Consider the following 57,671-nt stretch of genomic DNA (forward strand, 5'->3'; position numbering starts at 1 on the left):
CGGCGCTTGGTGCTGCAAGTCGAAGTGTCTGACGCGTCCGAGCAGCTTCTGTGGTCGTCATTCGCGATCAACGAGGTATCCCTGGAGAAGCTGATGCGAGAGAAGATGCTCAACGTTCTCGTGCATGTTGACGCCCATCCTCTTTCCCGCTGGGGGTGCGACGGGGTACTGGTGGCCACCCCGACCGGTTCCACAGCCTATGCGTTTTCAGGCGGCGGGCCCGTCGTCTGGCCCGAGGTGCAGGCGATGCTTATAGTGCCGCTGTCAGCGCATGCCCTGTTCAACCGGCCGATGGTCCTTGCCCCCACATCCCATGTGTCCCTGGAGCTGGGGGGACCTGTCCCACAGGGCATCATCTGGTGCGACGGGCGGCGTAGCGTCGATGTGGGCCCGGGGATGCGCATTGCGGTGAGAGCAAGCGAACACCCGATGCTTCTGGCGCGACTGTCCGAGCAGCCCTTCACCACGCGGCTGGTGCGCAAATTCGAGCTGCCGGTTGACGGCTGGCGGCGTTCCCCCCGGGGTGAGGCATGCTGACAGAGCTTCGCCTGAAATCGCTCGGAGTGGTGGAGGACGCCACCCTCCCGCTGGGTCCCGGCCTCACCGCTCTCACAGGTGAGACGGGTGCGGGCAAGACGATGATCGTCGCCGGGCTTGGCCTGTTGCTGGGTGCCCGGGCTGATGCCTCCCTGGTGAGGAAGGGCCAGGACAAGGCAGTCGTGCAGGGGCGCTGGGAAGTCGATGATGCCATCGCTGAAGCGGTCGAGGATCTCGGCGGCGATCTCGATGACGGGGTGGAGCTCGTCACTCTTCGCCAGATCTCTGCCCAGGGGCGTTCCCGCGCGCTGGTGGGCGGCGCGCAGGTCCCGGTCTCTGCCGTGGCCAGTCTGCTGGATGAGATCGCGACAATCCACGGTCAGTCTGAGCAGACACGGCTTTCCACACCGGAGCGGCAACGAGAGCTGCTGGACACCTTCGCGGCCCCGGCTGCGCTGAACGACTACCGCCGGGATTTCGCAGAACATCGTCACATCACCGAGGAACTCGCCAGACTTGAGACAGAGGCGTTGAGCCGCACCCGGGAGGCCGAGGTCCTCCGGTTTGGCCTGGACGAGATCGCCGCCGTGAATCCTCAGAAGGGGGAAGACGAGGCTCTGGCGGCAGAAGCGGTGCGCTTGGCTGATGCTGATGACCTGAAAGCCTTGGCTGTCAGCGCCCAAGTGGCGCTGAGCGGCGCAGAGGAAGACCTGGATGCCCCCAGCGTCCTGGGACTGGCCGGCTCCACCCGCAAGGCCCTCGACTCTCTCGCAGAACGGGATCCGAGCGCCTCCGAGCTGGCGCGGCGCCTCACAGAGGTCAACTATCTGCTGGTAGATCTCGCTCAGGATGTCGCCAGTCACGCCGCAGATCTTGTCGCTGATCCCCTGCGCCTGGCAACTGTGGCAGACCGGCGTGGTGAACTGGCAACGCTGACCCGCAAGTACGGCAACAATGTCGCTGAGGTGCTCGAGTGGGCGAGACAGGCCACCGAGAGGCTGGCTGAGCTTGAGGGGGCGGATGAGCGGATCGAAGAATTACGGGAGCGCGCGGCGATCCTGGAAGAGGCACTTGAGACTGCCGCGTCTGCGATCACCCGGGATCGCAGGGAAGCCGCGGGCAGGCTGGCAGAGCTCGCAGCTACCGAGCTGAAGGCTTTGGCCATGCCGCATGCCCGGCTCGAGTTCGCGGTGACGCAGGCCTCGCCCGGTCCTCACGGCGCCGACCGGATCGAGCTGGTGTTCGCCGCCAATCCAGGGTCAGCTCCAGGCCCCCTCGGGAGAGTCGCCTCTGGTGGTGAGCTGTCCCGGGTCCGGCTGGCCTTGGAGGTGGTCCTTGCGGGTAAATCAGCCGGGCGCACTTTTGTCTTTGACGAGGTGGATGCCGGTGTCGGTGGTGCCGTCGGCCTGGAAATCGGGCGCAGACTCAAACGGCTCGCCGCAGGAGGCCAGGTGATCGTGGTCACGCATCTTGCGCAGGTGGCGGCTTTCGCCGACCAGCATTTCGTGATCGCGAAATCCAGCGATGGGCAAGTCACCACGTCCGATGTCACGCTCCTTGATGAGCAGGAACGCGCTGCGGAACTGGCGCGCATGATGAGTGGCAGTGGAGAATCGGACGCGGGTTTGAGACATGCGGAGGAGCTGCTCAAGAGCGCACAGAACGGCTAGGCTCTCCCGGTATGAGCCGTGCATTGATCGTCGTAGACGTGCAACGTGACTTCTGCGAAGGCGGGTCCCTCGCAGTGCTGGGAGGAGCGGCAGTGGCCGCGGCGGTGAACCGTGTCCTCGCGGGGAACCATGGTTACGACCTGGTGGTAGCGACTCGTGACCATCACGTTGATCCGGGGTCTCACTTCAGCGATGAACCCGACTTCCAAGATTCCTGGCCACCGCACTGCATCGCAGGCACGGCGGGGGCGGGTCAGCACCCCGGGCTGCATTTCACCGGATGGGACGGCCTCTTCCTGAAGGGGCAGCACAAGGCCGCCTACTCCGGTTTTGAGGGGACCGATGAGGCCACAGGCGAGCTCCTGGCTGAGTTTCTCCACAATCGCGGCGTCACTGAGGTTGATGTCTGTGGCATAGCCGCCGACTACTGCGTTGACGCGACGGCTCGCGATGCCGCTTCCGCGGGTTTCGCGACCACGGTGCTGACTGATCTGACCGCTGCGGTGCATCCCGAATCCATGCTCCGGTTGAGACGGCAATGGGCTGATGCGGGGTTGCAGACACGTGACACCGGCGGAGCCTAACTTTCCTCCAGCTGATTTGTCGCGCATGCCGACTTTCGGCTAGTGTCCGCCCTCGTAGGGCGCCATGGTGAGCGCACCTGGGAGAGGAACAGACATGAGGAAGCATGCCCTGACGGGTGTTGCTGCCCTGGCCATCGGCTTGGGTTTTTTCACAGCTCCTGCGGCGCAGGCCGACGGCTCCGCCAGCCTTGAGGTTTACGCCGTCGGCACTGCTCAGAACGGGGCGGCTCCGGTGTGGCTGGGAGGGCAGTGCAGCTCTGGTGCTTCCCGGGCGACGCTGCATTTCCTCGCTGGGGAATTTCCCGGGCTGGAGTTTGCGCATCCGGTTGAAGTCGCGAGCCCCTCGCCGGGGACACAATCGCCTGAGGTCCCCAGCGAAGCCGGGAATGACGATCCCGACAACAAGGTGGACGTTACGCTGAATAGCGATGGCAGCTTTGAATACATCTATGACACATCCGGTGTGCAGCAGGTGATCGCCAATTGCATCTACCCAGATGGAAACGTGGCAAGCACCTCCACCGAGGTCAATGCGGACCTGCCCACTAAGCCGGCCCTGTCGGCGTCGAGCAATGAGCAGCAGGAGTTCTACCCTGGCGGGACCATTGAGCTTTCGCTCAGGGGATTTGCGGCTGGTCAGAGTGCTGAGGCATATATGCACTCCAAGCCAATGTTTTTCTGGGATGGCAATACAGGTTCGGGGAATATCGACGTCCGGACAAAAATCCCCGAGAACGCCACACCTGGGAAACACCATCTCACGATCCGGGCACGGAACGGGCAGCGGGCCATTTTCGCCTTCCTGCTGAGGAACAAGCCCGCAGGTGATAGCGGAGGCTCCACTGCCGGGCCAGTCCAGCCCCGTGGTGATAAGCCCGCGCAGCAGCGGGAGGGACGGGAGAAGACAGTGGCCCACAAGCAGCAGGGGAAACAACAGAGCACGGGAGGACGCCAGGTGTCACAAAGGCTTCCAGCGGTGATGCCGAAGTTGCCCAAGACAGGGTTCTGACGGACATGTGGCAGGGTCTCTACCTATCTTTGTGAACTGTCAGTGGTATAGCCTAACCCTTGGTGCGTGGCATTGGGCTACGCAGAACAGAGGGGAAGTATATGAAGACTCGTGTCCTTGCCGGGGCTGCAGCTGTAGCACTGGCCCTTGCGGGTTATACCGGGGCCGCACCGGCCTCCGCCGACGACGCCGTGCCCTCGTTGACGGTCCGGGCCGTCAATACCGCCCAGGGTGACTCCTCGGCCTATCTGGATGCCAAGTGTCCTGAGAACACCGCCAAGGCCGTCATCAAGGTTGGTACCTGGAAGACTGAAACAATCAACCTGAAGAATCAGCAGGACGAGTTTGGCTACATGGTCAACGGCCAGGGACAGGTTCCCACTACGCTCACCTGCTTCGATTACCAGGACAAGTCCACCAACACCACCGTGGAAGTTGACGTGACCAAGCCCATCGGCCCGCAGGTCACTGTCAGTGGTGATGGTGTGGCCAGGAAGGCCGCCCCGGGTGGAAACATCACCGTCAGTGCCACTGGTTTCACTGCCAGCAAGGAAGTCGATTTCACCCTGTATTCCAAGCCCTACGCGCTCGGCAAGGCCACATCCTCCGAGAGCGGCTCCGTGCAATTGAGTGCCGTCGTGGACAAGGACGTTACACCTGGCAGCAACCACTTCGTGGTCCTCAAGGCCGACGGTGAGGTTGGCTTGGCCAACGTTACCGTCGTCAGCAAGGAAGACCTCGGCAAGAGCCAGCCCAAGCAGGATGGCTCGAAGTCCGGTAAGCCCGGTATGCCACGCACCGGTGCCCCAGCCTGATCCAGCAACCAACCGCCCCGGGCCTGGAGGCCCGGGGCGGTTTGCCATTCCCAGGTGGATCTGGATTCCCGGGATGCTGATCCTGGCTCTCGTGGTCGGCCTGGCCGCCGCAGGCAGCCTGCTTGCCTCACGCGCCACCAGGCTGGAGGTAGCGCTTCACACCTCACGCGATGACGGGCGCACTCTCGTCATCGTCGGGATCGATGACCGCTCCCTTGCGCCCGAAGGAACCACCGACTTCGGTGACCTCAGCGATGAGCATGGTGCCCGGGCCGATCTGATCCTGGCGTTGCGCCAGCAGGGTGGGCAGATCCGTGCCGCAAGCATTCCCCGGGACCTCCTCGTCGAGGTCGCACCCAGCGAATACGACCGGTTGGCAACCAGCTGGCTGCGGGGCCCGCAGGCTTTCGTCGATGGTCTTTGTCGTAGTCTAGCGATGCCGGTGGACCATCTTGCCGTGATGAACCTGCGGGGATTCGTCACCCTGGTCGACGCTGTCGGCGGAGTGGAGGTCACGCTGGAGCATCCGCTACGTGATGAGCACGCGCACATCGATCTGCCTGCGGGAACACAAAGGCTTGACGGGCGTACCGCCCTTGGTTTCGTGCGTAGCCGCCAGGGAGAGATCCTGGCCGGTGGAACCTGGACTCCCGATCCTGAGGGGGCGGCCGGGAGGCAGCGCCGCGGTGGTGAGGTGTTCCGCTCCCTACTCAGGCAGCTGCCCCGCAACCCTGTGCATCTCTACTCACTGGCCTGGCAGACACTGCCGGAGACCTCGCTGAGCGAGGGGACGTCCCTGCTCGACCTGGCGAGTTTTCACGACCTCAGTGGTGGATTCACAGGTGTCCCCGTTGAAGGTGGCCAGGACGCCGAGGACTGGGTGGCTTTGGCCAACGATGAGACCCGGGCTGCTCTCTCGCAGGCCGGCCTGGCGGGTGGCTGCGGTGTGTGAGCGCTCTGTGGCAGGGTGTTGTTAGATCAATGAAACTGCCCGCGGGCGGTAGCGAGGAGAAGGTGAATGAGCTGGGACCGACCTGTTGCCTGGGAAGTCCAGGAACGCGCGGAGCTGGGGGCTGGGCGGGTCTCCACTTTCGTGGACGAGACCGTGGTGACCCCATCCGGCGAGATCATCACACGCCAGTATCTGACGCATCCCGGCGCGGTGGCGGTTGTCTGCTGGGACGAGGAACGCGACGTCATAGCAGCAGTGCGCCAGTACCGGCATCCCGTGCGTCAGGAGATGGTCGAGATCCCGGCCGGCCTGTTGGACCTGGAGGGCGAGGACTACGTGGCCGCGGCGAAACGGGAACTCGCCGAGGAAGCGGAGCTGGCTGCCTCCCGCTGGGATGTGCTGATCGACATCGTCACCACGCCAGGCGCCTGTGAGGAGTCCCTGCGGATCTATCTGGCACGTGACCCGCACCCTGCCTCTAGGCCGGAGGGCTTCGTCTTGGAGGGGGAGGAGGCCCACATGAGATTCGAATGGATTTTCCGCCCTGCGCTCGTTGCTGCTGTGTTCGCTGGGGAATGCCAGTCACCGAGCCTGGTCTCAGGGGTGCTGGCTCTGGAGACAGCCCGGCTCTCCGGGCGGCTTGACCAGCTGAGGCCTGCAGATGCTCCTTGGCCGGTCAGGGCCGGTCGCTGAGTGACCGCGGCTGAGGACATCTTGGAGCAGTACCTGGCTCACGTCCGGGTGGAGCGGGGACTGCGGGCCAACACCGTCGCTGCTTACCGCCGTGACCTGGAGCGGTATCTTGCGTTTCTCTCGGAACGCGGTGTGACCGATCTTGCGGCGGTCACACCGGTGGAGATCAGTGAGCACGTGCGTGACCTGGCAGGCGAACTCAAGGGAACGTCGGTGGCGCGGGCGTTGGTCAGCGTGCGCAACCTGCATGCCTTCGCGCACGAGGAGGGGGTGACAGCTGGCAATCCAGCTGCCGAGACCCAGGTGCCTAAGCTGGGCAAGCGTCTCCCCAAGGCGCTCAGCGTCGCTGAGATTGATGCCCTGCTGGCGTCACCGGACCGGGATGACCCCATAGGAATGCGAGATGCCGTCTTGCTGGAGATGCTCTACGGGACAGGCGCCCGTGTCTCCGAGATCACCGATCTCGATGTCGACGACGTCACCACGGTCGTGGACGACGAGACCACGGGGCTGAGGCTCCGGGGCAAGGGCGGCAAGGAACGGGTGGTGCCGTTGGGCAGCTTCGCCCGGGAGGCCCTCGGCGCTTATCTGGTGAGAGGCCGCCCCATCCTCGCCGCCAAGGGCGACGGGGGCGGTGCACTGCTGTTGAACACCCGTGGCAGGCGTCTGACACGCAACTCGGCGTTCACCGTCGTCGTACGCCATGCCGAGCAGGCCGGTATCGAGGCGGATGTCTCACCTCACTCGCTACGGCACAGCTATGCCACCCATCTGTTGGAGGGCGGCGCCGACGTGAGGGTAGTCCAGGAGCTGCTCGGGCATGCCTCGGTGGCGACCACACAGATCTACACCCTCGTGACGGTGGATCGCCTGCGTGAGGTCTACCTCGAATCGCATCCGCGGGCAAGGTGACAATCTTTGCCCCGGGAAGAACAGTCGATTCCCGGGGGCCTGTGGTTTATGCACACATGGCACTGTCATCCTGGCTAGGATGGACTTGTCGACATTTTTAGGAGGCGAAGTGGCCGACGAACTGTTCAAAGTTCCAGATGCGCCCGCAGAATCCACACTTCCGGAGGAAATCGGACCCACAGGGCGGCCCATGCCAGATCTGCCTGTCCCCGCACCCCCGGCTCCCGGGCGGGAAATGAGTGCCGTGATCATCTCGATGTGCAATCAGAAGGGCGGGGTGGGCAAGACCACGACAACCATCAATCTGGGTGCAGCCCTGGTTGAGCTTGGCCACAAGGTGCTGCTGGTGGACTTCGACCCGCAGGGTTCACTTTCCGTTGGCCTCGGTGTGAATCCTCACACCCTGGAGCGCAGCGTCTACAACCTCCTGCTCTCCCGTGACTACACGGCGGGTGAGGTGATCCAGCCGACCTCGGTGGAGGGCATGGACATCCTGCCCAGCAACATCGACCTGTCGGCCGCAGAGGTGCAGCTCGTCAGTGAGGTGGCCCGGGAACAGACCCTGACGCGCCTGCTGGAGCCGCTGCGCAGTGACTACGACTTCATTCTCGTCGATTGTGCCCCTAGCCTTGGGCTGCTCACCATCAACGCCCTCACCGCAAGTGACTACGTCATCATGCCGCTGGAATGCGAGTTCTTCGCGCTGCGCGGTATCGCCCTGCTCACAGACACCATCTCCAAAGTTGCCGACCGGCTGAACCCTGATCTGAAGATTCTCGGGATCCTCGGCACCATGTACGACGGACGTACCCTGCACTCCCGCGAGGTGCTGGAGCGTGTTGTCCAGGCATTCGGCGACGACGTCTTCCACACCGTCATCCGGCGCACCGTGAAGTTCCCCGAGACCACCGTCGCGGGTGAGCCCATCACCACCTACGCGTCGGCCTCGAAGGGAGCCGATGCCTACCGGATGCTGGCGCGAGAGGTGCTGCGGAAGTGCCAGTGAACAAGAGGGCCAGCCTGCCCGGCGCGAGCGAGTTGTTCCGGCCCACTAAGGCCCCGGAGCCCGTCACCCCAGCAGCTCCTGCCGACCCTGAGAAGGCCAAGCCGCAGAAATCGGAGCCACAGGGGAAAGAGAAGGCATCCCGCCCGGTGGCGTCAGGCCGCATCAGGCATGACCAGAAGATCACCGTCTATTTCTCCTCCGAGGAGTTGTTCGCGCTGGAGGATGCCACCCTTGAGCTGAAGCGCCGTCACGGCATTAACCTGGACCGGGGGCGCTTGGTGCGCACCGCCGTTGCCTTGGCCCTGCTCGACCTGGCTGAGAACGGCGCCGACTCGGCTGTGGTGGCGGAACTGAATCAGAAGTGAGCAGGCGGGCCCGCAACCGGACCGCGGAGACACCTGAGACCACTCCCGGTTTCGATGTGCACCTGGCGAACTTCGAGGGTCCGTTTGACCTGCTGTTGCAGCTCATCTCCCGTCGCGAGCTGGACGTCACACAGGTGGCGCTGAGCCAGGTGACCGACGAGTTCGTCGCGTACGTTAGGGCTGCAGGGGAGACCCTCGGGCTGGAGCAGACCAGTTCCTTCCTGGTGGTCGCAGCCACCCTCCTGGACCTGAAAGCCGCCCGCTTGCTGCCGGGCGGTGAGGTCACCGACCCAGAGGACCTGGCTGCACTGGAGGCCCGAGACCTGCTGTTCGCCCGGCTCCTCCAGTACCGGGCCTTCAAACAGCTGGCCTCCTGGGTTGGACAGGCCATCGCAGTCGCAGATCGCCAGCACTGGCGTCCCGGAGGCTTGGAGGAGCAGTTCCGTGGTGTCCTGGTCAAGGTTGAGCTGCCGATTGACCCCAGTGGGCTCGCCCGCCTGGCTGTCCGGGCACTGACTCCGAAACCCACGCCTGCGGTGCAGCTAACCCACCTGCATGGCAGCCGCGTCAGCGTGGTCGAGCAGACCGGGATCGTCTCCGAGCTGCTGGCGGACAGGGGGCAGGCAACTTTCCGATCCCTCGTCGCCGGCTGCGACCGCCTGACCACCGTCGTGCGTTTCCTAGCGGTCCTTGAGCTGTTCCGCGCGGGGAGGGTCAGCTTCGAGCAGGCCGGCCCGCTCAGCGAACTCAGTATCCGATGGTCGGGAGGCGCCGCACATGAGATCGCCGTCGACGAGTATGACTTCGAGGAGGGGACGTGAACGCTGGCCGTGCCATCGAGGCGCTGCTGATCATGGCCACCGAGCCTCTGGCCGCAGCGGATCTGGCGGCCCAGCTGGGACTGCCGGAGCGTGATGTGACCGCGGAGCTAGAGCAGCTGTCCCGGTTCTACCAGGACACCAGCAGGGGTTTTGAACTGCGCCGTGTCGCTGGGGGATGGCGGCTGGCCACCGCCCCCGACCTCGCGGAGACGCTGGAGGCCGCCGTGGTTGCCGAGACCCGGGCCCGGCTGAGCCAGGCCGCCTTGGAGACCCTGGCCGTCATCGCCTACCTGCAGCCTGTCACCCGCGGCCGGGTTTCCGGGGTGCGTGGCGTGAACGTCGACGGCGTGGTCAGGACCCTGTTGTCGCATGGGCTGATCACCGAGGCAGGAGAGGAACCGAGCGGGGCCATGACCTTCGCGACCACATCGCTGTTCTTGCAGAAACTCGGAATCGACTCGCTGGATGAGCTTCCGGACTTGGCGCCATTGCTGCCCGACGCCGTAGCCTTGGAGGCTGAACTGCGCGCCGCGTCGGGAATTGAGGAGCAACATGACTGAGCCGGAGGGCATCCGCCTGCAGAAAGTCCTGGCTGCGGCCGGTGTGGCATCACGGCGTGCCAGCGAGATCCTGATCGCCGAGGGCCGCGTCGAGGTCAACGGCACGGTGGTCTCCGAGCAGGGACGCCGGGTGGATCCGGAGCGGGACACCATTCGCGTGGACGGTGCGCGTATCCCGCCGCCACGTCACCATCGTTACCTGGTGCTGAACAAGCCGCGCGGCGTGGTCTCCACGATGGAGGACCCGGAGGGCAGGCGTACCCTGGCCGACTACCTGCCACGGAAGACAGAACGGCTGTTCCACGTGGGGCGGCTCGACACCGAGACCGAGGGCCTGATCATCCTGACCAATGACGGCGAGTTCGCGCATCGTCTTGCGCATCCCAGTTTCGAGATTCCGAAGACCTACGTCGCAGAGGTCGCGGGACTCGTGGAGCAGCGGACCCTGCGCCGGCTGGAGAAGGGGCTACGCCTCGACGACGGCCCCGTGAAACCGGACCGGGTCAAGCTAATTTCCCGGGGCGAGTCGCGTTCGCTGCTGGCCATCACCCTCCATGAGGGACGCAACCGCATTGTCCGGCGCATGATGGACTCTGTGGGTCACCCCGTGGACCGGCTAGCGCGCACAGCCATCGGTCCGGTCCGGCTCGGCCAGCTGGCGGTCGGCACCACCCGTGAGCTGAGCCGCCAGGAACTGGGCGCACTGCTCGATCTCGCCGGGATGTGAGGAGTGTAACCAGGTCTGAGGTAGCATCTGCTGGGTGCGTTTGAGTGAAGTGATGACCCGAGCCCGGATGGCCCTTGCGGCTGCTGCTCTATCCGCGGTGGCCCTGGCGGCCTGCTCTGAAACCCCGGCCGATCCCTCTGCAGGGGCGTCCTCTGGCGCGGCGACGGAACCCGCCTCGCCCGCCCCGAGTTCATCCCCGGCTGCCCTGCCCACGGGGAGTATCACCCCATCGGACAACCTCGACGCGATCACCGTCTCCGATGCCGACACCCCCGAGGTGAAGGTCCCGGCGCCGTGGGCCATCAGCAGCACCCAGACCAAGGTACTGCGTGACAGCAGCAACTCCCAGGTCGTCGGTGACACCTCCACCGTCACAGTCAATTACGTGGGCGTCAATGGGCGCACTGGCGAGCCTTTCGACAGCTCCTACACCAAGGGCCAGCCCGCGACGTTCAAGCTGGACGGGGTGATCCCCGGGTTCAAGACCGGCCTGGCCGGGCAGAAGGTCGGGTCGCGAGTGCTGATCGGCATGACAGGTGCTGACGGCTACGCCCAGGGCAACGCCAAAGCCGGCATCGAGGCGGGTGACTCCCTGCTGTTCGTCGTCGACATCGTCTCCGCTTCCTACACCGAGGCCACAGGTGAGGCGGTCACCCCGGCTGACGGCCTGCCCGCGGTCACCATGACCGAGGGCAAACCGGAGGTCGCGATCCCGGAGGGTGGCGTCAACGCCGAGCAGCTCGTGGTCCAGCCGCTCATCAAGGGTGCGGGCACAGAGATCACCGCCGAGTCCAGCGTCTCTGTGAAGTACCGGGCCTGGGGCGCCAAGTCCGGGAAGCTGATCTATGACGCCTGGCAACCCCAGGAGGGCAAGCTCGCCAGCCTCATCGCGGGCTGGAAGACAGGTCTGCTGGGGCAGACGGCGGGGTCGCGCGTGATGCTAATCGTGCCCGCCGCTGAGTCCTTCCCGAATGGGAACCCGAGCATGGGTCTCGAGAGTGGTGAGGGGCTCGTCTACGTCATCGACATCCTCGACGTCAAGGCTGCAAGCTGACCAGCTGCCTCCCCGTCCACGTGACGGGGAGGTGAAAGGCGGCAGGCAGGAGCCTGGGCATGGCGTCCAGGGCTTCGTGAGGTGTCGTGTGACGTCCTAGACCCAGTGACGCGGTCAGCTCGGCCAGCACGTCGCTGGTGCGCCATCCCTGGGCCTGCAGATCGGCCAGGGTGACCGCGCCGTCACGTTTTGCCAGGCGCTTCCCCCGATCGTTGGTGACTAGGCCGATGTGTGCATAGGCCGGCGGCTGCCCGCCCAGCTGGGTGGTCAGCCATGCCTGGCGGGGCGCGGAGCTGAGGAGGTCGGCGCCGCGCGTGACCTGCGTCACCCCTTGGTACATGTCGTCCACCACAGAGGCGAGATTGTATGCAGGCACGCCGTCTCCCCTCACCAGCACGAAATCATCGACGGTAGCGGTCACCTCGCCTGAGAACCGGTCCGTCACGGTGAACACCGCATTCTCAGCACGCACCCGGATCGCTGCCGGCCGTTCCTCCCGTCTCCTGCTGCGCTCAGCCGCCGACAGCCTCGCACAGGTCCCCGGATAGGGACGGTATCCGTCGTTGTGCGGAGCTGAGGCTGCCTGTTCGATCTCACGCCGCGTGCAGAAGCACTCGTAGGTCCGCTCTCGTAGCCGGGTCAGAGCATCGCGGTAGGCCTCCATGCGCTCGGACTGGGTGACGGGTTCGCCATCCCATGCCATTCCCAGGTCCTTCAGATCCCTCAGCTGACGGGCTGCGGCGCCTTCTGCCGCCCGCACCCGTGCCACATCGAGGTCTTCAACCCTCAGCCGCCAGCTTCCCCTTGCGCGATGAGTCAGCAACCACCCCGCCAGCGCGGTGCGCAGATTTCCCAGGTGCAGATCGGAGGTGGGAGAGGGGGCATAGCGGTCAACGATTGACATGCCCCCATTGTTGCGGCGTCCTCTCCCCGGTACCCTCTAATTCCACCAGGGAGCTAATTCCACCAGGGAGGTGAGATGTCGGCGAGCAAATCGGAGCGGCTGCTCAATTTGTTGATCATGCTGCTCAGTACGCGCAGCTGGGTGGGGCGCGACCGCATCCGGCAGGTCATCGAGGGCTACCGGAGCTTGGATGACGCGAATTTCGACCGTACTTTTGAGCGTGACAAGGCCGAGCTTCGTGGCATCGGAGTGCCGGTGGAGACCGGCGCTCTCGACCCGGAGGCGAACGAACCCGGTTACAGGGTGGACCGCTCGGCGTTTGAGCTGCCACCCATCACCTTCACCGCGGACGAGCTGGCAGCGCTGGGCGCTGCTGCCCGGGTCTGGCAGGACAGCGTCGCCGCTGAGGACACGCGCGTGGCACTTGCGACGCTCCGTGCCGCGGGTGCTGATCCAGATGCTGCGCGATTGCTCACCCTGCAACCGCAGCTGACCGCCATCGATGGTCTTGACGTCTGGTGGGATGCGCTGCGGTCTCGTAGGGAGGTGCGGTTCGGGTACCGGGATGAGCCCCGCAGGCTCCAGCCCTGGCGGATCGTGCAGCAGCGTGGTCACTGGTATGTGATCGGCCTGGACTTGGACCGCGGGCAACGGCGCTACTTCAAGCTCTCACGAGTCACGTCCCCTCCCAGGGCAGTGGGAGAGGAGGGTGCTTACACCCCACCAGAGAAGGTCACCATCGAGTTCACCACCTCCGAGCGGCAATCCTCGGCCAGGGTGGCGCTGCGTCCTAGGCGCGGGCGCGACCTGGCCCGCAGCGGAAAACCAGCCACACGGCTTGACAGCGACCCCGAGGGTTTCGAGATCTACGAACTGCCGTTGACGCCGATGCTCGTCGGTGAGATCTGCGCGCTGGGCGTGGACGCCATCGCCTTGGCTCCTGAGGAGCTGGTTGATGACGTGGTGGCAAGACTCCGGGCGGTCGCAGGGAGGTGGGCCAAGTGAGGTCGGCGGATCAGGTGCGGCGCCTCATCCAGCTGGTGCCCTATCTCAGCCGGAATCCCGGGGTAACGGTCACCCAGGCCGCCCACGACTTCCAGACCACGCCTGCCGTGATCCTGCGGGACCTGGAGGTCATCCAGTTCTGCGGGCTGCCAGGAGGACTGACCGATGACCTGTTCGATGTCGATATCGAGGGGGTGCGTGCTGACGGGGAGATCTACCTGTTCAACTCTGATGTGCTGGCGCGCCCCATGACCCTGACCGCTGTCCAGGCGGTGAGCCTGATGGTGGCGCTGGGTGCTCTTGTCGAACTCGGCTCCGAGGCGGCGGCCTCCGCCAGGGCTAAGCTCAGCGACGCCTGCGGCCAGGCGGGTGCCGGCATCGAGGTCAGTCTCGCGGCAGGTGACGAGGAGATCCGTCGGATCCTGACCCAGGCATGTGAGGAACGCCGCGTGGTCCGGATCGATCACGAGGGAACCGGTTGCCGCGCCGTCGTCGAGGTGGAGCCCGCCCGGCTGCGGGTGGTGGACGGCACCACCTACCTGGATGCCTGGTCCCGGCTGCGGGATGCCTGGCGCAGTTTCCGGATGGACCGGATCCGCTCCGTCGAAGTGCTGGACGAGCTCTCACCCGCCCGGGAAGGGCTGGAAGAGGCGACAGGATCCTGGTTCGCCGACTCCGAACGCCGCGTGGAGCTGACCCTGGGGCCAGGTGCATCCTGGGTCCCCGAGTATTATCCGACTCATTCCGTCGAGTCCGATGTGACCGGGCTGCGGGTGGTGCTTCCTGTCGGCAGCCGTGACTGGCTGGTGTCGCTGCTGCTGCGGCTCGGCGAGGACGTTGTCATTGTCAGCGACGGTGAGGCCGTCACCGAAGCCGCTGAGCGGGCTTGGGAGGCGCTGCGCGCATACGGTCGTGAAGAGCCGTGACCTACAGTCGGGTACGATCGCGTAGTGTGATCTGGTTACTCGTGTTCGGCGGCCTCGCGGCGGCCGGGGTGGTGGCCCTGGTGGTCATGGCCCTTGGGGTGCGGCACAAAATCGATGACGTTCTGGTGGAGGTACGGATGTTGGGAGAACGTCACGATGAGCTCAGGGCGCTCACTGCGCAGGTTCAGCTGCCCCGCAAGCACCGCGAGTAAGCTTCACAGGAAACCAACAAATCCGGAACGAGGTAACTGCACATGCCGAACATTGGCCCTATGGAACTACTGATCATCCTGGTGATAGCTCTGGTGCTGTTCGGTGGTTCGCGCCTGGCCGGAAACCTGGCCGGAATCGGCAAGGGGGTCGGGCGCTCCATCCGGGAGTTCAAGGAGGAGGTCAAGTCCACCGACCAGGACAAAGACGGCAACAAGCCCGCGGAGCCCGAGGTGGTGGAGGCTGAGATCGTCGATGACCGGGCTGCCGAGCTCGAACGCCGCCAGCGTGACCTGGAGGCTCGCGAGCAGGCCCTCAAGGAAGCCGAGCTGGAGGCCCGGGAAGCCGCTCTCAACTCTCGTCAGGCTGAGACGGGGCACTGATCACATTGAGCTCCGACACCAGCCGTGCTGAGGCGAAACCGCGTCGGTCCAGCTGGTTCCGCCCGCCCAAAAAGGAATCCCCCGACGGGAGCATGTCCCTGGGAGATCATCTCCGGGAGATCCGCTACCGCGTCACCATCTCGGCATTGGCCCTGGTGCTCGCCGCGATTGGGTGCGCCTTCTTCTACCAGCCTCTGGTGGAATTCATCATGTATCCCTATCTGGTTGCCCGGGATGATGTGACGGCAGCCAATAGTGAGGCCATGCTGCAGCTAGCCAATACCGGTGTGACTGGGCCCTTCACCCTAGGGGTGGTGATCTTGATCATTTGTGGCCTGATCATCACCATCCCAGTGTGGCTCTATCAGATCTGGGCCTTCGTCGCCCCAGGGCTGCTGGCCAAAGAGAAGAAATACGTGATGGCCTTCCTTGGGGCAGGGATCCCGTTGTTCCTGCTGGGCTGTGCAATGGGCTACTGGATCTGGCCCAAGGGCATCGCGGTGATGCTTAGTTTCACGCCAACCGGCCTGGGCGTGATGAACTACCAGGACATGTCTGAGTTCGTGAGCCTAGAGCTGAAGGTGATACTCATCTTCGGGGCATCCTTCTTGCTGCCGGTGATCGTAGTGGCCTTGAACCTGTTCAACGTCGTGCGCGGCTATCAGCTCAAGAAGTGGCGCAAGGGCGTGTTCTTCGCATCCTTCGTCCTTGCAGCTGTCGCGACCCCTTCCACTGATCCCTTCACCATGCTGTGTATGGCGATCCCCGTCACACTGCTGTTCTACATAGCTGAGATGATCTGTCGTTTGCTGGACAGGCGCAAGGGAATTGTCGAGTCCGATGAGGCGCAGTTCAATATTGACGTGGACGACGGCAAGTGAACCAACTGGCGAAGCCGCGCCTGCTGACCCTGGTGGTCAATGAGCGCTCTGGTGGCGGGCGCGCGGGCCGGATGTTGCCGAAGGTGGCGCGCCGGCTCCGGGACCAGGTGCCGACCGCTGAGCTGCATATCATCTCCTCTAGTTCCTGGAGTGATGCCGAGAAACTGACCCGGGCGGCAGCCCTTGAGGCCCGGCCGGGGGATGCGCTGCTGGTGATGGGCGGAGATGGCATGGCCCATCTGGGTTTGAATGCTGCCGCGGGGACTGACGCTGTCCTCGGGCTGATCCCGGCGGGAACCGGCAATGACTTCGCTCGTGGCGTCGGCGTGCCCCGCACCGTCGATGAGGCGGTGGGGGCGATCGTCGGGGGCCGGACGCGCACCGTCGACCTGACGCGCATCTCGAATGGCGCCTTCCCGCAGCGGTACGTCGGCGCTGTGGTCTCCACGGGATATGACGCTCGCGTGAACCGCTCCACCAACCGCATCCGGTTGCGCCTGGGGGCCCTCAGCTATGGCTATGTCGCGCTGCGGGAGCTGGCCTCGTTCTCGCCGTTGAACTACGAGATGGTGGTGGACGGGGAGCCTCGCGCCCAGGAGGCGATGCTGGTGGCGGTCGCGAACACGGGACTCTTCGGCGGCGGCATGCGGATTGCCCCCGACGCCGATCCATCCGACGGCCTGCTCGACGTGACCGTGATCAGGACGGTCTCGCGCGGGGTGTTGCTCAGGCTGCTCCCGTCCCTGTACTCGGGGGCATTCGTCAGACATCCCTGCGTGGAGCAGTTCCGGGCGCGCAGCATCGAATTGGCCGGGCCGGGGCTGTTCGTGATGGGCGATGGCGAGGAGCTGGGGGAGGTGCCCGTGCGGGCTGAGTGCGCGCCGGGGATCTTGAAGATCTTCGTCGCCTGATCCGGCCCTGCTACCTTGGGGCCGTGACCGATCAGGTGCAGCGCTTCGCCGCGCTCTACTCCTTTCCGCTTGACGACTATCAGCTTGCTGGGTGTGAGGCTCTCGCGTCGGGGGCTGGGGTGCTGGTGGCTGCCCCGACCGGGGCCGGTAAGACCGTGGTCGGTGAGTTCGCCGCGTGGCTGGCCCTGGAGACGGGGTCCAGATGCTTCTACACCACCCCCATCAAGGCTCTCAGCAATCAGAAATACCACGATCTCGTAGCCCGGCATGGTGTCGCACAGGTGGGCCTGCTGACTGGGGACTCCTCAGTCAACGGCGACGCGCCGGTGGTGGTGATGACCACCGAAGTGCTCCGCAACATGATCTATGCGGGTTCCACGGGACTGAACAACCTGGGGCATGTCGTCATGGACGAGGTGCACTATCTGGCCGACCGGTTCCGGGGAGCGGTGTGGGAGGAGGTCATCCTGGGGTTGGCTCCCCAGGTCCAGGTCACGGCGCTGTCCGCGACTGTCAGCAACGTGGAGGACTTCGGCGACTGGCTGCGCACCGTGCGCGGCAGTTTCGAGATCGTGGTCTCCGAGAGACGCCCGGTGCCGCTCTACCAGCAGGTGCTGGTGGGAAAGAGACTCATCGACCTGTTTGAGGGGATCGCCCCGACCGCCAGGGAACTTCCAGGCAGTCGCGCGGCGAAGGTGAATCGTGAACTGGTGAAGGTCTCCCGCGCCGAGGCCACGCGCGTACGTGATGACTCACGCCGGCCCCGGGGACGCTCTGGCCGCGGGAAACGGCCGCGCGGTACAGGGTCCTTCGGCGGCGATGTGCACCCGCGTTTCGCGGGGCAGCGAACCTCGCGGGCTGAGACGGCTCGTGTGCTGGAGAGGGCCCGGCTGCTTCCCGCGATCTGCTTCATCTTCAGCCGGGCCGGCTGCGACGCCGCCGTCAGTCAACTGCTCGCAGCCGGGGTCACCCTCACCAGCCGGGATGAGGCGGCCCTGCTGGGGGAGATCGCCGACCGGCACGTTGCCGGACTGTCGATGGCCGATCTGGATGCCCTGGGATACGAGGACTTCCGCGCAGCCCTCTGCTCTGGGGTGGCCGCCCACCACGCCGGGCAGCTGCCTGCCTTCAAGGCGATCGTCGAAGAAGGTTTCGCCACGGGGGCCTGCAAGCTGGTGTTCGCGACCGAGACCCTGGCGCTCGGCATCAACATGCCAGCTCGCACAGTGATGCTGGAGAAACTGGTCAAATACAACGGTGAGGCCGTGGTGGACATCACGCCGGGTGAGTACACGCAGCTGACCGGGCGGGCCGGTAGGCGGGGCATTGACGTCGAGGGATATGCCGTCGTGCTCTGGCAGCCCGGGATGGATCCCAGGGCGGTGGCGGGCCTGGCCTCCAGGCGCACCTATCCGCTGCGTTCCTCGTTTAGCCCGAGCTACAACATGGCCGTGAACCTGACGGCGGCGATGGGCAGGGAACGAGCGCGTGAGGTGCTGAACCAGTCGTTTGCGCAGTTCACCATCGACAAGAGCGTGGTCACCGCCAGTCGCGCTGGTCGTGACCGGGGGCGGGAGATCGCTGCCAGCCGTGCTGAGGCCGAGTGTCACCTGGGGGATTTCATGGAATACGCAGCGCTGCGTGAGGAGATCTCCCAGCTGGAGGGCATCTCCGCTGCGGCACGCCGCGCCCGGCGGGCAGATGACACTGCCGAGGCCATCTCGAAACTTATGCCAGGCGATGTGATCTGGGTGCCGAGACAGGGCTGGTGCGTAGTGCTGGCCGTCGGTCAGAAGCAGAGCCGCGACGGTGTGCCCTGGGCGCAGATCATCGCCGCTGACCACACCATCTTGAGACTGCGGCCCCACGACCTGCCCGGGGCGCCCGCGCCCGTGGCCCGGGTTCGCGTCCCACGGCGGTTCTCGGCGCAGGATCGCAAGGCCCGCCGGGAGCTCCTGGCGTCCCTGTCCGCCAAGCTGGAATCCGTCGATCCCGAGACCCCTACCTTCGACCCGACCCCGACCGATGAGGCGCAGGCCGCCCGCATCGCAGAGCTGAGACGCGAGATGAAACGGCACCCCTGTCATGCCTGCGAGGAACGGGAACTGCACGCCGTCGCCGCGGCACGCGCCATCCGGCTGGAGCGGGAGGCAGCACGCCTGGAGGCAGAGTTGACGGGACGAGCCAACTCCCTGGCGGTGCAGTTCGACCGGGTGTGCGGGGTGCTCTCCGACCTCGGCTACCTGCACGGTGACGAGCTAACCGGCGCGGGCCGGATGCTGCGCCGCATCTACAACGAGCTGGACCTCGTCGCCGCCGAGTGCATCCGGCGTGACGTGTTCGCTGACCTGGACGCACCGCAACTGGCCGCGGTTCTGTCCTCGCTGCTTTACGAGTCACGACCCAGCCGGGATCAGCGGCCCCCGCGCATGCCGGATGCCGCCAGTGAGGCCGCCCAGTCCGCGCTGCGTACCGTGTGGCGTGAGGTCGGGGCGCTGGAACGCAACCACCGCCGCGACCGGGGGCGCGAACCGGATATCGGCTTCGCTGAGGCGGCCTGGCGCTGGGCCAGCGGCCAGGAGCTCGCAAAGGTATTGCGCATCAGTGGCCTGTCCGCCGGTGACTTCGTGCGCTGGGTGCGGCAGGTCGTGGATCTGGCAGGACAGATCGCCACCGCGGCGGGCCTGGGGGATCTGCGCCGCACCTGCCGGGAGGCGGTCTTCGCTATGCGGCGGGGCGTTGTCGACACCGACCTTGAGGAGGACTGATGGCGGTTGCGCTGCGAGTCATTCCCTGTCTCGACGTTCATGACGGACGAGTCGTCAAGGGAGTCAACTTCCGCGACCTGAGGGATGCGGGCGACCCGGTGGAGCTGGCTGCCCGCTATGGAGCGCAAGGGGCTGACGAGCTGACCTTCTTGGACATCTCCGCGTCCGCGCAGGGCCGGGCAACCACGCGTGAGATGGTGACCCGCTGTGCTGAGACGGTGTTCATCCCGCTCACGGTCGGCGGGGGAGTGCGGTCGGCCGCGGATGTGGATGAGCTGCTGCGCTGTGGAGCCGACAAGGTGGGTATCAACACCGGCGCGCTTGCCGCGCCAGGTGTGATCGACGAGATCGCCGCGCGCTTCGGCAATCAGGTGCTGGTGTTGTCCCTGGACGCCAGGCGAGCCGGCTGGGCCGCGTCGGGCTTCGAGGTCACCACCCATGGTGGCCGCAGGCCAGCCGGCAGGGATGCCATCGAATGGGTGAGGGAGGCAGCTGACCGGGGGATTGGGGAGGTGCTGCTCAACTCCATGGACGCTGACGGCACCACGGATGGGTTTGACATCGAGATGATCCGTGCCGTCCGCCAGGTGGTTGATGTGCCTCTGATCGCCTCCGGTGGCGCTGGGACCGCCACCCACTTCGTCGAGGCCGCACGCGCGGGGGCCGACGCCGTGCTGGCCGCCAGCGTCTTCCACTATGGGCGGCTCACTATTGTTGAGGTCAAACAGGAGCTGGCAGCAGCCGGTTTCGAGGTGCGAGGAGTGTGAGGACCATGAGCGATTGCCTGTTCTGCCGGATTGTCGAGGGCGAGATCCCGTCGAAGCGGATCTATGAGGACGAGACCGCAGTCGCGTTCCTCGACATCAACCCGTGGCAGCAGGGCCACGCCCTGGTCATCCCCCGCCGTCACGTGAAAGACGTCCTGGAGGACCCGGCTGCGCTTGCTGAGATCGCCCCGGCCATCGGCACCGTAGGTGACCTGCTGAAGGAAAGGCTGGGAGCCACGGCCTGCAACATCCTGAGCAATGCGGGTGCCGACTCGGGGCAGGAGGTCTTCCATCTCCATGTCCACGTCTTGCCCCGCTACGCCGACAACCCAGGCATCTCCAACATGCGAGGGCCGGTCACGACCGACCTGGACCAAGTTCACGCCCGCCTGGTCGGCGGCGAATAGGGGAAGAAGCAGTCAGTCGCAATCGCAGTCGATGGGATTGAAGTCCGACGGGGCAGGTGAGATCACGCTCACGAAGATGAAATCCTCGTCTCCCGTGTTGCGCATCCCGTGGCACTGCCCGGGCCTGGAGACCATCACGTCGCCGGCCTGGATTTCAAGCTCCTCGCAGGGCTCGGGGAAGAACACGCCGCTGCCCTGGAGACAGATCCAGATGTCGTCCGACGCCGAGTGGTCGTGGGCCATCACCTCCTGGCCGGGCTTGACCACCCAGACCACCCCGCCCGTGTTGTCCGTGGTGAAGAAGGGCGTGCGGGTTGCGGTTTCCCCAGAGCGTGCTACCTCAGAGAGCCGGTAGCGCCGCTGCGTCTTTGCATCTGTGGAGCTAGTCATGGCATACCTCTCAACCGGATTCTTCCAGGCCTCCAGCATATGACTTGCCCGGGGTAGCGGCTCACACCCTCCGCATGACCGCGACCACCTTGCCCATGATGCGGGCGTGGGTGCCGTCTATGGGGGAGTAAGCCGGGTTGTGGGGCATCAGCCAGGCTTTGCCGCCGCGACGGCTGAGGGTCTTGATCGTGGCCTCGTCGTCGAGCAGAGCCGCGACAATGTCGCCGTTGTCCGCATCGGGCTGCTGGCGCACCACCACCCAGTCACCATCGCAGATTGCGGCGTCGATCATCGAGTCGCCTTGTACCTGGAGCATGAAGACAGTGCCCTGACCGACCAGCTGCCTGGGCAGCGCGAAGACGTCCTCCACCTGTTCCTGGGCGAGAATCGGCCCGCCTGCTGCGATCCGGCCGAGCAGCGGGGTCTCGACGGTAGCAGGGTGCGTATCGTGGCTCTGTTCCGGGACCGGTAGATCCGGAGCGGGGGCTTCGGGTTCGGTGCCATCCGGCAGGGTGACCACCATGGCGCGTGGCCGGTTCGGGTCCCGGCGGATGAAACCTGCCCTCTCCAGCACCTTCAGCTGGTAGTAGACCGAGGAGGTCGAGGCCAGGCCCGCTCGCTGCGCCAGCTCGCGCATGCTCGGTGGGTAGCCATCGGCATCCACGGCCTCCCGGATCAGTTTCAGCATCAGCTGCTGGCGGGGAGTGAGGGTGTCGACGCTGGGGGACGACGGGGCCGCGTCCGGGACGCCCGTGATGCGTGCCACGTCGGCGGCAACCTGCTTCTTGCTGGGACGTCCGGCACGCGAGGCCTTCCGAGAGGGAAGCCGGATGATCGTGGCCTCTTTGGCCTCCGCGGGGTGGGTCTCGTCTGCCATGGAGGCATCCTACCCGAGGATACGAACAATTGTTCGAGCCAGCATGTGCTGACCGGAAAATGTCAGTGGTGCCGTGTCTACTTCCGTGAGGATGCGCACGGCGCAGCATAATCGATAGCATGTTTGAAAAATCCGCTGCGCCCTGTAATCTGATCGAACATCAGTTCGATGTGCCGCGGATGGCGGCCGTCGTGGACAGCAGACGTGTGGAGGAATCATGAGCACCGAAGTCGCCGAGCCGGCCGTTGTCATCTGCAGTAGAGGGAACCCTGCGGGGCCCTGCGCCCGCTCCTCAGCCCGTGGTTCTGCGAGATCATCCCGCAGGCTCGTCGTGCCTCGAGGTGGCAAGGGTGTGGCCTGTTCGGTCCTGCGTCCCGCTCCCCATCTCGTGCATCGCATCAAAGTCGTGGCGTTCACCGTGCTGACGGTGCTCGCCTTCATCGTCGCGGCGCCGGGGATCGCTTCCCTCAACCAGTCGGATCCAGCGCCGGTCTCCGTCAGTGACCGCTGAGGGGTTTCCCGCAACACGCCTCGCGTGATGTTTGACGGGGCGGGGGAGTGGGCATAGAGTTCCCAATATCTAGTGGTTGCTACCTCTTGTTTACTCAATAAATTGTGTTGAGTTAGATGCCATAGGGCGCTGGGGAGCAACGCGATAAGCCGTGCCCCAGGGGACGGGGCCGTGTGAGAGGACTCTGCCGTGTACTGTCCGTTCTGCCGCCATGCAGACACCAAGGTGTCTGACTCGCGTGCGACGGATGACGGCCTGGCCATTCGCCGGCGCCGGATGTGCTGTTCCTGCCAGCGCAAGTTCACCACCGTCGAGCAGATCCAGCTCTACGTCTTGAAACGTTCCGGGGTTGTGGAGACGTTCAACCGGGATAAAGTGATCAAAGGGGTCGCCAAGGCCTGCCAGAACCGTCCGGTGACCGCTGCCCAGCTGGCCGCCCTCGGGCAGCGCGTGGAAGAGGACCTGCGTTCCATCGGACAGGCTGAGTTGACCAGCGAGGACATCGGGGTGGCGATCCTCGGCCCGCTAGCGGAGCTGGACCCCGTGGCCTACCTGCGCTTCGCCTCGGTCTACAAGAACTTCGGCTCTGTCGAGGACTTCATCGACGAGATCGACTCCATGAGAAGACGCCAGCCAACCGGCGATGCACTACTGCCTGAACCCACTACAGGCTCGCGGCGCAGGCGTCGCCGCGAGTCTGACACCCAGGACCCCCTGATCGGCTGAACAAACCAGTCCCGTTGCCAGTTTCGAGTGAGGAAATTCATGACCGCCACTGTGACCAAGTCCGCAACCCGCCGGGAACGCGCCGGTGAGCAACCCGCCCTGGGAGTGGGTCTTGCCGTCAAGCGCGTGTTCTCCACCGAGGGAGTGCACCCCTACGACGAGGTCACGTGGCAGCTGCGCGATGTGGTGCAGACCAACTGGAAGACCGGGGAGGTTGTCTTCGAGCAGCATGGAGTGGAGTTCCCCGACTTCTGGAGTGTGAACGCCTCCACCATCGTGACGAACAAGTACTTCCGGGGCGCGCTCGGCACCCCGCAGCGTGAGGCCAGCCTCAAGACCCTCATCGACCGCGTCGTCGGCCAGTACGTCAAGGCTGGCCGCGACAACGGGTACTTCGCCACCGAGAAGGACGCCGAGGTCTTCGGTGCAGAGCTGACCTGGCTGCTGCTCCACCAGTACTTCTCGTTCAACTCGCCAGTGTGGTTCAACGTGGGCACCGCCTCGCCCCAGCAGGTCTCCGCCTGCTTCATCCTCAGCGTCGATGACTCGATGGAGTCCATCCTCAACTGGTACCGGGAGGAGGGGTTCATCTTCAAGGGAGGCTCCGGCGCCGGCCTGAACCTGTCGCGTATCCGCTCCTCCAAGGAACTGCTCAGCTCGGGCGGTACCGCTTCTGGCCCGGTCTCCTTCATGCGTGGCGCGGATGCCTCAGCCGGGACCATCAAGTCGGGCGGTGCCACGCGTCGCGCCGCGAAGATGGTCGTGCTCGACATCGACCACCCGGACATCGAGGAGTTCATCGAGACCAAGGCCCGCGAGGAGGAGAAGATCCGGGCGCTGCGCGACGCCGGATTCGACATGGACCTCGGAGGCAGGGACATCACCTCTGTGCAATACCAGAACGCCAACAACTCGGTCCGGGTCACCGACGAGTTCATGTCGGCAGTCGATACGGGAGGCGACTTCGGGCTGCGCGCCCGCACCACCGGTGAAGTCATCGAGAAGGTTGATGCCCGGGAACTCTTCAGCAAGATCGCCAAGGCGGCCTGGGAGTGCGCCGACCCCGGGGTCCAATACCACGACACCATCAACACCTGGCACACCACTCCGGAGACCGGCCCCATCACAGCCTCGAATCCGTGCTCTGAGTACATGAGCCTCGACAACAGCTCCTGCAACCTGGCGAGCCTCAACCTGCTGAAGTTCCTGAGGCAGGACGGGGTGTTCGACGCCGAGAGGTTCGTGCGTGCCGTCGAGCTGATCATCACCGCGATGGACATCTCCATCTGCTTCGCGGACTTCCCGACCGAGGCGATCGGTGAGACCACCCGCAACTTCCGGCAGCTGGGTATCGGCTATGCCAACCTCGGGGCGCTTCTGATGGCCATGGGCAAGGGGTATGACACTGACGGTGGGCGCTCCACCGCCGCGTCCATTACCTCCATCATGACTGCTGTCTCCTACCGCCGCTCCGCGGAGCTGGCCGGGATCGTCGGGCCCTACAACGGCTACGCACGCAACGCCGAGGCACACAAACGCGTGATGCGCAGGCACCGTTCCGCCAACGAGTCGGCGCCCATCATGGCCGCGGACAAGACCCTCCACGAGGTTGCCACCCGGGAGTGGGAGCAGGTGGTCTCCCTGGGGGAGACCAACGGCTACCGCAATGCCCAGGCCTCTGTGCTGGCGCCCACCGGGACCATCGGATTCATGATGGACTGCGACACCACCGGCGTCGAGCCGGACTTCTCCCTGGTGAAGTTCAAGAAACTCGTTGGCGGTGGCTCCATGCAGATCGTCAACCAGACCATCCCGCGGGCGCTCACCAAGCTCGGCTACACCGAAGAGCAGATCCAGGGCATCGTCGACTTCATCTCCGAGAATGGGCACGTGGTCGGGGCGCCGGGTCTCGCGGAGGCGCACTACGAGGTCTTCGACACCGCGATGGGGCAGCGGGCCATCGCTCCCATGGGGCACGTGCGGATGATGGCAGCGGTGCAGCCGTTCCTGTCGGGAGCCATCTCCAAGACTGTGAACCTACCAGAGTCGGCCAGCGTCGAGGACATCGCGGATGTGTACCGGCAGGGCTGGAAACTGGGGCTTAAGGCGCTCGCGGTCTACCGCGACAATTGCAAGGTGGGACAGCCGCTGTCCGACGGCAAGAAATCCGATAAGGAAGAGGATGCCGTCCGAGTTGTCGAGAAAGTGGTTGAGAAGGTCGTCTACCGTCCCAAGCGGGAGCGTCTGCCGAAGTCACGCCAGGGCCGCACCACCAGCTTCTCCGTCAGCGGCGCCGAGGGGTACATGACCTCCGGCGCCTACGAGGACGGACGCCTCGGAGAGGTGTTCCTGAAGCTCGGTAAGCAGGGCTCCACGCTGGCTGGTGTGATGGATGCCTTCTCCATTGCCGTGTCCATCGGCCTGCAATACGGGGTGCCACTCGAGAGCTTCGTGCAGAAGTTCACCAACCTGAAGTTCGAGCCTGCGGGTATGACCGACGACCCGGACATCCGCATCGCGCAGTCGTTCATGGACTACATCTTCCGGCGCCTGGCGCTGGACTACCTGACCTTCGACGACAGGGCTGACCTGGGCATCTACACCGCCGCCGAGCGGGCCCGTTACGTCGCGACCGGCTCCTACCTTTCGGAGGAGGAAGAAGCCGAGATGCCCGAGGCAGAGAGCCTGCGCAATGACGCCTACGACGACTTCAACGTCGACGGCGCCCGGCAGCCCTCCCTGATCGATGCCCACACCACGGCCGAGTTGATGGAATCGATGACAGGGCATGCAGTGGACGCGCCGCTCTGCTTCACCTGCGGTACCAAGATGCGGCCCAGCGGTTCTTGCTACGTCTGCGAGGGCTGCGGGTCCACCAGCGGCTGCAGCTGACAGTTCTGACGGCAACGGGCGCCAGACCGGTCGGGTCTGGTGCCCACCGGGGTGTTCCCCCGGAGCCGGCGTGTTGCCTGCGCTCTTACGGCGGGAGCCGCGTCGTAGACTCGCCGCGTGAACCAACCCGATCCGGAGTGCTACGGCGACCAGGAGTTCGAGGACTCCCTTGAACCCAGACACCTCATCCGGCGCACTGACGTGGTGGCCCGGGCCGGGGGAATGATGCTCGGGGCCGGCACCAGCTCACTGAGGATCAGGCAGCTCATGCGCCGGGCAGCCACAGCCCTCGGACTGGGCAACATCGCGTCGTCGATCACTTTCACATCGCTTGCGATGACGGTGGAGCGCCGGGGTGTCTTCCGCACCAAGGTGGTCGAGGTGCCCAAGCCGGGGGTCGACGCGCACCGCATCGCGATGCTGCAGAAACTCAGCAATGAGATGCCGGGGAAGATCACCGCGACGGAGCTGGACCGCCAGCTCGACCGGATCGAGAACGCACCCTCCCTGTACCCGGCCTGGCTGCGGGGAATCATGGTCGCCTTGGCGTGTGCAGCCGTGGCTGTGCTGGCCGGGGCTGGATGGCGCGAGATCACTGCCGTGCTGCCGGCCTCTGCGGTGGCCTACCTGATGTTTCGCCGGCTCAGCCGCTGGCAGCTGAACCACCTGGCGGTGGTGTTGGTGTCGGCCTTCACGGCCTCTGCCCTCTATCTGCTGGGAACCGGTGCGCTGGATCATCTGCTGGGGGAGGCCAGCCCACGCATGGCCGCAGGCTTCATCTGTGCCTCGATCTTCCTGATTCCGGGCTTCCCCTTGGTCACCGCCGGCCTGGAGCTCACCCGGCTGGACCTCACTGCGGGGCTACCCCGGGCCGCCTACGCGTCGATGATCCTGCTGGCCATCACGATCGGGGTGTGGCTCGTGGCCCGTATCGGAGGGGTGGCAGCCGAGGCGGTCCCACCCCTCGTTGCCGAGCCATGGCAGTTCTGGGTGATCAGGGCGGTAGCCAGCTTCGTCGCCGTCGTCGGCTGGGCGATGATGCTCAACTCTCCCCTGGGGACGGCGATCGCCTCCGGAGTGGTCGCGGTGCTGGGCAATGCCCTGCGGCTTGGAGTCATCGACCTGGGTGTTGCGGAGCACATCGCCACGTTTGCGGGGTGCTTCACCATCGGCCTCGGCTGTGCCGTGCTGGGAAAGATCTTCGGGCTGGAGAAGATCATCATGACGGTGCCGACCCTACTGGTCTCCATTCCCGGGTCGGCAGCCCTGCGGAGCCTGCTCCATATCGACCAGAACCGTCCGGACCTGGCGCTCTCGCAGGGAACAACCGCGCTGTTCGGGGTGATAGCGATGGTGGCGGGGCTTTCCGCGGCGCGGATGCTCACCGACCCGGAATGGACCTTCACCCGCGATGATCCGCCGAACCTGCGAGAGGTGGTCCCGCGGCTACGGCACCGGAGACGAAACCTCAAGGGACGCCGGTAGGGGAACCCGGCGCGCCCGGTCCGGCCGTCGCTGAGCTGCGAGGGAACCCGCCGTAGGGTCGCAGGCGCTGCGAGGGGCCCCGGGCATCGTGCTGGCAAGGTAGTGGCGAGGCTGCCCCCTGGTAACCCAGCTGGTTTAAGGCCATTGAAAGCCCGTTAATACCTTCTCTGGCCGGTGCCCACCACTAGCGAGGCGTCCAGCTCCCTGCCCGCCAGCTCCTCTGCCAGGAGTGCATGGGCCTGTTCGCGGGTGGTCGCATCGAGTCCGGTGAGCATCCCCCGGAAAGCTGAGCCCTCCACCAGCAGCCGGAGGGACGTGGGATCGAGGGGAATCTTCAGCTCCGCTGTCGTGGCCTCGGCAGCAAGCCCGAGGGTCTCCAGCCTGGCCTTCATCGAATCAGGGTGGGTCAGGTCTTTGCTGAAACTGGCACGGCCCATATGCGGTGGTGACACCGAACCTCCGAGACGCTGCAGAGCCCCAGCCAGGGTGGCTCCGACTCCCGGCAGGTCGAGTGAGTCTGAGGAGGAGCGCCAGTGGGCGATGACCAGCTTCCCAGTGGGGCCGAGCAACCCGGCCAGGTGAGCTGCGCCACCAGCCGGGTCGGGGATGAAGGGAAGCCCGAGGATGCAGAGAACCTGATCGTAGGGTCCAGCTTCCCAGGTGGTGATGTCGGCGGTGAAGGCATGCACTCTCCCCAGGTAGGGCGAATCGGCCAGGCGGCTCTTTAGCGCCTCGATCAACGGAGCGGACAGATCGACACAGTCCACCTGTCCGTTGGGCCCGGCGCATTCGGCGGCGGGGAGTGCCGCTGACCCGGCGCCGCAGCAGGCATCCAGCACCCGTGCGCCGTCCTGGGGAGGTGCTGACTCGACGACGATCTGGCCTACACGGTCCCACAACAATGGAGCCAGGGCGATGAAATCTCGGGCGGCGGCGTCGAAAACACTGGTCACGCCAGCCATCATGCCTCAGAGGCTCCGCTGGCGGGCAGGCGCGGACAGGGAACCGGCAGGCGTGGACGCCTTAGCCCAGCTCATCCGCGGCTAGCCAGTCGCGTGGATCAGCGGTGCAGTGTCCGTGCCGAGTCAATGTTCTCATCGATGATCGGTCATACTGCGGCAGGAGTTCCAGGTGGTCAGGCTCCCGGCCAGGAAATGATGTGCGCCTACCGTATGGGGCTCTACCTACCGTAATGGGCGCGGTGCGCCGATAGCGATCACAGTGGCTCAGACAGGGCGGGATATCCGCTGAGTCAGGCAATCCTTATCGGTGGATTCCTTGCTCTACCCCGTACACTTGGCGAGTTCAACGCATGAAGGAGAAATATGCCTGCGCTGCGTTCCCGCACGTCCACTCATGGTCGCAACATGGCCGGCGCCCGTGCGCTCTGGCGCGCCACGGGGATCACCGACTCTGATTTCGGCAAACCCATTATTGCGGTGGCGAACTCCTTCACGCAGTTCGTGCCTGGGCATGTCCACCTGCGCGACATGGGCAGGCTCGTCTCGGAGTCCATCAAGGAGGCCGGGGCGGTTGGCCGCGAGTTCAACACCATCGCCGTTGATGACGGTATCGCCATGGGGCATGGGGGCATGCTGTATTCGCTGCCGAGCCGGGAACTGATCGCCGACGCGGTGGAGTACATGGTGAACGCCCACTGCGCTGACGCGTTGGTGTGTATCTCCAACTGCGACAAGATCACCCCCGGGATGCTGCTGGCCGCGCTGCGGCTCAACATCCCGACGGTGTTCGTCTCCGGCGGGCCCATGGAGGCCGGCAAGGCCATCATCCGGGACGGGCAGGCCACGACCTCCCTCGACCTGGTCAACGCGATGACGGCCGCCGTGGACCCAGATGTCAGCGACGAGGAGCTGGGCCGCATCGAGGCCAGTGCCTGCCCCACCTGTGGTTCCTGCTCGGGGATGTTCACCGCGAACTCCATGAACTGCCTGCTGGAGGCGATCGGCCTGGCCCAGCCTGGAAACGGCTCCACTCTCGCCACCGCGGCCGCCCGCCGCGACCTGTTCGTGAATGCGGGACGGTTGATCGTCGACCTGTGCCGCCGGTGGTACGACGAGGACGATGCCTCGGTGCTGCCGCTGTCCATCGCCACGAAGCAGGCGTTCAGCAACGCGATGCGCCTGGATGTGGCGATGGGTGGCTCCACCAACACCGTCCTGCACCTGCTGGCCGCCGCCCAGGAGGCGGCGGTGGACTTCGACCAGGACGACATCGACGCCATCTCCCGCGTCACCCCTTGCCTGTCGAAAGTGGCTCCCAACTCGGAGCGCTACTTCATGGAGGATGTCCATCGTGCTGGCGGGATTCCGGCGATCCTCGGGGAGCTGCGTCGCGGGGGGAAACTCGACGAGGATGTCCACTCGGTGCACTCGCCGTCGCTGGAGCAGTGGCTGGCTGACTGGGACATCCGCGGTGGTAGTGCGACGGACAGGGCCATCGAGCTGTTCCACGCTGCCCCTGGCGGGGTGCGCACCACGGTTCCCTTCAGTTCCACCAATCGCTGGGAGTCTCTGGACACCGACTCCGAGTCCGGGTGCATCCGCTCCGTCGAGCATCCCTACACCACCGATGGCGGCCTGGCTGTGTTGAAGGGGAACCTCGCCCCCGACGGGGCGATCGTGAAGACCGCGGGTGTGCCGGAACACCAATGGGATTTCACGGGAACCGCCTTCGTCACCGAATCCCAGGAGGAGGCCGTGGAGTCCATCCTCGGCAAGAAGGTGAAGGAGGGAGACGTCGTCATCGTCCGCTACGAGGGCCCCAAGGGCGGCCCGGGGATGCAGGAGATGCTGTATCCGACGTCTTATCTGAAGGGACTGGGCCTTGGACCCAAGTGCGCGCTCATCACCGATGGGCGCTTCTCGGGCGGGTCCTCAGGGCTGTCCATCGGGCATGTCTCCCCCGAGGCGGCCTCCGGGGGCCCGATCGCCTTGGTGCGCACCGGCGACGAGATCACCATCTCCATCCCCAACCGGTTGATCTCGCTGAATGTTCCCGATGAGGAACTCGCTGCCCGGCGCGCGGAGCTGGAGACCGGCGGGGGTTACCGGCCTGCGACCCGTCAGCGGCAGGTCTCGACTGCGCTGAAGATCTACGGCTCCCTGGCACAGTCGGCGGACAAGGGGGCGTCGCGTCGTTTCGACGGCTGATCGCCACGGTGACGTCCCAGCAGGTTGAAACCGATCACCGCCACAGCGACCACGACTAGCCCGGCGACCGTCAGCACCGGGCTGTGCTCCCAGGCCTGGGAGATGACCACCAGGCTGATCATCCCGCCAGTGCCCCAGATGAATGCCCAGATGACGCAGCCCACGATCACCGCGGGCAGGTAGCGGCGCAGCGGCATCCGCGCCACCCCCGCAGCCAGGCTGACCATGGTCTGGAGCCCGACTACCAGGAAGCTGAGGGTGACGGCGGCTGGTCCCCAGCGGTTCAGCCACGAACAGCCGACGCGGTATAGCCGGGTCTCCAGTATGCGTTTCCAGCGTGTGTGGCTTGTGCCGGTGATGATGCCCCTCCCGAGCCAGTAGGTGCCGTTCGAGCGTGCCATGACTATGCAGAACAGGCTCAGGAGCATCAACTCATACGGCAGCTGCCAGTCCTGGGGATGCATGGCGTCCTCTCGCATCAGGGAACGGGATAATTTTAGGACACCCTCAATGAGCCCGGGATAGTGTTACCGCTGCCCATGAACCGCTTCAGAGAGTGTGCCCGCAGCCGGGACACCCGTATTGTTGCCGGTTTGCTAGGTTGAATCCCGGAGGTGGGCTGCATGGCTGATATTGAAGATTTCGATCTGGACAAAACCACCAAGCAAGCGTGGGCGGACTTCACTGAGAGGCTCGCCGATGTGCTGTCGGTGATGGATGCCAGCGCCGACCTGACCATCTCTGCCGTCAGCAGTCAGGACTCTCGCGAGGCACACCCCGCGGTGCGGTTCTCGGCGGTCGAGCCGGGGATCGTCGAGGCTACTCTCGTCGGCGTCGATTCCCCACAGCTTGAGGAGCTCGGCTGGGCTGCCTCCCCCCAGGGTTTCACCGCCAGGCGGGACCAGGAGGAGGCCGGTGAGCTGGCGAATCTCACCACCGCCACCATGACCGAGATCGTGGGGGTGCTGCACCCGATCTTCCTGGAACCTGACCAGCTCGCGGAGTTGCTGACAGCCAGCGATGGCGGCCTGACCCCACCGGCTCCCGGAACCTATGGCGTTGTGCTCCCCAGCAGCCAGGCCCAGCTCGACTCGATTGTCGACGCCGAACTGGAACAGATGTTCGGGCATCCGGCTCTGCGTAATGCCGCGGGGGAGGTCGCCATCCGCGTCGGCTCCACGATGGTGTTCTGCCGCTCCACCCCGGATTTCAAGGAACTGGTGTTGTTCGCGGCGCTCGTCCACGATGTCAATGGCCGTTCCCGGGCCTGCGAGGTGCTCAACGACCTGAATGTGGAGTCCCGCTACTGCCGTTTCGCCCTGCACAGGGATCGCGTTTTCGTCCAGGTCTCGGTTCCCGCCCAGCCCTTCGTCCCCCGGCACCTGAGGCAGGCCCTCGAATCCATCTCCCAGGTGGCGGACGGTATCGATGACGACCTGGCCCACAAGTTGGGCGGACGCACCACCTTCCCGTCCGCGGGCTGAATGTGCCGTTCTGCCACCAGCTGGTGTCCGGGTAGGTCTGAACCTGGGGACGATATCGATATGGTGCGCGGACTGTCGTCGTCAGACACTAGAGTTCTCCCATGGCTGAGGTCACATACTTCGAACGGCTGGACGTTCCCGAGTGCCTGCGCCTGCTGGGGGGCGGCGGGGTCGGGCGTGTGGTCTGGCAGGGAGCTGACGGCTTGACCGTGCTTCCCGTGAACTACCGGCTGATCAACGGTGCAGTGGTTTTCCACACCAGTCCCGCATCCCCGCTGGCGCGGCTCGCTGAACCCACGCAGGTGGCTTTCCAGGTAGATGAGATCGACCACGGCACCGCGGTCGGGTGGTCGGTGCTGGTCCGGGGGACAAGCGGGCCCAGCGAGGTTGCCGGATCCGTCAGTTTCCTGGCGCACAACCAGCCGGTCAGCGTGGCGGTGAATGTTGAAGAAGTGACGGGCCGGGTGATTTCCGGCAATCCAGTGCCCCAGAGTTGAGGAGGATGACATGGAGGACCGCAAGCTCATAGTGGTGGGTGTCGATGGCAGTGAGGATGGTCTGCGCGCCGTCAAATACGGCGCCAGCTTCGCCGCTGAGATCGATGGTGAGCTGCTGCTGGTGCACGCCGTCGACGATGCCATGCTGGCTGGGGCATGGGGTGTTGTCTACGACCCGGAGGTGCTGCAGAACGCAGGAGTCAGCGCCAACGAGGCCGCCGCCACCAAAGCCCGTGAGACTGGCCTGGGGGAGGAACGTATCCGCACCGAGGTGGTGCTCGGATCACCTGGCGGGGTATTGGGCCGGCTCAGCGAGGTGGCTGACCTCATCGTCGTGGGCAGACGCTCTGTCTCTGGGCTGGAGCGGATGTTCGTCGGCTCCACAAGTGTCTCCGTTGTGGCCGGCTCCCACTGCCCTGTGCTGGTGATCTCGGCTGCGGCCCATCCGCAGGATGTGGGGCATAAGAAGCTGATCGGGGTCGGGCTCAACACCAGCCGGGTGAATCGTTCCACGCTGACCGCGGGTTTTGAGCAGGCCCAATTGCTCGGGGCGCGGCTTGAGATCGTCCATGCCCTGCAGCCGCCCATCGGGCTGTTCGGCCCGAAACTCGGGCCTGCCGACCTGGAGGAGCTGATCCGTTTCACCGGGGGCGGCATCGAGGCGATGGCAGTGGAGCAGGCCAAAACCTTCCCGGATGTTCCTTACGAGGTGGCGGTCGTGGCGGCCACCCCGATCAACGAGTTCGTGACACGCTCGGAGAATTACGACCTGCTTGTGCTGGGCGCTGGCGAGGAGGCTATCCCGGGGTTCGGGCTGGGAGGCCTGCTGCGTGGCTTGATGGCCCATTCGCTGTGTCCGCTATACATCACCCACGGTAAGTGAACCAGCAGCCACACCTCACCTTCGATCCGGCGCTTCCGATCTCAGCGGAGGCGCCGTTGATCGCCTCCCTGATCCGCGACCACCAGGTGGTTGTGGTCGCCGGCGAGACCGGATCGGGAAAGACCACCCAGCTCCCGAAGATCTGCCTGCTGGCGGGACGGGAACGGATCGCCCACACGCAGCCGAGAAGAATCGCCGCCCGTACGGTCGCGCACCGGATCGCGGAGGAATGCGGGACGCAGCTCGGGGAATTCGTCGGATATCAGGTGCGGTTCACCCGGAGGGTTAGCCACGCGACCCGCATCAAGGTGATGACCGACGGTGTGCTGCTCAGCGAGCTGGCTCACGACCGCGACCTGAGGCGCTACGACACGATCATCATCGACGAGGCCCATGAACGCAGCCTCAATATCGACTTCCTGCTGGGCTACCTCAAGCAGCTCCTGGCGCGTAGACCGGAGCTGCGGGTGGTCGTTACCTCAGCGACCATCGACACTGCCCGGTTCGCCGCCCACTTCGGCGATGCGCCGGTCGTCGAGGTGTCCGGACGCACCCACCCGGTGGAGGTCCGCTACCAGCCTGCCGGGGAGGGAATCGACGAGGTGGACGCCATCGCCATGGCTGTCGAGGAACTGGCGGCCACCACCTCCTCGGGGGATGTGCTGGTGTTCCTGTCCGGGGAACGGGAGATCCGGGATGCCGCGGACGCCATCCGGGCGTTGAAGCTGTCCGGCTGGGAGACGGTACCCCTGTATGCGCGGCTGGCTGCGGCTGACCAGCAGAAGGTGTTTCAGTCACACGCAGGCAGGCGCGTGATCTTGGCGACGAACGTCGCGGAGACCTCGATCACCGTGCCGGGAATCCGCTTCGTGATCGACACCGGCACAGCCCGCATCTCCCGCTACTCGGCACGCACCAAGGTGCAGCGGCTGCCGATCGAACCGGTCTCGCAGGCCAGCGCAAACCAGCGGGCCGGCCGCTGTGGCAGGCTCGGCCCCGGCGTCGCGATCCGGCTGTACAGCCAGGAGGACTTCGCTTCCCGCCCCGAGTTCACTGAGCCGGAGATCCTGCGCACGAACCTAGCCACCGTCATCCTCCAGATGGCGCAGGCGGGGCTGGGGGATGTCGAGAGCTTTCCCTTCGTCGAGGCCCCGGTGGCCTCGCAGATCAGCGACGGCCTGCGGGTGCTGCAGGAGCTCGGCGCCATCAAGCCGCGCCGCCGCCGTGAACAGGTCAGGCTCACCCGCGTGGGGCGGCTGCTGGCGAGGATGCCTGTCGACCCGCGGCTCGGCCGGATGCTCATCGAGGGTGCCCGGCGTGGTGCCCTGCACCAGGTTCAGGTGATTGTCGCCGGACTGACCGTGCCCGACGTGCGGGAACGCCCCACAGACAACCAGCAGGCCGCCGATGAGCTGCACCGGCGTTTCAGCCAGCCAGTCGTCGCCGAACCGGAGCCTGAGGGCACAGAGCCGAGACGTCACACCGTGCACACTGGGACCCGGCCTGGGAAACAGCCGAGAGGGTCCTTGGCGGGAGGTGACTTCGAGGCTTTGCTGAACGTCTGGGACTATCTGCGGGGTCAGCGCCGGAAGCTGTCGGGCAGCGCTTTCCGCAAACTCTGCCGTGCGGAGTTCCTGCACTTCGTGCGTTTCCGGGAGTGGGAGGATCTCGTCTCCCAGCTTCGTGAGGTCTGCCGGGAACTTGACCTGCCGGACAAAGGCACTGCCGCGATGGACGTGGTCCTCGACTGCCTGCTGACCGGCCTGCTTTCTAATATCGGATTAGCGCTGCCACCACTCCCGAGAACCCAGGGACGGCGCCGTCCCCTGACTGAGTACCAGGGGACACGTGGCGCGCGGTTCGCCATCACGCCTGGCTCGGCGTGTGCAGAGTCCACGCCGCCGCTGGTGGTGGCCTATGAGCTCGTGGAGACCTCCCGTCTGTGGGCGCGCACCGTCGCGCCGGTGACGGCTGCACAGGTAGAGCGAGCCGCCGGTGACCTGGTGACCCGCACTCTCTCCGAACCGGCCTTCTCGCCTCGCAGTGCCACGGTCATCGCCAGCGAGACCGTGAGTCTGTTCGGCGTGCTGGTCATCTCCGGACGCCGCACCAACTACGCCGTCGCCCATCCTGAGCAGGCCCGTGCGATCTTCATCCGCACCGGGCTGGTGGAACGGGCCTGGGAGACCCGCAACCCCGTCGTAGCTGCCAATCGGTTCGCCTACGACGAGGCGGAGCGGCTCACCGACCGGATGCGTCGGCCGGAGCTGCTGATCTCCGACCAGGCTCTCTACGATTTCTACGCCACCCGGCTACCCCCCGAGGTCGTCTCCGGTGCTGCCTTCGAACGCTACCTGAAGTCCTTGGACGATGACTCAGGGCTGCGCCTGAGCCCCGCGGACTGCATGACCGACCCCGGTGCGCTCAACATCGCTGACTTCCCCGACAGATGGGTGGTGTCGGGACTGGAGCTGCCGGTCACCTACGTCTACGACCCTGGGGCGGGCCACGACGGTGTCACGGTCGAGGTCCGGCTGGAACAGCTGGGAGCCCTGGACCCGGCGCCCTTTACCTGGCAGGTGCCGGGGCTGCGCGAGGAACTCGCGACGGCCCTGATCCGGGGTCTTCCCAAGAGGATCCGCACAGCGTTCGTGCCTGCCCCGGATTTCGCTCGCCGTGCCGTCGCTTGGCTCCGGGAGCAGGGGGTCAGCGACACCAGCTATTTCCCAGACGCCCTCGGCAGGGCGCTCACCGCGCTCACGGGGGAGCGGGTGGCTTCTGATAACTGGCGCCTGGATGCGGTGGATCACCACCTGCGTCCCATGTTCATCGTGTTCGAGGGCCGCCGTGAGGTGGACCGCGGCGAAGACCTAGCCGCGCTCAAGACCCGGCTCAGCGCCAAGATCGCCTCCCGGCTTACACGCTCCGCGGGGAGGGTCGCGACGACGGGGCAGACCGACTGGAGTTTCGGGAGGCTTCCCGTCACGCGGCGCCTCGGCGGGGGAGTGGAAGGCTATCCCTGCCTCGTGGATGAGGGGAGCAGCGTCGGGGTGCAGGTGGTGGACACATCCGTGAGGGCAGAGCGTCTCCACGCCCTGGGGGTGCGGCGCCTGCTGACCCTGGTGAATCCATCGCCGGTCCGCTGGGTGGTCTCGCACCTTGGCAACCAGGAGAAGCTCGCGCTCGGCTCCAGCCAGTACTCCTCGGTGCCGGAACTGCTTGAGGACGCCTGGCTGAAGGCCTCCGACCGGTTGTTGCGAGCGATCACGGATCCAGTGCGGGTGCGCGATGAGCAGGAGTTCCGGCGGGTGGCGGAGGCAGTGCGCGCCGATTGCCCTGAGACAACAGCCGCTGTGGTCTCGACTGCCGCGCGGGCGTTGGCGGCTCAGGCCCGGGTGGAGCGCCTGCTCGCCGGGCTGCCGGTGGACGACGAAGTGCGGCAGGACATCACCGAGCAGCTGGCCAACCTCACCTTCAGGAGATTCATCTCCGCCACGCCGGATCCGTGGTTTGACCGTGTCCCCGTCTGGGTTGGGGCCTGCGAGACCCGGCTTGTTGCGCGCGGCAAAAACCCCAGCAGGCACGAGCGGAACCGTGCCGAGATCTCGGAGCTGGAATCCCGCTACGCCGAGTTGTGCGACACGCAGCCTCCAGGCCCGCTGTCCCCCGAGGTGGAGGAGATCGCATTCCTGCTGGAGGAGTTCAGGGTCAGCCTGTTCGCACAGGGAACACGCACCCTGGTGCCTGTCTCAGCCAAACGCATCTCGCAGGCGATGGGCAGAATCGGGTGATAATGGCCGGGTGCCCGCGACCACGAAAGACCTGATCCAGCTGTTCGACCTCGTCGAGGTCGGCAAGGACAAGTTCCGGGGTCCCCAGCCGGACACGCAGTGGCAGAGACTGTTTGGCGGGCAAGTGATGGCTCAGACCCTCGTCGCAGCCATGCGAACCGTCCCCGAGAGCCGGGCGGTCCACTCCCTGCACGGTTATTTCTTGCGCCCGGGGAACCGCCGGGAGCCCTTGCGTTTCGGTGTGGAGCATATCCGTGACGGTCGCACCTTCTCGGCGCGCAGGGTGATCACCCGCCAGTACGACAGCGTGATCTTCGACCTGAACGTCTCCTTCCAGGAGCAGGAGGAGGGCCTGACTCATTCTGCGGTACAGCCGGAGTCGGTCGCTTCGCCGGAGGAGTCGTCGTCGCTAACTCAGGCGCTGGAGGAGCGTTTCGGGACCCCGATCCGGATGCTGTCGGAGTGGGATGCCCTTGATGTCCGCCTGGCATCCACCCCCGTGCCGAGCCAGAACGGCGGGGTTATGAGGGCCTGGGTTCGTACCCAGGAACCGATGCCTGGTGACCAGCGGCTCCATTCAGCTGTGCTGGCCTACCTGACCGACCTGCTGCTGCTTAGCGTCTCGACTGTGCAGCACGAGGTCGAGTTCCTGTCTCCGCAGATACAGGCCGCCTCCATCGACCACGCCATGTGGTTCCATCGTCCGGCCCGCTGCGACGAGTGGTTGCTTTACGACATGGTCTCCCCATCGGCCTCCGGGGCTCGCGGGTTCTGCCAGGGGCGGCTGTTCCAGAACGGTCAGCTGGTTGCCTCCTGCGCCCAGGAAGGGCTGATCCGGCTCGTCGGCTGAGCCGGATCAGGGGATACGCGAGTTCAGGCGGCTGCCTGGTACTCGCGCATCTTGGCGAGGGCGAGGCGCTCGATCTGCCGCACCCGCTCAGCGGTGATCCCCCAGTGCTGGCCGATGTCGGCCAGTTTGGCTTGCCGGCCATCGAGGAGACCGTAGCGGCGTCGCACCACGTCGGCGGAACGGTCATCGAGTGCTGAGAGCATGCCGTCGAGGCGGGCACGTTCCTCCGCGTCGAGCACCACCTCATCGGGGCCCGGGGCGGTCTCGCGGGCGATCAGGTCGCCGAGCGCGGTGTCGCCGTCAGCCTCGACGGGGGCGTCGAGGGAGACGTGGTCGCGGGCGTAGCGGATCAGGTCGACGACCTTGTCCTCGGCCAGATTCAGCTCGTCGGCGATCTCACCCACCTCCGGTTCGCGGCCGAGGGTGCGCTCCAGGTTGCGGCGTACCGCGGAGACCTGGTTGACCTGTTCGGCCACGTGCACGGGGAGGCGCACGATACGGCCCTGCTGGGCGATGCCGCGGGAAATGGCCTGCCGCACCCACCAGGTGGCATAGGTGGAAAACTTGAATCCCTTGGTGTAGTCGAACTTCTCCACCGCCCGGATCAGGCCGGTGTTGCCCTCCTGCACCAGGTCGAGCAGCGGCATCTGAGCGCGGCCGTATTTCCGGGCCACGGAGACCACCAGGCGCAGGTTCGCCTTGATGAAACGCTGCATGGCCTGCTCACCGAGCTCGACGAGCTGCTCCAGTTCTTCACGGGTGGCGTCTGTCGAGGTGGTCTCATTGCCGTCGAGGATTTCCTGGGCGAACAGTCCGGCCTCGATGGCACGGGCCAGCTGCACCTCCTCCTCGGCGCTCAGCAGAGGGGTCTTGGCTATCGCGTCCAGGTAGAGCCCAACGGCATCCTTGCCATCGATACCGTCGGTGCTGCGGGTTCGCGCAGTCATGATCATTGGGTCCGCCTTTCTGACGTCTATGCCCATCTAAACGCGTCCAGGAGGGCAAAGGTTCCCGCAATCGTGACCCAATCGTTATCTCAGGGGTATCTCAGACCGTGGTATGACGTCCGGTGCGGTGAGGCCCGGGCCCGGGATGGGGACTTCCCGTAGGCGTGCGTTTGAGTGTGGGGGAAGGCCGTGGAATGATTGCTCAGACGCCCCTTGACCGCAACGGGGTGCTCTGTGCCCAGACGCGAGGAGAAACCGCTGTGACCTCTGGTTCGAGCTCCGAACAGGCTCCGAAGACCACCCGTAGTCGCACGAGGAAAACCGCCACCATCGTTGCGGATGCCCCGGAGAAGGCCAAACCCGCCACCAAGCGCACCCGTGCCACGAAGACAACGAAATCTGAATCGAAGGCGGGGGCCACGAAGGCTGAACCAAAGAAGAAAGCCGTGAAGGCCGAACCGAAGGCCAAGGCCGCGAAGATCGACACCAAGGAAAAGACAGTTTCCGGCACCCGGAGCGCCCGCGCCAAAGCCACTGGGGTCAAGGCGACGGCCAAGACCAGTCGTGCGACGACGGCTACGGCCAAGGCCGCTACCAAAACCACCCGATCACGGTCCAAGCCCGAGCCGACGGCCGAGGCGGATGGCCCGACCATTGCCCAGGTCACCTCCGGCGAGATCGAGGTCGAGGTGCAGCGTGACGGCAACGATGTCGTGCTGAAGGTGGGAGGCAAGAAACGCTCCCTTGACGAGGTGGACGACTCCCAGTTCATCGAGGAGAAAGAAGCCACCCTCGAGAAGGAGCTCGTCGAGGAAGAGGGCTTCTCGCTCTCGGACAAGGACGATGCCGACGAGCCGGAGCAACAGGTCGTCTCGGCCGGCGCCACCGCCGATCCCGTCAAGGACTACCTGAAGCAGATCGGCAAGGTGGCGCTGCTCAACGCCGTCGAGGAGGTCGAGCTGGCCAAGCGCATCGAGGCCGGCCTTTTCGCTGAGGAGCGGATCTCGGACGCCGATAACCCGATCCTTCCCGACGATCTTGAGGATTTCGAGTGGATCGCCAATGACGGCCGCAACGCCAAGAACCACCTCTTGGAGGCCAACCTGCGTCTCGTCGTCTCTCTCGCGAAGCGCTACACGGGACGCGGGATGTTGTTCCTCGACCTGATTCAGGAGGGGAACCTGGGCTTGATCCGGGCGGTTGAGAAGTTCGACTACACCAAGGGGTACAAGTTCTCCACCTACGCCACCTGGTGGATCAAGCAGGCCATCACCCGGGCCATGGCCGATCAGGCCCGCACGATCCGGATTCCCGTGCACATGGTCGAGGTCATCAACAAACTGGCCCGTGTGCAGCGGCAGATGCTGCAGGACCTCGGCAGGGAGCCAACCCCGGAGGAACTGGCCCGCGAACTGGACATGACTCCTGAGAAGGTGGTCGAGGTACAGAAATACGGCCGCGAGCCGATCTCACTGCATACCCCGCTGGGTGAGGACGGCGACTCCGAGTTCGGCGACCTCATCGAAGACTCCGAGGCGGTCGTCCCTGCGGACGCCGTCAACTTCACCCTGCTGCAGGAGCAGCTCAACGACGTCCTCGATACCCTCTCGGAGCGGGAGGCCGGGGTGGTGTCGATGCGTTTCGGACTCACCGACGGGCAGCCGAAGACCCTGGACGAGATCGGCAAGGTCTACGGGGTCACCCGGGAACGCATCCGGCAGATCGAGTCGAAGACCATGAGCAAGCTGCGGCACCCGTCGCGTTCTCAGGTGCTCCGCGACTACCTAGACTGACTTTAGGGTCCCGGGAAATGGGGGCAACGCTGAGGAGAGAACTTGCGAGACGATCCCCTGGCCTTTGAAGACGACACCCCCACTGTGGAGTTGCCGGCTATCACGGTGCCGATGGCCCCTGTCCAGCCGGCTACGGCCCCGCAACAGACCTGGCGGGTCACGCCAACCGAGGTCGACGCCATGGCGTCTGTATCCTCGCCGGCCCAGCCGTCGGCAGCTGTCGCGGCCGAGTCGGAGAGAGAACGCCGGCGCCGCGAGCTGAACCAGTATCGGAGACAGGTGTGGGACCGGCGTTTCGTCGCCTGGGTGCGGTGGCTGTACTCGCGTGTCAGGACGGCCGTCTACATCACCGTGGTCCTGATGCTGCCTGGGCTGCTGTTCCGTCCCATCAGGGGATACCTGGACTGGGTGATGATCGCGAACCTCGGCCTGGTCGGGGTCGTGGCTGTCTCTCTGGTCGCCGGGGAGGTGACCAGCCGTCAGCCGCAGTGGTCCTGCATGTTCGGGGCCCTGTTCCGGCTGCTGATGGTGGGTGGTTTCGCCATAGCGTGCAGCTACGTCAGCGATGCCGACCCTTGGAAGGCGGTCGTCGGGCCGCTGCTGCGGTTTGCGGGGTCGTGGGGTTTGCAGATACTTACGCTGGTGGATCACGCGGTCGTGATGGTCCTAGGGGCGCTGCTCGCCCGGGGCAGCCTCAGATCGCTGGCCGAGGGTGGGAAGATCCACCTGGAGGGCATGTCACGATTCGGAACCCGGCCAGGCTGGACCCTGAAGGCCCAGTTCATAGGCGCCGACCCGCGTGAACAGCCAGGCTGGGCAACAGCCCCCAGCATCTTCGCCTACCGCAGGGCGTTGTTCCGCTTCTATCTCGGCCAGGTCAGGGTCCTGATCACCTGCGTCTATGTCACATTCCTGATGTTCGTCATTGCCTCGGCCTGAGGGGCCCGCCCCGGCGGTCAGGACTCCAGGAGCCATCGTGTTTACTGCCTGACCGCTGCTATCGCCTTGACCACGGTCTCCAGGTTTGCCTCGTTGAGGGCTGCCACACACATCCGGCCCTTCTCGGTGCCGTAGATGCCGTGTTCCCGGCGCAACGCCAGCATCTGATCCCTCGACAGGCCCGAGTAGCTGAACATGCCTGCCTGCTGGGCGATGAAGTCCATGTCCTCGATGCCCGTAGCGCGCAGCCCCTCGACCAGGCGGGCCCGCATCTGTTTGATGCGGTTGCGCATCTGGTCGAGTTCCCGCTCCCATGAGGCCCGCTGGGCCGGATCCCCGAGGACGCCGGCGACGATGGCCGCTCCGTGTGTTGACGGGTTTGAATAGTTGGTGCGAATGCAGATCTTCACCTGCGACAGGACCCGCCTGGCCTCCTGCTCATCCTGGCAGACGATGTGCAGCGCACCGATGCGTTCGCCATAGAGTCCGAAAGACTTCGAGAACGAGGTGGAGACGAACAGGGGCAGTCCCGCCGCCACGAAACGCGAGATCACGGCGCCGTCCTCGGCAACCCCGGTCCCGAAACCCTGGTAGGCCATGTCGAGGAAAGGAATCAGCGCGCGGTCCGCGATCACCTGGATCACCCGGTCCCACTGATCCGGCGTCAGGTCATATCCCGTCGGATTGTGGCAGCAGGCGTGCAGCACCACGACGCTGCCAGGCCCGGCTGCCTCAAGGTCGGCGACCATGCCGTCGATGTCGAGGCTCCTGGACGCGGCGTCGTAGTACCGATAGGTGCCGACATTGAAACCGGTGCGCGCGAAGATCGCGCGATGGTTCTCCCACGAGGGGTCGGAGACCAGGACCGTGGCTCCAGGGGCCAGGGTGGCAATGAAATCGGCCCCGACCTTCAGCGCGCCGGTGCCGCCGAGGCTCTGCACCGTGGCGATGCGCTTCTCCGCGACAGCGGGCGAGCCGGGTCCGAACACCAGCTCCCTGGCCAGTCGCACGTATTCCGGGAACCCGTCGATGCCGAGGTAGACGTGCGGCTTCGCAGCGGCGGCCAGCCGGTCCTCCTCAGCGCGGACGCACTCCATCAGCGGTATCCGTCCCTGATCGTCGAGGTATACGCCAATGCCGAGGTTCACCTTGGAAGTGCGTTCATCTGCCTTGAAGGCCTCTGTCAGACCCAGGATCGGATCGGCAGGAGCCAGTTCGACGTGCTCGAAAACAGACATGTTCAAGGCCTTCCTAACGTTGAGCGTCCCTTAGCCTAGCGTTTCGGGGACCGCAGTTCGCAGCAGCCCGCTGGCTCGCCTAGCCTTGGTCTCGACGGCTTTGCGCAGTGCTTCCGGGGAGCCATAGAGCCAGACCTCCGACTCGGCCCTGGTCACCGCCGTGTACAGCAGTTCTCGTGTCAGCAGCGGGGACCCGGCTGGGGGCAGGATGACGCTGACCTGCTCGAACTGGCTGCCCTGCGATTTGTGGATGGTCATGGCGTGCAGCTCCTGCGTGGCGTCGAGGAGCAGCGGATTCAGTAGTTCCGCATGCCCGCCACGATCCACAGCCGCCAGCAGCTGCCCGCCGGTCTTGACGATCACCGCCACGTCACCGTTGCTGACCACATCCGAGTTGCGGGTGACGATCAGAGGCTGTCCCGGATAGGCACCCACCTCGAGGGCATACCCGGGGAACCGTCCTGCCAAGTGGTTCCGCACCGCCTGCTGCCAGTGACCGGTGCCGAAAGGGCCTTCGCGGTGCGCGCACAGCAGCCGGTGCTTCTCAAGGGCCCTGACAGCCCCCGCCCCGTCACCCGCCAGGGCTGCATCCAAACCCTGGCGGGCCGCCGTCTCAAGGCTGGTGGCGAGTGCGGGCAGGTCACGCAGGGACTCCACGCCCGTGAACGGAATCAGCGTGCATGTCTCCGACTGCTCCAGGAGCGCCAGGCAGGCATCGGCGTCGCCGTCGCGGATGGAATCTGCCAGCTGCGCCACATCACCGAGGTTGCGGTGGCTGCCCCCGAGCTGTACGACAGCTGGCCCGCCGGGGGAGGTGACCAGATCGGGCGCGGCCGAGATATCGGCCAGCACCGCCCCGGCCTCCACCGATGCCAGCTGGTTGGGGTCGCCGATCAGGATCAACCGGGTGGTGTCAGCGACTGCCTCCAGCAGCCACGACATCAGCGTGATCGACACCATGGAGGTCTCGTCCACGATCACCACATCGAGGGGCAGCGGGTTGAGCGCGTCGTGGGTGCGTTCAGCCCGGCCTGGGACCACGCCGATGACCCGGTGCAGCGTCCCCGCGGTCAATGCCGTCCTCTCCGGGTGTTGGAGTCTGTCCCGCACCGCGGTCTCCAGGCGGGCGGCCGCTTTGCCGGTGGGGGCGGTCAGGGCGACGGTGACAGGACCCTGGGCCGTCAAAGTGTCGATGATCCGGGAGACCACCGTCGTCTTTCCCGACCCGGGCCCGCCGGTGATGACGCTGGTGCGGGCCCGGGTGGCAGCCGCCACCGCAGCGTCCTGGGTAGGGTCCGGTGTCATGCCGGGAGGTGAGGTCAGCTGACCGGGGGAGGGCAGGTCAGGCAGCGCGCTGCGGTGTTTGAGCTGGGCCATCAGGCTCTGCTCCTCCGCGAAGAACCTGTCAAGGTAGAGCAGGTCGTTGACCAGGCGAAACGGGCGTGGCCCGGCATCCGGCCCTGCGACCGCAGGTGAGGCCGACACTGTTGCCGCCCAGGCGTCGGGCTCAGGCCAGGGGAGTTCGATGGGTTCCGCCGCCGAGCCGTCGTCAGCCTCACTGGGGACGATCAGCTCCGGTGCTGCCGCCAGGTCCAGGCACACCGACCCTAGGCGCAGCTCCCGTACCGTCAGGGCGAGAGCCAGCAGCACCTGTTCATCGTGTTCCCCGCAATAGGCAGCCATCCTGCGGGCCAGGTGGAAATCTGCCACGTGGATCATCCCGGCCTCGGCGAAGGTTCTCAACAGTCCCGTCGCGGCGACTGGGACCTCAGGTCTCGTCATGACATCCTCCCAGCAGCTCAGAGACCTCCACCACGAGCGTGGCCGGGGGGAACCACTCGAAGACGCCGCAGCGCCCGCCCCCCACGACCGGTGTGCGAGGCCCAGCCATGCCCCGCACGAACAGGTAACCCACCCCACCCAGATGCTGCTCGGGGCAGTAGCCGGGCAGCCGCCAGGCCAAGAAACGGTGCAGGGCCGCGCAGTACAGCAGCGCCTGGAGCGGGTAGTGGGCCTGCATCATCGCCTCCGCCATGGCGGGAGGCGAGTAGTGTTCGGCGGCCAGGTCCTGGCCGGGAGGGGTGGGAAGCCGGTTGGTCTTGTAGTCCACCACCGTGAACCTTCCCGTCGGCAGTTTCAGCACCGCGTCGATGGAACCGGTCAGGAAGCCCTTCAACGTCGCCTGGGCGGCTTCGGTACGGACAAGCCGCTCCGGATAGGCGGCCAGCGGGTCGGAGGCGGGCAGGTGCTGGGACAGCGCATGCGCCAAATCCGCGACGAGCGATGCCCTGCCACGATCTCCCAGTGGCAGGTCGAAGTCCAGTTCCGCCAGCCGGTCCCTGACCGGCAGGTCCGCCAGGGCCTCCTCGCAGAGTCCGCCCAGGGGAGTGGTCACCACCAGTTTCAGCGCCTCAGCAAGCTGCTGCGCCTGCTCTGTGTCCAGCCCGAACAGCGGAGCCCTCGACTCGGTCACCTGGGACAGATGCTCTAGATGGTTCCAATCCGCCTGCTCCAAGACCTCATGCACGAGTGTCCCGAAGCGGGCGCCTGCGGGCAGATCGTTCATGGGTGAGGCGGTGACAGGTCCCGTGTCCGCTTCCAGTGCCAGATCCAGCTCCTCAGGCTCATCCAGGGCCTGCTCGTGGAGGCCCGCGGTGAGTCCGGAATACGAGGTGCGCCGCCACTGCTGGTCGATGTCACGGGTGAAACGGGCGGTGTGAAGGCTTCCGGGCGGGGCCTCGGGCTCCGGGACTGGAAGATCGCTGCCCCAGGGGGTGGCGGTGACCGGTGACAGGTGCACCAGCTCCGGGTCGAAACCGAAAGCAGATGGCAGCCGGGCGTAGTCGGGGTTGAGCTGTGGGACCGAGCGGTCACGGCACAGCAGCGCCGTCAGAGGACCTCCTAAGGCACGCCGGTCCATCACATGCCACGCGATAGCCAAGTGCCTGGCACGGGTGAGCCCCACGTAGAGCAGCCGCAGCTCCTCGGCACGCGCCTGCTGCCTGGCGACCAGGGCCAGCTCGTCCCGGTACCCGGGACGAGCACCCACGTGCAGCACCCGGCGGTGCGCGGCGTCCACATACGGAAAAGCACCACGCAGGTTCACCTCTGTGACACTGACCTGCGGCAGGAGCACTATTGGGAACTCCAGCCCCTTGGCCGAGTGCATGGTGCATACCCGGACCGCTGCCTGGTCCGACGCCAGCCGGGTGGTCAGCTCACCCGCCGGCCTCGCTGCCTGCGTGCTCAACCAGGCCTGGAGGCTGTCGAGGCTGGTGGCCCCCGAGGACGCCAACAGTTCGCCGACCTGGGTGAGGTCGGCCAGGCGGCGTTCCCCATCGCTGAGATGCGCCAGGTGAGGGGCAGCGCCGACCAGTAGCTCGCTGGTCAGTGACACCACGCCGCCTGCCGCGAAACACCTGGCCAGCTCGTGTACGCGCTGCGATGCCTCGGTCTCAGTGCGTTCAGTCAACAGGTCGGTGGCAGGCAGCCCGAGCAGATTCCCCAGAGCCGCTTGAAGGATACGGGCACGGGTCGGCTGTGCGACCGCGGCGAGCACTGCCAGCCAGTCGGCGACCGCAGGCGAGTCGAGGGCAGAGCCAGGACCATGCCAGGTGGCGGGCAGCCCAGCGGCGTGCAGATCAGCTGTCAGCGCCAGGCCGCGGTCACGGGTGCGGGTGAGGACCGCGATGTCCTGCGGGCCGATCCTGCGTTCCCCGTCCTTGCCGCGGATGCGTGCTCCGGCCAGCAGCGACCGCACGTGAGCCACCACGTCCCCGGCGACGGCACGATCCGGGTTGTCAGTGGCTCCGGGGCCGTGGCCGCGTAGCCAGATGCGGGCCGTGGGGGCGTCGGTGAGGACAAGCACCCCATCCTCCGGGCTCCGGATGGAACGCACAGGGGTGACCTGGATGCCGCCGCTGCCCAGGGAAACGTTGCCAAACAGCTCCGCCACCCCGGCCACCACCCCGGGCTCGCTGCGGTGGTTGGTCTCCAGGGTCGCGCGGTGCCGCACCACTTTCGCTGCCTCCAGGTAGGAGCCGAGATCGGCGTTGCGGAAGCCGTAGATCGACTGCTTGGGGTCGCCGATCAGGGTGATCATCGCATCCGCATCCACGAAGGTGCGTCTCAGGATGTCCCACTGGTCCGGGTCGGTGTCCTGGAACTCGTCCACCAGCACGACGGGGAAGCGGCGGCGCAGCTCCGTACGCACCTGCTCGGCGGCCGCGGAGCTGCCCACCAGCTCTCTCAGCCTGCCGGGCAGATCGTCGAAGCTGACCAGCCCTAGCTCACGCCGTCGTCGCGTGAAGCGTTCCCGCACCCGTGCCTGAAAATCCAGCAGCTCCTGGTCCGGCGAGGCCAAAGGAAGGCGCGATGGGGCCGCTGTGGCGGCGACCAGGAGCGCGCGCCGTGCATCCAGCGGGGGAGCAGGCTGGTTGAGGTAACTGGCCAGGTACTCGTCGGTGGCGCATTCCCGCACCAGCGTGGAGACATCGGCCACCACCTGGTCGGCGCTGTCCCAGTCACCCAGCATGCCCAGGCTCTCCAGCTGCCCCTGGCAGAACGAGTGGATGGTGGTGATGGCTGCGGTGCCGAAATCATCCAGGGCTGCGTGTAGCCGCTGCAGGTAGCGCCTGGCGTGGCGGTCTGTGCCCAGGAGTTGCGAGACCGGGTCCGCCGGGGTGGCTTCCCCCGCCAGCATCGACGATAGGTCGGCGGCGACCGAGACGATCCGGGAGTGGACGCGTCCCCGCAACTCCTGGGCGGCGGCATTGCTGAAGGTGATCAGCAGCAGCTGGCCTATGGGCACTCCCGCCTCGGCAATGTGACGGACCGCAAGCCCGGCGATGGTCCAGGTCTTACCCGTCCCGGCGCTGGCCTCCAGTAGCATCGGCCCATCGGGCAGGGGACCGGTGATATCGAAGGGGATCATTGCGCGGCCTCCACGAGAGGGGAGTGCAGGGCCAGTGCCCACCCCCCGAAGGCTCCGAAGCGCTCCGGGCCGGGCGGGTCGCCGTCCTGGGGCGGGTCGGTGAACAGCTCCGAGGCCGGGCCTGCGTAGAAATGCTCCCAGTGTGCGGGACGCCACGCCCAGGGGGAACCCCAGCTGCTGGTCGGCAGGTCCCAGTCCGGCGCGTTGAATCGTCTCTCGCGAGCCGACTCGGCGAGGATCCGCGCCGGTTCCGCGGGGACGGGGATGAGCCTAGAACGGGCCAGATGGGTGCCGCGGACCAGCATTTCCAGGTGTGGGCCAGCATCCTGTGGCGCAGTCAGTGTCACCGATCCCGGGAAGAGGTCACCGTAGTGGCGGCGCAGGTAGTGAATGCGTGCCCGCGTGGCCACCCCGGATGCAGCCAGCGCCAGCAGGTGTACCCACGGCTCGAACAGGGGGCGGGGCAAGTCACTGGGGGACAGCACAACCAGCTCGTCTCCGCGTAGCCGGACGGTGCCTGTCAGCCGCAGCCCTGAGCAGCTCATGTCAATAGCGGCGTCGCGGACCGGGCGGTTCCAGTCGTCCTGGGCCTGCTGCCAGAGCCGCCTGATCAGGTCCACGTCCGCGTCGAGAACTGCTCTGCCCAGGAGACCGGCGGGCAGTAACTCACGCCGTGCCTCGGATCTCGCAGCGGCATCGGGCGGCACGCCGGTGCGCGCAGCAGCCAGCAGCCGGGAGCGGATGCCCCAGGCCTTGAGCCCGCCGGCCTTGAGCGGCAGGTCATCGCTGGTCTCCGGAGGGTTGATCGCCCGGATGCCGAACCGCTCCCGCAGGAATGCGGCTGCGGGATCACGTAGGAAACGCACCACCTCCTCCAGGGTTACCGGCAGGCCATCATCCTTCGCCGGCAACGCGAGAGCTGCCCGCCGCCGTGCTGTGGTGGCGGAGACCGCGCTGCCATGCCGGGACCGCCGCAGGACCTGGGCCATCTCCAGGGCCGCGGTGTCGAAACTCGGGTGGGTGCCGGTGAAATTGCTCTCTGACTGCCTGGTCGGCGGCATTTCCTGGAGCTCTGGGTTTGCCTCCAGCCGCCGCCACAGCCAGGTGAGCGCCGTCGGGGTCTCCCGCACGGCATTGGTGGTCTCGGAACGGTTCTGATGTATCACCACCAGGTGCTGGCAGGCCCGTGCGTGATCCAGGAGGTCCTCAAGCCGCTCCTGACGGGGATCCGGCAAGACACCGGGTATCGCATCGGGTATGGGATCAACCCCTCCGTCCTCGAAACCGATCAGGGCGACGATGTGGAAACCGACACCTTTGAGTTCCCCCGGGCCGGCGATAGTCACGTTGCCGTTGCCCACAGCTGGCCGGGACGGGGGCTCTGCCGCGAGCTGTTCCAGCAGGTCGGTGAAGTCGGCCGCCGTCAGCCTGACGGGGTTGGTGGCGCTCTCCGCAGCGAGGCGCGCTAGACGGGATGTCGCCTCCTGGAGCTGCGACTCCTCGGCAGCAGGCAGGCCGGTGAGCTCGGCCAGCAGACTCCCGGCCCGGGCAACCCATTCCGGGATGGTGGCGGGCCCGGCTGTGGTTGCGTAACGCCGTAGCCGGGTGAAGATCTCCGTGAGCGAGCCGATCAGCTCCAGATCCGAGCTGTTAACGGCGTCGGCTCCTGAGATGGGTAACGCGGTGCTTCCGGGAGCCAGGGCCAGGCCAGCCAGCAGCCGGTCGAGACCCCGTGCCCAGGTGTTCTGCGTGACCTCGCCCAGTCCCTGGTCTGCGCGATGCTGGCTGTCCAGTCCCCAGCGGATTCCGGCGGAGTCGATCAGCTGCGTGAGTTCGTCACGTCCTGGGAGGCGCCAGCGGTGTGCGATGGGGGCGAGCTCCAGCAGGTCCAGCATGCTGCTGGCGGTCGCACGGGAATCGCGCAGTCTGGTGGCCTCGGCCAGGACACGCAGCACCGGGTTGGGAGTGCGCGCTCTATCCGGGATCTGGAGGCGGAGCTGCCGGCCTGGGTGGGAATGCGTCTCCAGGGGTGCGAAGACCATGCTGAGTGCGGGCCACCAGGCAGCGGGGTCTGGGACCACCACCAGGATGTCGCGGGGTTCCAGGCCCGGGGTCTCCTGCAGGAGATGGCACAGCTGATCCCGCAGGACCTCAGCCTGCCTGGCTGGGTGGTGGGAGCCCAGCCAGGTGATGGTCGCGGGGACTGTGGTGCCAGTCAACTCCAGCACCGGGATGTCCTGGGCCTGGGCGGCAGCCCCCAGCAGCAACTCCGTTGTTGCCGGCAGCCCGGGGCAGTGCAGCACTGCTGTGGCCGGGCCGGGGGCCTCCACGAGACTCAAACGCATGCGTGCCAGTTCCTCCACCGGATCCCACTCGAGGATCTCAGTGATGCGCGAGGCAAGCTCTGGCTGCCAGCTCAGGTGTGCTGGCAGTTCCTCGGCCGCCTCGCTGGGGCTGGCGAGCCACTGCGCCAGCATCTCCGGGCGGTGCTCCTGGTAGCGGCGCATCAGTGTGGCCACCCGCTGCGAGACACCGCGCAGCCTGCCCGGGCCGGCCTTGAGGTGTGTGGCGACCACGGGATGGCAGTCGAGGAAGTCCGGGTCCGTCAGCACCTCCTGGACGGCCAGCTCCAGAGAGCGGCCGCGCCAGGGCGACGCTTCCCCGTCGCCCAGCTCCGCCTCAAGCTGCGTCACCCACCGGTCGGCTGGCAGTAGATCGACTCCCGCCAGGATGCCGATGCGGGATGCCAGCGCCTGGCCAGCCAGGCGCGCAGCACCGGCGGACGAGGTGATCACCTGCACGCGGTCGAGGACGCCGGGGCGAAGTGCAGTGAGCCACGCCTCCAGGGCGTCGATCAGTTCGTCCCAGCGCTCAGCTGTCTGCCTTTTCAACCCGATGACCTGCTCCTTTCCATGTGTGCGCTCACATTAGTGCCCCTCCAGGACAAAACTGCTCGGACACCTCCTGGGGAGCTTTGTCGTGGGAGGCTGTTTCAATGGTGCACGTGAGTGATCCGATCCTCGATGCCCTTGACCCCGAACAGCGGCAGGTTGCCGTGTTGCTGGACCGGCCCCTGGTTGTGCTGGCAGGGGCGGGGACGGGAAAGACCAGGGCCATCACGCACCGGGTGGCTCACGCCGTCCGGGAGGGACGCTATGCCCCGGCAGCGACGCTCGCAGTCACGTTCACCACCCGGGCGGCAGGCGAGCTGAAGTCGCGGCTGGCCGGGCTCGGGGTGCGGAGGGTGTCGGCCCGCACCATCCACGCCGCTGCTCTGAGCCAGTGCCGCTACTTCTGGCCGGCGGCCTACGGGTCGGAGTTCCCGATGCTGCTCGACAACCCCTTCCCGCTGGTGGGGCGTGCCGCCAATCAGGTTCTGGGAAACACCGACACCAATCTGGTGCGGGACCTGATCGCTGAGATCGGCTGGGCCAAGTCCAGCAACGTCGCGCCCAGCCAATACGCTCGGCTTGCCCGTGGCCGTGAGGTCGCGGGGGCGGAGCCGGAACGCGTGGCCCAGGTGATGGAGGCCTACGAGAAGCACAAGCTCAGTGCGGGGGTGGTCGACTTCAATGACATCCTCTTGTGCGCGGCAGCGCTGCTCGCAGAGCGTCCGGCTGCCGCTGAGCAGATCCGCACCGCCTACCGGCACTTCGTGGTCGATGAATACCAGGACGTCTCCGCCATCCAGCACCGTTTGGTGTCGCTGTGGGTCGATGGCCGTCCCGACATCTGTGTGGTGGGTGATCCTCAGCAGGCCATCCACGGTTTCGCAGGTGCCCGGGCCGACTGCCTGACCGGTTTCGCATCCGAACACGCTGATGCCCGCACAGTGCGGCTGGTGCGCAACTATCGTTCCAGCCCGGCCATCGTCCAGCTCGCCAATCGCATTGTGTGCCGCTATCCCGGTCAGGGAGATCTGCGTGCCACGTGCCCCGAGTTTCCTCCTCCGGAGTTCCATGCCGACGGGTCGGAGGAGGACGAGGCGCGGGCCGTGGCCGCCTGGCTGGGCCAGCGACACGCTGAGGGGATCCCGTGGAGCGAGTGCGCGGTCCTGTACCGGATCAATGCGCAGTCGCCTGTCTTCGAGTCCGCCCTGGACGCCGCCCGGATCCCCTACCAGGTGAAGGGCACCGACCGCTTCTGGGAGCGGCCTGAGGTGCGTGATGCCGTCAACCGGCTGAATCGTGCCGCACAGCACAGACCTGACAGCCACCCCGGGGAGCTGCTTGACCAGGTGCTGGCCGAAATGCGCTGGAATCCGGAGGCGCCGTCGGGGATGGGGGCTCAGCGGGAGCGCTGGGAGTCCATCAACTCCCTGGCCCAGATGATCCGGGACACGCAAGCCGGGGAACCCGGCTGGGCTGTTCCGGGGTTCATCGCATGGCTCAGCGACCGCGCCAGCCTGGAGACACCGCCTGTCACCAGCGCCATCACCCTGGCCACCATGCACGCCGCCAAAGGTCTCGAATGGGATGCGGTGGCGGTGGCAGGGGTGCGTGAGGGGATGGTGCCCTTCGCCCTGAGCCAGGAGGAGCCTGCGTTGTCCGAGGAACGGCGTCTGCTGCATGTGGCCGTCACCCGGGCCCGGCAGAGGCTGCGTATCTCGTGGCCCAGCTCACCTGCGCGTGGCCGGGGCGTGCGCTCCCGTTTCCTGACGGGCCTCGTGCCCTCGGAGCAGGCTCCGGCCAGTCAGGTCAACCGGGGTGGTCGCGGCAGTGTGAGGTCGCGGACCTGTTTCGTCTGCCAAGGACAGCTCACCGATGCCTCGGAACGCAAGCTCCGGCGCCATGCTGGCTGCGAGGCTCCCTACGATGAGGAGCTGCTGGCGGCCCTCAAGGCATGGCGGCTCGAGACCGCCAACGCCGCCTCGCAGCCTGCTTTCGTGATCTTCACGGACGCCACACTGCAGGCCATCGCGGAGGCCACCCCTGTCGATCGCTCCCAGCTGCTGCGTATCAGCGGCATCGGAGCCGTCAAGGCTGACCGATTCGGTGAGGACGTGTTGCGGATCATCGCAGAGCGGATAGCCCCCGGGCAGTGAGGCCGGTGCTCAGACAATCAAAACGGCCCCCTCCCGGAAGCTCGCCTTCCCCTGCGAGCCGGCCCGGGTGGGGACCGTGGTATTAGTCAACCGCTTGCAGGCACTTTCGTCAAGTGTCACTCGCTATCACTCGCCCAGCAGCTTGCGCAGTTCGGCGTCGAAGTCGCCGTCGTCCTCGCTGCGATGCGACGGATGTACGTAGGAGAGCGGGTCCTCCAGGTGCCGGGCGGTTGGCAGCATGTCCGGGTGCCGCCAGACGTCATCGCGCTCGACGGGCCCGTGGCGGTGTTCCAGGGCCGCCCACAGGTTCTCCGCATCCCGTACGAGACGGGGCCGCAGCTCCAGGCCCAGCAGGTCGCGGAACACCTCACGTGTCGGGCCCGCGGAGGCGCGGCGGCGGCGCACCACCTCATCGAGTTGGGTGGCATTGGTCATCCAGTTCGAGGCCGCCCGGTTCGTCACGTGATCCACCCAGCCCTCGATCAGGGCCAGCAGTACCTCCAGGCGTCCCAGGATCTCTAGCTGGAGCTCCGTGCTGGCCGGCTTGAAGAAGGAGCCGCGCACTTTCTCGCCGACTGCGACGATGTCCTCCAGGGAGACCTCCTCCCCGCCGATGTCCAGCTGGGAGGACAGGGCTTCGAAGTCGATCCTGATCTCCCGGGCATAGTGCGCTAGGAGCGCGTCCAGCTGAGGGGACAGCCAGCCGACTCCGTGGAACAGTCGTTTGCGTGCCGCCTCGCGCAGCAGCAGGTAGAGCATGACGTCGCCGTCGGGCAGGTCGAGGTCGCGGGTGAACTCGGCGACATTAGCGGGCAGCACAGCGACTTCTGCGTCCTCAGCCAGGGCGATGCCCACCTCCGAACCGGTCAGCGTGCTTCCGGCGACTGCGGCCAGCACCTTGCTCAGCCGGTCGCGGTAGATGAGCGATGCGGAGGAGCGCATCATGGGGGCGAGCATCGACGACAGGCCGGCGAACTGCGGGTCCTCGGGCTGTGCGGTGCCGCGTTGCAGCGCGTCGGCGAGCCCCTCGATGATCGGTTCGACGAGACGCCGCCACCCCGCTGAGGTGGCCTCGATCCACTCCTCGCGGCGCTGTGCCGCCGGCGGCAGCCCGGAGGAGTTGAACTGGGTTGCCGGGTCCAGCCACGACTGGGCCAGGCGCTCGGCATCCACTATGGCCAGGCGCTCCCCGGATGACAGCTCTGGGTCAGGCCCGAGCTCCGAGGCGATGCGTCGTGCCGCTGCGATCGTGGTTCGCCAGGCCGCCTCCGGATCCCGGTCAGCCGGAGTGAACCCGAAGCTGATTCCGCCGGAGCCCTGCAACCGCTGCACCTGTTTCATCAGCTCGTCGAGATCCAGGTCCTCCGAGTTGATGCCGAGCTGCTCCATCATGCGCCTGAGCTGCTCGAAGTCGAACCCTCCGGGAGTGGACATTGGGGTACCAGACCTTTCACGCAAGAGAACCGGTTATCGAAGACCATTCAACCTCATGAGGCAAGGGAATTCCGGATGACCGGGCTCCTGGTGTCTGCTTGGTAGGCTTGCCGTCACCTGACATGGGCAGACAAGGAGGGGCGAGAGGTTGTCGCGGAACACGGTGTCAATTGTGGCCACAGTGCTGTTCTTTCTGCTGGCCGTGGCCCTTGCAGTGACCCCGGTGCCCTTCGTGACCTGGCGTCCCGGACAGACGGTTGACGTGATGGGCAGCACAGATGACGGGCCGCTCATCGAGATCTCGGGGATCCCCACCAGCAGCAGGGGAGGCAGGCTGCTGATGACCACGGTCTCCACTACCCGTGTCGATTCACCGATCGGCCTTCCCGAGGCTCTGCTCGCGCATCTGTTCGCCGACGCCGACACGCTCCCGCGCGACGCCATCTATCCTGCGGGCAAATCGAATGCGGAGGTGCAGAGCGAGGGGGTGGCCAAGATGGACTCCTCCCGTGTCGACGCCACTGTGGCCGCCCTCAGGGCAGCTGGACAGTCGGTGACCGAGATGCCCATGATCTCCGCGGTCAGCCTCTCCGGGCCCTCGAATGGGCAGCTGCAACCCGGTGATCTCATCGAAATGGTTGACGGCAGCGAGGTGACCACCAGCGAGGAGGTGACCACGGCGATCAGGGCCAGGGCTGTTGGAGATCCCATCGTATTCCGGGTGTTGCGCGGTGGTACCAGCCAGGACGTGACCATAACCACAGCCATCGAGCGGGACGGCGCACCTTATCCGGGGATCTCGCTGTCAGTCGGTTACCGGTATGCTCCCTCCATCTCCTTCCGGATCGATCCCAGTATCGTCGGCCCCTCCGCGGGACTGGTGTTTGCGCTCGCCATCTACGACCGCATCACTGACGGGGTGTTGCGCGAGGGGCGCGTGGTCGCGGGCACCGGGCAGGTCGACGCCGCGGGGAAGGTGCATAAAATCGGCGGGATCCGCGAGAAGATCAAGGGCGCCGAGGCAGCCGGAGCAAAGCTGTTCCTGATGCCCGCCAGCAATTGCGCGGATCTCGGGGATCTGCAGACAGACCTCAGGCTGGTCCCGGTGGGTACCCTCAAGGATGCGATTGCTGCGCTGCAGCTGGTCAACGAAGGACAAACCACGCAGGAGGTGCCCAGCTGTGGCTGAGGGGGACCCGAGCCGCTTGATCGCGGCGTTGGCCGACATCGAACGTCATGTCTCGGAACTTGGCTGGGACCAGCCGGCCAGGCTGTTCGCGCTGGTTGACACTGCGACGCTGCTGGAACTGGAGCCGCAGCTGCGCGGGCGAGTCACACAAACCGCGGCGGATGCACTCACCGCCGTGGAGCAGGAGGACTTCCAGCTCGGCGGTGACATAGCGGACAGACTCGCCAGGCTGACGTGGCCCCAGACTGTCACGGGCTGCGCGATCGCGATGGAGCGGACCTTCCTGCCGCCCGAGTTCGAACCCCTGATTCCTGTAGACCCCATCAAGGCCATCGAGTTCGTGAATCAGCATGAGGCTCGTGCGGACGTCCGGGTGGTGGTGGGAGCCCTGCGTGACGGTTCCCGCCACGGCCTAGCCCGCGTCCTCAACAACCCGGATGACCTACTCGGCGCCGAGGATCTCGTTCCCGGACTCGCCGATGCCCTGTTGACCACGTTGAAGGAGGAAACCGCATGAGTGCGGAAGCTGAAGCCGGTACGCGACGGCGGCGGAGCCCGTTGCTGATCACTGTGCTGATCCTCGGGGTCCTGGCGCTGCTGGTGGTGCTGGCCGCCCACCTCTACACCAACTATCTGTGGTTCAGGAGCGTCTCGGCGACGACAGTCTTCACCACACAGCTGGCGGCTCGGGTGGGGCTTTTCCTGGGTTTCGGGCTGTTGCTGGGCGGCGGTTTCTTTGGGTCGCTGATACTGGCGTATCGCCTGCGTCCCCCCCGTCCGGCGCACGAACCTGGATTCCGAGCTGCTGCTGCAGCTGCGTGACAATCTGGACCGGCGTTCCCGGACACTCATATTGCTTCCGGCCGTGGTGCTGGGCCTGATCGGCGGTGGCGTGGCTGCCAGCCAGGTTCAGACCTTCCTCGCTTGGACCCGCGCCACGGATTTCGGGAAGGGGGACGCCGTCTTCGGGATCGACGCCTCCTTCTACGTTTTCCAGCTACCCTGGTGGCGGTTCGTGCTGGCCTATCTGAACTTCATGGTGGTGGCCTGCCTGGTCGGTTCCCTGCTGGTGCACTTCCTGACCGGCTCCATGAACGCCGCGGCGTTCCGCAAGACCGGCAACCTGCCGTCAGCGGGCAAGGCCGCCCAGCGACAGGTTTCCGTCCTGCTCGGGCTGGGGCTGTTGCTGTACGGGGTGAGCTCTTTCCTGGACCGCTATGGCTACCTGACCAGCCAGAACAGTCTTTTCACAGGCGTCGACTACACCGATGCCACCTCCCGGATCCCGGCCAGCCTCATCGTCGCCGCGATAGCGGGAATCTGCGCGCTGCTGTGTTTCTACAATGCATGGCGGGTGAAGTGGAGTGTGCCCGGTATCGCCCTCGGCCTGCTGGTCGTCTCTGCGATGATCCTCACCGCGGTCTACCCGTGGGGGATCCGCTACTTCGTGGTCAAACCCAACGAGCCCGACCTGGAACGGCCCTGGATCGCGAACAACATCGAGGCGACCCGTGGCGCGTTCGGCATCGACTCGCTCCAGATCTCCGACTATGAGGCTGTTGACAGCGTCAGCGCCGGGCAGCTGCGTGCTGACGCCGCCGCTCTTCCCGCGATCAGGTTGATGGATCCCTCCGTCATCGGGCCCACCTTCGAGCAGCTGCAGCAGGTGCGCGGCTACTACCGTTTCCCCTCCACCCTTGACGTGGACCGCTATAGCCTCGAGGGACGTGA

At 66.0% G+C, this 57,671-nt stretch carries 51 protein-coding genes (2 of these 51 cut by a window edge); 40 read left to right on the forward strand and 11 right to left on the reverse strand.

Annotated features, from left to right (window positions below; translation table 11 throughout):
* The 14 genes from SK1NUM_RS05680 to SK1NUM_RS05745 all read left to right on the forward strand — a co-directional run.
* Positions 1-537: the 3' portion of an NAD kinase gene (locus tag SK1NUM_RS05680; protein ID WP_212326450.1), read on the forward strand. It extends 366 nt beyond the left edge of the window; the window shows 537 of its 903 coding nt (coding positions 367-903); the start codon falls outside the window, past its left edge; its stop codon occupies positions 535-537.
* Positions 531-2,207, forward strand: coding sequence for a DNA repair protein RecN (gene recN, locus SK1NUM_RS05685; RefSeq protein WP_212326451.1), 1,677 nt, complete (start codon positions 531-533; stop codon positions 2,205-2,207). The genes SK1NUM_RS05680 and recN overlap by 7 nt, the downstream gene beginning before the upstream one ends.
* Positions 2,208-2,218: 11 nt before the next feature.
* A complete protein-coding gene (locus tag SK1NUM_RS05690) occupies positions 2,219-2,791 on the forward strand; it encodes an isochorismatase family protein (protein ID WP_212326453.1) in 573 nt (190 codons plus the stop codon).
* 94 nt (positions 2,792-2,885) lie between these two features.
* The gene (locus tag SK1NUM_RS05695) at positions 2,886-3,800 is read left to right on the forward strand and encodes a hypothetical protein (protein ID WP_212326455.1); all 915 of its coding nucleotides are present in this window, start codon (positions 2,886-2,888) and stop codon (positions 3,798-3,800) included.
* Positions 3,801-3,901: 101 nt separating this feature from the next.
* Positions 3,902-4,615 carry a hypothetical protein gene (locus SK1NUM_RS05700; RefSeq protein WP_212326457.1) on the forward strand — a complete coding sequence of 238 codons (714 nt, stop codon included), beginning with the start codon at positions 3,902-3,904 and terminating at the stop codon, positions 4,613-4,615.
* A 73-nt stretch (positions 4,616-4,688) separates the two neighbouring features.
* Positions 4,689-5,567 (forward strand): LCP family protein, encoded by an 879-nt coding sequence (locus tag SK1NUM_RS05705; RefSeq protein ID WP_212326459.1) that lies wholly within the window; start codon positions 4,689-4,691, stop codon positions 5,565-5,567.
* Positions 5,568-5,633: 66 nt separating this feature from the next.
* Positions 5,634-6,260 carry an NUDIX domain-containing protein gene (locus tag SK1NUM_RS05710; RefSeq protein WP_212326461.1) on the forward strand — a complete coding sequence of 209 codons (627 nt, stop codon included), beginning with the start codon at positions 5,634-5,636 and terminating at the stop codon, positions 6,258-6,260.
* Positions 6,261-7,172 (forward strand): site-specific tyrosine recombinase XerD, encoded by a 912-nt coding sequence (locus SK1NUM_RS05715; RefSeq protein ID WP_212326463.1) that lies wholly within the window; start codon positions 6,261-6,263, stop codon positions 7,170-7,172. It abuts the gene before it with no gap.
* Positions 7,173-7,251: 79 nt separating this feature from the next.
* A complete protein-coding gene (locus SK1NUM_RS05720) occupies positions 7,252-8,178 on the forward strand; it encodes a ParA family protein (protein WP_223927840.1) in 927 nt (308 codons plus the stop codon).
* Positions 8,175-8,543, forward strand: coding sequence for a hypothetical protein (locus tag SK1NUM_RS05725; RefSeq protein WP_212327528.1), 369 nt, complete (start codon positions 8,175-8,177; stop codon positions 8,541-8,543). The genes SK1NUM_RS05720 and SK1NUM_RS05725 overlap by 4 nt, the downstream gene beginning before the upstream one ends.
* On the forward strand, positions 8,540-9,364 hold the full coding sequence (locus tag SK1NUM_RS05730) for a segregation and condensation protein A (protein WP_212326467.1): 825 nt from the start codon (positions 8,540-8,542) through the stop codon (positions 9,362-9,364). Before SK1NUM_RS05725 ends, SK1NUM_RS05730 begins: the two co-directional genes overlap by 4 nt.
* Complete coding sequence (scpB, locus tag SK1NUM_RS05735; protein WP_212326469.1) at positions 9,361-9,924, forward strand: SMC-Scp complex subunit ScpB; 564 nt, start codon at positions 9,361-9,363, stop codon at positions 9,922-9,924. Before SK1NUM_RS05730 ends, scpB begins: the two co-directional genes overlap by 4 nt.
* Positions 9,917-10,651 (forward strand): pseudouridine synthase, encoded by a 735-nt coding sequence (locus SK1NUM_RS05740; protein WP_212326471.1) that lies wholly within the window; start codon positions 9,917-9,919, stop codon positions 10,649-10,651. The genes scpB and SK1NUM_RS05740 overlap by 8 nt, the downstream gene beginning before the upstream one ends.
* A 34-nt stretch (positions 10,652-10,685) precedes the next feature.
* Positions 10,686-11,705 (forward strand): FKBP-type peptidyl-prolyl cis-trans isomerase, encoded by a 1,020-nt coding sequence (locus tag SK1NUM_RS05745; RefSeq protein ID WP_223927844.1) that lies wholly within the window; start codon positions 10,686-10,688, stop codon positions 11,703-11,705.
* Here SK1NUM_RS05745 and gluQRS read toward each other — a convergent pair.
* A complete protein-coding gene (gene gluQRS / locus SK1NUM_RS05750; RefSeq protein WP_212326473.1) occupies positions 11,689-12,609 on the reverse strand; it encodes a tRNA glutamyl-Q(34) synthetase GluQRS in 921 nt (306 codons plus the stop codon). The genes SK1NUM_RS05745 and gluQRS overlap by 17 nt on opposite strands.
* Before the next feature lie 75 nt (positions 12,610-12,684).
* Between gluQRS and SK1NUM_RS05755 the strand changes: the two genes are divergently transcribed.
* From SK1NUM_RS05755 to SK1NUM_RS05795, 9 genes are all read left to right on the forward strand, one after another.
* Positions 12,685-13,614: a helix-turn-helix transcriptional regulator gene (locus SK1NUM_RS05755; RefSeq protein WP_212326474.1), complete on the forward strand. Its 930-nt coding sequence runs from the start codon at positions 12,685-12,687 to the stop codon at positions 13,612-13,614.
* Positions 13,611-14,540: a helix-turn-helix transcriptional regulator gene (locus SK1NUM_RS05760; RefSeq protein ID WP_212326475.1), complete on the forward strand. Its 930-nt coding sequence runs from the start codon at positions 13,611-13,613 to the stop codon at positions 14,538-14,540. The genes SK1NUM_RS05755 and SK1NUM_RS05760 overlap by 4 nt, the downstream gene beginning before the upstream one ends.
* Before the next feature lie 26 nt (positions 14,541-14,566).
* Positions 14,567-14,752, forward strand: a complete 186-nt coding sequence (locus tag SK1NUM_RS05765) for a hypothetical protein (protein ID WP_212326477.1) — start codon at positions 14,567-14,569, stop codon at positions 14,750-14,752.
* Positions 14,753-14,794: 42 nt separating this feature from the next.
* A complete protein-coding gene (locus SK1NUM_RS15200) occupies positions 14,795-15,133 on the forward strand; it encodes a Sec-independent protein translocase subunit TatA/TatB (protein ID WP_212326478.1) in 339 nt (112 codons plus the stop codon).
* Between the two features lie 92 nt (positions 15,134-15,225).
* Complete coding sequence (gene tatC / locus SK1NUM_RS05775) at positions 15,226-16,014, forward strand: twin-arginine translocase subunit TatC (RefSeq protein WP_223927846.1); 789 nt, start codon at positions 15,226-15,228, stop codon at positions 16,012-16,014.
* Positions 16,011-16,925 carry a diacylglycerol/lipid kinase family protein gene (locus SK1NUM_RS05780; RefSeq protein ID WP_212326486.1) on the forward strand — a complete coding sequence of 305 codons (915 nt, stop codon included), beginning with the start codon at positions 16,011-16,013 and terminating at the stop codon, positions 16,923-16,925. Before tatC ends, SK1NUM_RS05780 begins: the two co-directional genes overlap by 4 nt.
* Before the next feature lie 23 nt (positions 16,926-16,948).
* Complete coding sequence (locus SK1NUM_RS05785; protein ID WP_212326488.1) at positions 16,949-19,693, forward strand: DEAD/DEAH box helicase; 2,745 nt, start codon at positions 16,949-16,951, stop codon at positions 19,691-19,693.
* Positions 19,693-20,460 (forward strand): imidazole glycerol phosphate synthase subunit HisF, encoded by a 768-nt coding sequence (gene hisF, locus SK1NUM_RS05790; protein WP_212326500.1) that lies wholly within the window; start codon positions 19,693-19,695, stop codon positions 20,458-20,460. The genes SK1NUM_RS05785 and hisF overlap by 1 nt, the downstream gene beginning before the upstream one ends.
* A gap of 5 nt (positions 20,461-20,465) precedes the next feature.
* Positions 20,466-20,867, forward strand: a complete 402-nt coding sequence (locus SK1NUM_RS05795) for an HIT family protein (RefSeq protein ID WP_212326501.1) — start codon at positions 20,466-20,468, stop codon at positions 20,865-20,867.
* 12 nt (positions 20,868-20,879) lie between these two features.
* Here the strand turns inward: SK1NUM_RS05795 and SK1NUM_RS05800 are convergent, their stop codons facing one another.
* Entirely contained in the window at positions 20,880-21,257 is a 378-nt protein-coding gene (locus tag SK1NUM_RS05800) for a cupin domain-containing protein (protein WP_212326502.1), read from the reverse strand.
* Positions 21,258-21,318: 61 nt separating this feature from the next.
* A complete protein-coding gene (lexA, locus tag SK1NUM_RS05805; RefSeq protein WP_212326503.1) occupies positions 21,319-22,134 on the reverse strand; it encodes a transcriptional repressor LexA in 816 nt (271 codons plus the stop codon).
* A gap of 352 nt (positions 22,135-22,486) precedes the next feature.
* Between lexA and SK1NUM_RS05810 the strand changes: the two genes are divergently transcribed.
* The 4 genes from SK1NUM_RS05810 to SK1NUM_RS05825 all read left to right on the forward strand — a co-directional run bounded on the left by SK1NUM_RS05810 (position 22,487) and on the right by SK1NUM_RS05825 (position 27,748).
* Positions 22,487-22,645: a hypothetical protein gene (locus SK1NUM_RS05810; RefSeq protein ID WP_212326504.1), complete on the forward strand. Its 159-nt coding sequence runs from the start codon at positions 22,487-22,489 to the stop codon at positions 22,643-22,645.
* 189 nt (positions 22,646-22,834) lie between these two features.
* Positions 22,835-23,371, forward strand: a complete 537-nt coding sequence (gene nrdR / locus SK1NUM_RS05815; protein ID WP_212326514.1) for a transcriptional regulator NrdR — start codon at positions 22,835-22,837, stop codon at positions 23,369-23,371.
* A 39-nt stretch (positions 23,372-23,410) separates the two neighbouring features.
* Complete coding sequence (locus SK1NUM_RS05820) at positions 23,411-26,263, forward strand: vitamin B12-dependent ribonucleotide reductase (protein WP_223927848.1); 2,853 nt, start codon at positions 23,411-23,413, stop codon at positions 26,261-26,263.
* Between the two features lie 117 nt (positions 26,264-26,380).
* Complete coding sequence (locus SK1NUM_RS05825; RefSeq protein WP_212326516.1) at positions 26,381-27,748, forward strand: threonine/serine exporter family protein; 1,368 nt, start codon at positions 26,381-26,383, stop codon at positions 27,746-27,748.
* A gap of 155 nt (positions 27,749-27,903) precedes the next feature.
* On the opposite strand, the gene SK1NUM_RS05830 is transcribed toward SK1NUM_RS05825, so the two are convergent.
* Complete coding sequence (locus SK1NUM_RS05830) at positions 27,904-28,713, reverse strand: class I SAM-dependent methyltransferase (protein ID WP_212326518.1); 810 nt, start codon at positions 28,711-28,713, stop codon at positions 27,904-27,906.
* A 360-nt stretch (positions 28,714-29,073) separates the two neighbouring features.
* On the opposite strand from SK1NUM_RS05830, the gene ilvD reads away from it, so the two are divergent.
* Positions 29,074-30,918, forward strand: coding sequence for a dihydroxy-acid dehydratase (gene ilvD, locus SK1NUM_RS05835; RefSeq protein ID WP_212326520.1), 1,845 nt, complete (start codon positions 29,074-29,076; stop codon positions 30,916-30,918).
* On the opposite strand, the gene SK1NUM_RS05840 is transcribed toward ilvD, so the two are convergent.
* Positions 30,861-31,397 (reverse strand): DedA family protein, encoded by a 537-nt coding sequence (locus tag SK1NUM_RS05840; RefSeq protein ID WP_212326523.1) that lies wholly within the window; start codon positions 31,395-31,397, stop codon positions 30,861-30,863. The two genes, ilvD and SK1NUM_RS05840, sit on opposite strands and share 58 nt — an antisense overlap.
* 144 nt (positions 31,398-31,541) lie before the next feature.
* On the opposite strand from SK1NUM_RS05840, the gene SK1NUM_RS05845 reads away from it, so the two are divergent.
* The 5 genes from SK1NUM_RS05845 (at position 31,542) to SK1NUM_RS05865 (ending at position 38,423) form a co-directional block, all read left to right on the forward strand.
* On the forward strand, positions 31,542-32,402 hold the full coding sequence (locus SK1NUM_RS05845) for a T3SS (YopN, CesT) and YbjN peptide-binding chaperone 1 (protein WP_212326525.1): 861 nt from the start codon (positions 31,542-31,544) through the stop codon (positions 32,400-32,402).
* 101 nt (positions 32,403-32,503) lie between these two features.
* Positions 32,504-32,899: a pyridoxamine 5'-phosphate oxidase family protein gene (locus tag SK1NUM_RS05850; RefSeq protein ID WP_212326527.1), complete on the forward strand. Its 396-nt coding sequence runs from the start codon at positions 32,504-32,506 to the stop codon at positions 32,897-32,899.
* A 10-nt stretch (positions 32,900-32,909) separates the two neighbouring features.
* On the forward strand, positions 32,910-33,782 hold the full coding sequence (locus tag SK1NUM_RS05855) for a universal stress protein (RefSeq protein WP_212326541.1): 873 nt from the start codon (positions 32,910-32,912) through the stop codon (positions 33,780-33,782).
* The gene (hrpA, locus tag SK1NUM_RS05860; RefSeq protein ID WP_212326550.1) at positions 33,779-37,573 is read left to right on the forward strand and encodes an ATP-dependent RNA helicase HrpA; all 3,795 of its coding nucleotides are present in this window, start codon (positions 33,779-33,781) and stop codon (positions 37,571-37,573) included. The genes SK1NUM_RS05855 and hrpA overlap by 4 nt, the downstream gene beginning before the upstream one ends.
* A 10-nt stretch (positions 37,574-37,583) precedes the next feature.
* Complete coding sequence (locus SK1NUM_RS05865) at positions 37,584-38,423, forward strand: acyl-CoA thioesterase (RefSeq protein ID WP_212326552.1); 840 nt, start codon at positions 37,584-37,586, stop codon at positions 38,421-38,423.
* Positions 38,424-38,446: 23 nt separating this feature from the next.
* On the opposite strand, the gene SK1NUM_RS05870 is transcribed toward SK1NUM_RS05865, so the two are convergent.
* A complete protein-coding gene (locus tag SK1NUM_RS05870; protein WP_212326554.1) occupies positions 38,447-39,376 on the reverse strand; it encodes a sigma-70 family RNA polymerase sigma factor in 930 nt (309 codons plus the stop codon).
* Positions 39,377-39,564: 188 nt separating this feature from the next.
* On the opposite strand from SK1NUM_RS05870, the gene SK1NUM_RS05875 reads away from it, so the two are divergent.
* Together SK1NUM_RS05875 and SK1NUM_RS05880 are read left to right on the forward strand one after the other, a co-directional pair.
* Entirely contained in the window at positions 39,565-41,163 is a 1,599-nt protein-coding gene (locus SK1NUM_RS05875; protein WP_212326556.1) for an RNA polymerase sigma factor, read from the forward strand.
* 42 nt (positions 41,164-41,205) lie between these two features.
* Entirely contained in the window at positions 41,206-42,102 is an 897-nt protein-coding gene (locus SK1NUM_RS05880; protein ID WP_212326558.1) for a hypothetical protein, read from the forward strand.
* A gap of 41 nt (positions 42,103-42,143) precedes the next feature.
* Here SK1NUM_RS05880 and SK1NUM_RS05885 read toward each other — a convergent pair whose 3' ends face one another.
* The 4 genes from SK1NUM_RS05885 to SK1NUM_RS05900 are packed head-to-tail and all read right to left on the reverse strand — an operon-like array spanning position 42,144 to position 51,164.
* Positions 42,144-43,340 carry an amino acid aminotransferase gene (locus tag SK1NUM_RS05885; RefSeq protein WP_212326560.1) on the reverse strand — a complete coding sequence of 399 codons (1,197 nt, stop codon included), beginning with the start codon at positions 43,338-43,340 and terminating at the stop codon, positions 42,144-42,146.
* A 30-nt stretch (positions 43,341-43,370) separates the two neighbouring features.
* Positions 43,371-45,122: an exodeoxyribonuclease V subunit alpha gene (gene recD / locus SK1NUM_RS05890; RefSeq protein WP_212326562.1), complete on the reverse strand. Its 1,752-nt coding sequence runs from the start codon at positions 45,120-45,122 to the stop codon at positions 43,371-43,373.
* On the reverse strand, positions 45,109-48,273 hold the full coding sequence (locus SK1NUM_RS05895; RefSeq protein WP_212326564.1) for a UvrD-helicase domain-containing protein: 3,165 nt from the start codon (positions 48,271-48,273) through the stop codon (positions 45,109-45,111). The genes recD and SK1NUM_RS05895 overlap by 14 nt, the downstream gene beginning before the upstream one ends.
* On the reverse strand, positions 48,270-51,164 hold the full coding sequence (locus tag SK1NUM_RS05900; RefSeq protein WP_212326566.1) for an exodeoxyribonuclease V subunit gamma: 2,895 nt from the start codon (positions 51,162-51,164) through the stop codon (positions 48,270-48,272). The genes SK1NUM_RS05895 and SK1NUM_RS05900 overlap by 4 nt, the downstream gene beginning before the upstream one ends.
* Positions 51,165-51,277: 113 nt before the next feature.
* Here SK1NUM_RS05900 and SK1NUM_RS05905 point away from each other — a divergent pair, with 113 nt between their 5' ends.
* On the forward strand, positions 51,278-53,317 hold the full coding sequence (locus tag SK1NUM_RS05905; protein WP_223927850.1) for an ATP-dependent helicase: 2,040 nt from the start codon (positions 51,278-51,280) through the stop codon (positions 53,315-53,317).
* Between the two features lie 126 nt (positions 53,318-53,443).
* On the opposite strand, the gene SK1NUM_RS05910 is transcribed toward SK1NUM_RS05905, so the two are convergent.
* Positions 53,444-54,751, reverse strand: a complete 1,308-nt coding sequence (locus SK1NUM_RS05910; RefSeq protein ID WP_212326569.1) for a zinc-dependent metalloprotease — start codon at positions 54,749-54,751, stop codon at positions 53,444-53,446.
* A 172-nt stretch (positions 54,752-54,923) separates the two neighbouring features.
* Here SK1NUM_RS05910 and SK1NUM_RS05915 point away from each other — a divergent pair, with 172 nt between their 5' ends.
* The 4 genes in view from SK1NUM_RS05915 to SK1NUM_RS05925 are tightly spaced (at most 31 nt apart) and all read left to right on the forward strand, a layout consistent with a single transcriptional unit that may run on beyond the window.
* The gene (locus SK1NUM_RS05915) at positions 54,924-55,940 is read left to right on the forward strand and encodes a YlbL family protein (protein ID WP_223927852.1); all 1,017 of its coding nucleotides are present in this window, start codon (positions 54,924-54,926) and stop codon (positions 55,938-55,940) included.
* Positions 55,933-56,457 carry a PPA1309 family protein gene (locus SK1NUM_RS05920; RefSeq protein ID WP_212326573.1) on the forward strand — a complete coding sequence of 175 codons (525 nt, stop codon included), beginning with the start codon at positions 55,933-55,935 and terminating at the stop codon, positions 56,455-56,457. Before SK1NUM_RS05915 ends, SK1NUM_RS05920 begins: the two co-directional genes overlap by 8 nt.
* On the forward strand, positions 56,454-56,762 hold the full coding sequence (locus SK1NUM_RS15205; RefSeq protein ID WP_263407066.1) for a UPF0182 family protein: 309 nt from the start codon (positions 56,454-56,456) through the stop codon (positions 56,760-56,762). Before SK1NUM_RS05920 ends, SK1NUM_RS15205 begins: the two co-directional genes overlap by 4 nt.
* Before the next feature lie 31 nt (positions 56,763-56,793).
* Positions 56,794-57,671 carry the 5' end (the start) of a UPF0182 family membrane protein gene (locus SK1NUM_RS05925; protein ID WP_396020920.1) on the forward strand. 1,648 nt of this gene lie beyond the right edge of the window, so the window shows 878 of its 2,526 coding nt (coding positions 1-878); the start codon lies at positions 56,794-56,796; its stop codon lies beyond the right edge, outside the window.

The sequence above is a fragment of the Arachnia rubra genome, from assembly GCF_019973735.1.
GTDB lineage: Bacteria > Actinomycetota > Actinomycetes > Propionibacteriales > Propionibacteriaceae > Arachnia > Arachnia rubra.

Excerpts from the sequence above, each read along its gene's own strand:
- SK1NUM_RS05700 (WP_212326457.1), top strand. The coding sequence starts at position 3,902 with ATGAAGACTCGTGTCCTTGCCGGGGCTGCAGCTGTAGCACTGGCCCTT.
- SK1NUM_RS05800 (WP_212326502.1), bottom strand. The coding sequence starts at position 21,257 with ATGACTAGCTCCACAGATGCAAAGACGCAGCGGCGCTACCGGCTCTCT.
- tatC (WP_223927846.1), top strand. The coding sequence starts at position 15,226 with ATGTCCCTGGGAGATCATCTCCGGGAGATCCGCTACCGCGTCACCATC.
- SK1NUM_RS05720 (WP_223927840.1), top strand. The coding sequence starts at position 7,252 with ATGGACTTGTCGACATTTTTAGGAGGCGAAGTGGCCGACGAACTGTTC.
- SK1NUM_RS05910 (WP_212326569.1), bottom strand. The coding sequence starts at position 54,751 with ATGTCCACTCCCGGAGGGTTCGACTTCGAGCAGCTCAGGCGCATGATG.
- SK1NUM_RS05710 (WP_212326461.1), top strand. The coding sequence starts at position 5,634 with ATGAGCTGGGACCGACCTGTTGCCTGGGAAGTCCAGGAACGCGCGGAG.
- SK1NUM_RS05885 (WP_212326560.1), bottom strand. The coding sequence starts at position 43,340 with ATGTCTGTTTTCGAGCACGTCGAACTGGCTCCTGCCGATCCGATCCTG.
- SK1NUM_RS05795 (WP_212326501.1), top strand. The coding sequence starts at position 20,466 with ATGAGCGATTGCCTGTTCTGCCGGATTGTCGAGGGCGAGATCCCGTCG.
- SK1NUM_RS05740 (WP_212326471.1), top strand. The coding sequence starts at position 9,917 with ATGACTGAGCCGGAGGGCATCCGCCTGCAGAAAGTCCTGGCTGCGGCC.
- SK1NUM_RS05870 (WP_212326554.1), bottom strand. The coding sequence starts at position 39,376 with ATGATCATGACTGCGCGAACCCGCAGCACCGACGGTATCGATGGCAAG.
- SK1NUM_RS05820 (WP_223927848.1), top strand. The coding sequence starts at position 23,411 with ATGACCGCCACTGTGACCAAGTCCGCAACCCGCCGGGAACGCGCCGGT.
- recD (WP_212326562.1), bottom strand. The coding sequence starts at position 45,122 with ATGACGAGACCTGAGGTCCCAGTCGCCGCGACGGGACTGTTGAGAACC.
- SK1NUM_RS05830 (WP_212326518.1), bottom strand. The coding sequence starts at position 28,713 with ATGATGGCTGGCGTGACCAGTGTTTTCGACGCCGCCGCCCGAGATTTC.
- gluQRS (WP_212326473.1), bottom strand. The coding sequence starts at position 12,609 with ATGTCAATCGTTGACCGCTATGCCCCCTCTCCCACCTCCGATCTGCAC.
- SK1NUM_RS05690 (WP_212326453.1), top strand. The coding sequence starts at position 2,219 with ATGAGCCGTGCATTGATCGTCGTAGACGTGCAACGTGACTTCTGCGAA.
- SK1NUM_RS05850 (WP_212326527.1), top strand. The coding sequence starts at position 32,504 with ATGGCTGAGGTCACATACTTCGAACGGCTGGACGTTCCCGAGTGCCTG.
- SK1NUM_RS05695 (WP_212326455.1), top strand. The coding sequence starts at position 2,886 with ATGAGGAAGCATGCCCTGACGGGTGTTGCTGCCCTGGCCATCGGCTTG.
- SK1NUM_RS05755 (WP_212326474.1), top strand. The coding sequence starts at position 12,685 with ATGTCGGCGAGCAAATCGGAGCGGCTGCTCAATTTGTTGATCATGCTG.
- SK1NUM_RS15205 (WP_263407066.1), top strand. The coding sequence starts at position 56,454 with ATGAGTGCGGAAGCTGAAGCCGGTACGCGACGGCGGCGGAGCCCGTTG.
- lexA (WP_212326503.1), bottom strand. The coding sequence starts at position 22,134 with ATGGCAGACGAGACCCACCCCGCGGAGGCCAAAGAGGCCACGATCATC.
- SK1NUM_RS05875 (WP_212326556.1), top strand. The coding sequence starts at position 39,565 with ATGATTGCTCAGACGCCCCTTGACCGCAACGGGGTGCTCTGTGCCCAG.
- recN (WP_212326451.1), top strand. The coding sequence starts at position 531 with ATGCTGACAGAGCTTCGCCTGAAATCGCTCGGAGTGGTGGAGGACGCC.
- hisF (WP_212326500.1), top strand. The coding sequence starts at position 19,693 with ATGGCGGTTGCGCTGCGAGTCATTCCCTGTCTCGACGTTCATGACGGA.
- SK1NUM_RS15200 (WP_212326478.1), top strand. The coding sequence starts at position 14,795 with ATGCCGAACATTGGCCCTATGGAACTACTGATCATCCTGGTGATAGCT.
- SK1NUM_RS05845 (WP_212326525.1), top strand. The coding sequence starts at position 31,542 with ATGGCTGATATTGAAGATTTCGATCTGGACAAAACCACCAAGCAAGCG.
- SK1NUM_RS05895 (WP_212326564.1), bottom strand. The coding sequence starts at position 48,273 with ATGATCCCCTTCGATATCACCGGTCCCCTGCCCGATGGGCCGATGCTA.
- SK1NUM_RS05840 (WP_212326523.1), bottom strand. The coding sequence starts at position 31,397 with ATGCGAGAGGACGCCATGCATCCCCAGGACTGGCAGCTGCCGTATGAG.
- ilvD (WP_212326520.1), top strand. The coding sequence starts at position 29,074 with ATGCCTGCGCTGCGTTCCCGCACGTCCACTCATGGTCGCAACATGGCC.
- SK1NUM_RS05855 (WP_212326541.1), top strand. The coding sequence starts at position 32,910 with ATGGAGGACCGCAAGCTCATAGTGGTGGGTGTCGATGGCAGTGAGGAT.
- SK1NUM_RS05705 (WP_212326459.1), top strand. The coding sequence starts at position 4,689 with ATGCTGATCCTGGCTCTCGTGGTCGGCCTGGCCGCCGCAGGCAGCCTG.